Origin of the sequence: Vibrio sp. 2092, from assembly GCF_033339635.1 — a bacterium.
Classification (GTDB): domain Bacteria; phylum Pseudomonadota; class Gammaproteobacteria; order Enterobacterales; family Vibrionaceae; genus Vibrio; species Vibrio alginolyticus.
Map to the genome: position 1 here is coordinate 446,405 of NZ_JAWOUY010000003.1, position 48,751 is coordinate 495,155.

Below are 48,751 nucleotides of genomic sequence, written 5' to 3' on the forward strand. Positions count from 1 at the left end.
TTCAGTTGAGTCTGCTTGCTTCGCTTTTCGTGCTTTGGCACGTGCAATCGCAGCAGCCACGGCGGCTTTTTTCGGATCGTCGGTTTGCTCAGTAGGTGCTTCAGCTTCTTCCGCTTCAGTTGAGTCTGCTTGCTTCGCTTTACGTGCTTTGGCACGTGCAATGGCAGCAGCAACCGCGGCTTTCTTCGGATCGCTGTCTTGCTGTGCAGACGTTTCCGATTCTACAGATTCAGTTGAATCTTCTTGTTGTGCTTTTTTCGCTTTAGCTCGGGCGATGGCGGCCGCAACTGCCGATTTTTTATCATCAGCGTTATTGTCTGGCGTGTCGCCTTGTTCTTTTTGCGCTTTACGTTCGCGAGCAAGACGTTTGCGTTCTTCGCGCAGTTTTGCCATTTCTGAGTTATCAGGTTCACTAGAGCCTGCTTTAGCTGCTGCCGCTTGTTTAGCCTTCGCTTTGGCAATGGCTGCCGCTACGGCTGGTTTTACTGCTGGCTCTGCTTTTTCAGTGGTTTCTGTCTTTTGAGCTTTCACTCGTGCGATTGCTGCTGCTATCGCATCATCGCCGCCAGAAGACTTCATCTCTTTACGGCGCTGATCGGCAGCTTTCTTGAAGCGATTTTCACGTTCTGCTTTTTCGCGTTCCATACGCGCTTTTTTCTCTTCAAAACGCAGTTTTGCTCGCTCTGCAGCTTCCGCTTCTTGTGTTCTAGTTCTAATTTCTGCTTTCGCTTGGCGGTAGTACTGTACGAGCGGAATTTCACTTGGACATACAAACGCACAAGCGCCGCACTCGATACAATCCTTTAAGTTCAATTCTTCGAGTTTGTCATACTCTTCAGCTTTTGCATGCCATTGCAGTTGTTGAGGCAGCAGCGAAGCAGGGCACGCTTCTGCACATTGGCTACAGCGAATACATTCCATCTCATACTGGTGCGGAGAGATCTCACGACGAGTCGGAGCAAGGATACAGTTTGCTGTCTTGGTAATCGGCACTTGGGAGTGAGGAAGGGTAAAGCCCATCATTGGCCCACCCATAATTAAACGCTGTAACTTCTTATCTGCTTTATAGCCAAACTCATCCAACAGTGCTTGTACTGGTGTCCCTAATAATGCCCAAACGTTGCGTGGTTTTTTGAAGGTTTTACCAGTGAGAGTCACGATGCGTTTTATCATCGGCTCACCGTCGATGACTGCGCGTTTTATAGCGTAAAGAGAACCAACATTCTGGACCAAAATACCAATATCGGCTGGAATCGCGCCACTTGGCACTTCTTTATTGGTTAAAATTTTGATCAGCTGTTTTTCACCGCCAGAAGGATATTTAGTTGGGATAACGCGAATAACGATATCTTTGTTTATAGCCGCAGCTTCTAGCGCTTTGATTGCTTCTGGTTTGTTGTCTTCAATGCCAATAATCGTGAGCTTTGGTGTCAGGATATGTTCGACAATTTCGATACCTTGAATAAGCTCTTCGGCATGTTCTTGCATGAGCTTGTCATCAGACGTGATGTATGGCTCGCACTCTGCTGCATTAACGATAAGAATCTCGGTACGAGCAAAACCTGATTGGATTTTTTTTGCAGTAGGGAAGCCTGCGCCACCCATACCAGAAATACCAGCGAGACGAATAATATCAATCAGTGCGTCAGGGGTTTCTTGTTGGTAATCTGCGACGGGGTTTCTTTCACACCATGCATCTTTCCCATCAGGCGTGATGACTGCGCACAACTCACTTAACCCAGAAGGGTGCGCGACAGTTCGTGGCTCAATCGCGGTGAGCGTACCTGATGTTGGAGCATGCACTGGAACCGTAAAGCCGGTCTCCGATTGCGTTAATGGCTGACCTTTTAATACGTAGTCACCTTCGGCAACCAGTAGGTTACCCGCTTTACCAATGTGCTGTTTTAGCGGCAATACAATTTCTGACGGGATAGCCGCATGAGCGAGTTCAGTTTTGTTGGACTGCTTTTTATTTTCTGCCGGATGCACACCACCTGGGAAATCCCAAAGCGCGCCTGTACGAATTTGTTCAATCAAAGACAACATGTGAAACCTTACTTAATTGAATCTTTCACGTTCGCTGCATTGTCGGCAGCATCCGTAATGTTAAGTACCGGAATGGAGTGAAGTTGCCACTTCCAGCTTTCTGTGGTCGTTGCCACAGGAATCATTTCAATACAATCAGTCGGACATGGGGCAACACACAAGTCACAGCCCGTACATTCGTCTTTGATTACGGTATGGACCGCCTTTGTTCCGCCTACAATTGCATCCACCGGACACGCCTGAATACACTTAGTGCAGCCAATACACATGTCTTCATGAATAAACGCAACAGTTGGAATTTTGCTGTCGAGATCGTGCGCAGATTCTTCTGGCTCAACACCCATTAAGTCGGCGAGCTTTTCGATTGTTGCCTGACCACCAGGTGGACATTTGTTGATGTGGTCGCCATTTGCAATTGCTTCAGCATAAGGGCGGCAACCAGGGTAGCCACATTGACCGCATTGAGTTTGCGGTAAAATGGCGTCGATTTGATCCACAATAGGGTCCGCTTCAACTTTAAAGCGAATAGAAGCAAAACCAAGTATCGCGCCGAAAATCGCAGCCAGAACCGCTAACGCGATAATCGCAATTAAAATCGTACTCATCGCTTACTTCACCAAACCTGTAAAGCCCATAAAGGCGAGTGACATTAAACCTGCTGTAATCATTGCTATTGATGCACCTTTAAAAGGTACAGGAACGTCGGCGGCGGCTATGCGTTCTCGCATGGATGCAAAAAGTATCAACACCAATGAGAAACCAACAGCGGCGCCGAAGCCGTAGATGATCGATTCAATAAAGTTATGGTTTTCATTAATGTTAAGAAGTGCTACGCCCAATACTGCGCAGTTTGTTGTGATCAGCGGTAAGAAAATGCCAAGCAAGCGATAAAGCGTCGGGCTGGTTTTGTGCACAACCATTTCGGTGAACTGCACCACAACGGCTATCACCAAAATAAAACTCATGGTTCGAAGGTACTCAATACCCAGTGGACGAAGGATGTAGCTTTCCACTAAATACGCACACACTGACGCGAGCGTTAGCACAAAAGTTGTCGCTAAGCCCATACCTATTGCTGTTTCCAGTTTTTTGGACACGCCCATGAAAGGACATAGGCCCAAAAACTTCACCAGTACAAAGTTGTTCACCAGCACAGTGCCGACCAACAACAAAACATATTCGGTCATAGTTATTACGTTCTTAAAATCCGATCTTGATATTATCGTGTTTTGTGACACCAATAACAACCAGTGAACGATGTGGTTTTACATACACGATGGAAAAATAGTCGTCTATTTGATCTATTTTGATGAATCAATAAGAAATTGAATCGTTTGCTGAATGTATTGTTAGCGAGAGGATACTACCTATTAATTTTCATCTAATGTGTGATTTTAAAAAAAGCCCGCCTCTCCCAGGTAGAAAAGAGAGGCGGGCAATGCATATTTACAAGCTAATTATTTAAACTTTCTGAGTGCTTGATGGACTGTGTTTATATCTTATTCGTGAAGGTACGAGTGATGACGTCTTGCTGTTGCTCTGTCGTTAGAGAGTTAAAACGTACCGCATAACCAGACACTCGAATCGTCAACTGAGGGTATTTCTCTGGATGTTCAACCGCATCCAATAACATCTCTCGGTCTAGAACGTTGACGTTAAGGTGTTGACCACCTTCAATCGCAATGCCCTCGTTGCTTGCTTCGTGATGGAAGTAACCATCCATTAGCGCAGCTAGGTTCTTCTTCTGACTCAAGTCATCTTTACCCAATGCGCTCGGCACAATTGAGAAAGTGTAAGAAATACCATCTTTAGCGTAAGCAAACGGTAATTTAGAAACCGATGCCAGAGACGCAACCGCCCCTTTTTCATCACGACCGTGCATTGGGTTTGCACCCGGGCCAAAAGGCATACCTGCGCGACGGCCATCTGGTGTATTACCCGTTTTTTTGCCGTAAACCACGTTAGATGTGATCGTTAGGATCGATTGAGTTGGTACTGCTTCGCGGTAGGTGTGCATCTTCTGAATTTTCTTCATGAAGCGCTCAACCAGATCACAAGCGATGTCATCAACACGGGCATCATTGTTACCAAATTTTGGATAATCACCTTCGATTTCAAAATCAACGGCGATGCCATCTTCATCACGAACAGGCTTTACCGTTGCGTATTTAATTGCTGCCAAAGAGTCAGCGACAACAGACAGACCTGCAATACCACACGCCATCGTGCGGTGCACGTCGCGATCCATCAATGCCATCAGTGACGCTTCGTAGCTGTAACGGTCATGTGAGTAATGGATGATGTTCAACGCTGTGACGTATTGCGTTGCTAGCCACTCCAACATATTGTCGAAACGAGGCATCAAAGCGTCAAAGTCGAGAATTTCATCTTGAACTTTGTCCACTACCGGACCCACTTGCGCTTTCGATTTTTCATCGATACCACCATTGATGGTGTAAAGCAGTGCTTTTGCAAGGTTGGCACGTGCACCAAAGAATTGCATGTGCTGACCAACAACCTGCGGGCTCACACAACATGCAATCGCGTAGTCGTCATTGTTGAAATCAGGACGCATTAGATCGTCGTTTTCGTATTGAACCGAAGAGGTATCAATCGACACTTTTGCAGCGTATTGCTTGAACGCTTCAGGTAATTGCTCTGACCAAAGAATCGTCATGTTTGGCTCAGGAGCAGGGCCCATCGTATGTAGTGTATGTAAGTATCGGAATGTCGTTTTAGATACTAGTGTACGGCCATCAACACCCATACCTGCCATCGCTTCTGTTGCCCAGATTGGGTCGCCAGAAAACAATGAATCGTATTCTGGTGTGCGTAGGAAGCGAACCATGCGTAGCTTCATGATGAAGTGGTCAATCATTTCTTGCGCTTGTGATTCATCAATCAAACCGTTTGCGATATCGCGTTCTAGATAGACGTCTAGGAAAGTCGAAGTACGGCCCAGTGACATTGCTGCGCCGTTTTGCGATTTAACCGCCGCTAGGTAGCCAAAGTAGGTAAATTGGATCGCTTCTTGTGCTGTTTTTGCAGGTAGCGACATATCAATGCCGTATTTCAGACCCATTTGACGAATGTCTTCAAGTGCTTGAACTTGATCGGCTATTTCTTCGCGAAGACGAAGTGTTTTCTCAAGATCGTTGCCTTGTTCTAAGAACGTTTGTGTTGAGTTGTATTGCTCTTTTTTGTCTGCTTTTAAGAAGTCGATACCGTATAGTGCGAGACGACGATAGTCACCAATGATACGACCACGGCCATAGGCATCAGGAAGGCCCGTGATGATGCCGGATTTACGACAGGCTAGAATTTCTTTGGTGTAAAGGTCGAAACACGCTTTGTTGTGAGTTTTACGGTATTCAGTGAAGATCTTTTCAACCGTTGGATCCAATTCGCGGCCATAAACTTCGCACGAGTTTTTTACCATGCGAATCCCGCCATTGGCGATGATTGCACGTTTTAGCGGTTGATCAGTTTGTAAGCCAACGATCTTTTCCAGATCTTTGTTGATGTAGCCTGCATCGTGGGAAGTGATTGTTGAGGGCAAGTCTGTGTCAAAATCAATAGGGGCGTGTGTGCGGCTTTCTTGTTTTATGCCTTCAAGCACTTGGTTCCATAATGCGGAAGTGGATTCGCTAACCTCGGCTAAGAAAGACTCGTCTCCCTCATAGGGTGTATAGTTTTTTTGGATGAAGTCACGAGTGTTGACAGAGTTTTGCCATTCACCAGCAGTAAATCCAGCCCATGCATCTAGCATGTCAGTTGTCGGAATAGTCATAAGTAAATCCCTAAGTTATTGATAATTAGAATGGAGGCGACGAGTAGGACGGAACCATTCTTAACCCTTCTAATCGTATGGATTTATTTGGTATGAGTAAAATGAATGCTTTTCATTTTTTCAATGATTAAATTGCATTAATAATAGATTCAATTGGTTATGATTGTTTTTTGCTAGAAAAGAGACAGAATTAAATGTGTGGTGCTGTGAGAACACTATCTATGACAATGTTATGAGTTCTGTAATTTGAACTTATTTCGGTGTGATTTTATGGCGCCTAGATTGGCTTAGATTTCCTGGCGATTAAGATACAAAAAAAGCCGTGTCTTGCGACACGGCTTTTCTATAATCTGGCTCCTCCTGCTGGGCTCGAACCAGCGACCTGCGGATTAACAGTCCGTCGCTCTACCAACTGAGCTAAGGAGGAATTGCTTTGCTTGAAAGCGGGACGAATCTTACCGAGCACTCAAACTACTGTCAACAGTAAAAAAATACATTTTTAGCAAAAAATATTGAGTTAAGGGCTTTACTTTTCTGTATGGCTTGCCAGTAAAGGCTCGAGGTTAGTTATCCACTAAATTTGTGGATAAGTATGTTGATGAGATCTGGGTAAAGAAAGTTGATATACAACTAAGTTTTTATTTAATGAATTTTTAGTCGGAGTTATGCGCAAAATAAGCAAATAAAACAGAGATTTATCGAAGTTAATCAAAAGGTATTCAAAGTGGATAAAAATCAATCTTTTGGGGATAAGAAAGTTTTAAGCTAATTTTTGGGGAAAAGTTGTGGAAACTATAATGTGAAGAATGTGTGTAGCTCTTCAACTAGGGCGAAGTACTATATCAGAGTCACTTTTGTATGGCTATAGCATTCTAGACAAACAAGAAAATTTATTAACAATGATGGTTAAATTCTCGATAGACGTAGATTTCATTAGCTAAGGTGTATATATATACAGCCAAAGCGCAGTAAAATTGAGGAAGGGTATGAGTAAAGTCTATGAATTGGTCTCCGATTATCAGCCGTCGGGCGATCAACCAGGAGCGATCAATCAGTTGCTTGAGGGGCTCGATGCTGGGTTAGCACATCAAACATTGTTGGGGGTCACAGGCTCAGGTAAAACCTTCACACTAGCGAATGTGATTGCTCAAGCCCAACGACCTGCAATATTACTTGCGCCAAACAAAACGCTTGCTGCTCAGTTATATGGTGAGATGAAGTCATTCTTTCCTAATAATGCGGTTGAGTATTTTGTTTCTTACTATGATTACTACCAACCTGAAGCATACGTTCCCACAACAGATACTTTCATTGAAAAGGACGCTTCGGTTAACGCCCACATTGAGCAAATGCGACTGTCTGCCACTAAAGCTTTATTGGAACGGAAAGACGCTATTATCGTTGCTTCGGTTTCAGCTATCTATGGTTTGGGTGATCCGGAATCCTACTTACAAATGATGCTTCATTTGCGACGTGGAGATGTGATTGATCAGCGTGATATGCTTCGTCGCCTAGCGGAGCTCCAATACTCGCGCAATGATGTTGCTTTTGAGCGAGGGCAGTTCCGTGTCCGTGGCGAGGTGATTGATATATTCCCTGCTGAATCAGACCAAGACGCTGTGCGCGTTGAGATGTTTGACGATGAGGTGGATTGCATCAGTGTGTTCGATCCATTGACAGGCGTGGTGAAACAACGAGACTTGCCGCGCTATACCATCTATCCCAAGACGCACTATGTGACGCCAAGAGATCGCATTCTTGAAGCGATTGAAAATATTAAAGTCGAACTAGAAGTGCGCAAAAAGCAGCTTCTAGATAACAACAAGCTACTGGAAGAGCAGCGAATTAGCCAGCGCACTCAATTCGATATCGAAATGATGAATGAGTTGGGCTTTTGCTCCGGTATCGAAAACTATTCTCGTTATCTCAGTGGACGCTCGGAAGGTGAGCCGCCACCAACCCTGTTTGACTACTTACCTCATGATGGCTTGTTGATCATCGATGAATCTCACGTGACAGTACCGCAGATAGGTGCCATGTATAAAGGTGACCGTTCGCGTAAAGAAACGCTGGTGGAGTTTGGTTTCCGGTTACCTTCAGCTTTGGATAATCGTCCACTGAAGTTTGAGGAGTTTGAAGCACTAGCGCCACAAACGATTTTCGTCTCTGCTACGCCCGGAAATTACGAACTAGAAAAATCGGCGGGTGATGTGGCGGATCAAGTCGTTCGTCCTACAGGCTTGCTTGACCCTGAGTTGGAAGTTCGCCCAGTAGCGACCCAAGTCGACGACCTATTGTCTGAGATCCGTATTCGCGCAGCTAAAGATGAACGAGTTCTGGTTACAACACTGACCAAACGAATGGCTGAAGATCTCACCGAATACCTTCACGAACATGATGTTAAGGTACGTTATTTACACTCAGACATTGATACTGTTGAGCGTGTGGAAATTATCCGTGACCTTCGTCTTGGGGAATTTGACGTGCTGGTGGGAATAAACTTATTGAGAGAGGGCCTGGATATGCCAGAGGTCTCGTTAGTTGCAATTTTGGATGCGGATAAAGAGGGCTTCTTGCGGTCTGAACGCTCACTCATTCAGACCATTGGTCGTGCTGCGCGAAACATCGAAGGTAAGGCGATTCTATACGCTGACCGAATCACCAACTCAATGAAAAAGGCGATGGATGAAACTAACCGTCGTCGCGAGAAGCAGGAAGCGTACAACGAAGAAATGGGTATTTCGCCACAAGCGCTCAAACGAAATATCAAAGACATCATGGAACTTGGCGATATCACTAAGTCTAAACGCCAGCGTAACACTAAACAGGTACCATTATCGAAAGTGGCGGAGCCTTCGCAAACTTACGAGGCACTGTCCCCTCAGCAGCTAGAAAAAGAAATCAGTCGACTGGAGGCGGCGATGTATCAGCATGCGCAAGATTTAGAATTTGAGTTAGCGGCACAAAAGCGTGACGAGATTGAAAAACTACGAGCGCAGTTCATCGCAAATAGTTGAACAAACTTACCGATTTAGCTATCCAAGCATTTTAGGTCGCTTGTAAAAAAAAGAAGCCAATAGGCAGTCGGGTCTATTGGCTTGTTTTGTGAACATATCGTTCACTAACAACGTCAGTTGGCTAGGTGACCCGAGGGGTCACTATCGTTACAGCATGGTTTGTGCCACTTTTTAAATAATTGATATTATTTTTGAATTTTTTCCTTTGCCCATAATTTAGCTAATGTTATTTGCAAAATGCAAAGCGTAATGCGATTATTGTTTAAAACACAACAAAATAATAGCTAGGTTATGCAACAAAAACCCGAAGGCCCAAAGTCTCGTTACCTTTTAATGGTCGAGGACACCGCATCTGTTGCGGCTCTATACCGCTCATACCTGACACCGCTTGGCATAGATATCAATATTGTCGGCACAGGTAGGGATGCCATTGAGAGCCTAAATCATCGAATTCCAGATCTTATTTTACTCGATCTCCGTCTGCCAGATATGACGGGGATGGACGTTTTACATGCCGTTAAAAAGAGTCATCCCGACGTACCTATAATTTTTATGACCGCTCACGGTTCTATCGATACCGCTGTCGAGGCCATGCGTCATGGCTCACAAGACTTTTTAATCAAACCGTGTGAAGCAGACCGTTTACGTGTCACGGTTAACAATGCAATTCGTAAAGCGACCAAGCTAAAAAATGAAGCCGATAATCCAGGTAATCAGAGCTATCAGGGGTTTATCGGCAGTAGCCAAACCATGCAGCAGGTTTACCGTACGATAGATTCAGCGGCGAGCAGTAAAGCGAGTATTTTTATCACAGGTGAAAGTGGTACTGGTAAAGAGGTATGTGCCGAGGCTATTCACGCAGCAAGTAAACGTGGTGACAAACCTTTTATTGCAATTAACTGTGCTGCAATTCCAAAAGATTTGATTGAGAGTGAACTGTTTGGTCACGTAAAAGGGGCCTTTACTGGCGCTGCGAATGATCGTCAAGGGGCAGCTGAGTTAGCGGATGGCGGCACACTTTTTCTAGATGAGCTTTGTGAGATGGACTTGGATTTACAAACCAAGTTGCTACGATTTATTCAAACGGGCACATTCCAAAAAGTGGGTTCCTCAAAAATGAAGAGCGTGGATGTGCGCTTTGTGTGTGCCACTAACCGTGATCCCTGGAAAGAGGTACAAGAAGGTCGATTCCGTGAAGATTTGTACTATCGTTTGTATGTCATTCCTTTGCATTTACCGCCTTTACGCGAACGAGGCGAAGATGTTATTGAAATTGCATACTCACTGTTAGGTTACATGTCACACGAAGAAGGAAAAAGCTTCATACGTTTTGCGCCTGATGTCATCGAGCGATTCAACAGCTATGAGTGGCCGGGTAACGTTCGTCAGTTACAAAACGTGCTACGCAATATCGTTGTTCTAAACAACGGTAAAGAGATTACGTTGGATATGTTACCGCCACCGTTGAATCAACCGCTTGACCGTCCGTCGTCTGTGGCTAAATTAATTGAGCCGAAAGCGATGACCGCATCTGAGATTATGCCATTATGGATGACGGAAAAAATGGCAATCGAGCAAGCGATTGAAGCATGTGATGGCAATATTCCTCGAGCGGCGGGATACCTTGATGTCAGTCCGTCGACGATTTACCGCAAGTTACAGGCATGGAACGGCAAGGAAGAGCGGCAAAAAGTATGAGTGTAAATGTATTAAATCAGCAAAAAATAGATGAACTGTCGATGGAAATTGGCAGTGACAACGTACCTGTACTGTTCGATATCTTCCTAGGAGAAATGGATACCTATATCGAGAACTTATCCCAACTACAGGGGGCAGAGCGATTAGCTTACTCAAAAGAAATCAGCCACGCGCTGAAAAGTAGTGCTGCGAGCTTTGGGGCAGATCGCCTTTGTGAACTGGCGATGTCCATAGACAAAAAAGCGAAAGCCGATGATTTAACTGCGGAGTCTGAGGAATTAGAGGCGATGTTCGATCTTTTGCACGAAACTCGAGATGCTTATCGCTCTTGGCGACAGTAGCTATTTATTCCTATTAACCATTTTTCTTAGTAAACATCTGTTCTTACTGGATGCCTGAACTAAAACCCTTCGATGACAGAAGGGTTTTCATTATCAATAAACAACTTAAAAGAGGGCGCTAGTCAGGTAACGTGCTCCTAGATAGAAAGTTGTAGCTGATTTTCAATCGCTAGTTTGAGCTTGTTTCTATCGTGACGCCAGTCTCGGTTAGAGGAGGCGAGTGACTCCGTCACTACATTCCATTGACTTAAGACGTCTTGCTCGGTTTTCTCTGCTAGAACCACGTCTATTTTTCTTCCTTGGCAGGCACGTTCACACCATTCTAACTTTTGAGCCATCGTCATACGTCCTGCTGGGCCGTATTCTGGGCTCAGGTTAGCAACAAAAATGACTTTTGCTTTTGTGTTTGCTGCAATCGCTTTGCCGAGTTCAGGCAGCAATAAAGGAGGCATGATACTAGTTAAAAAACTGCCAGGGCCAAGAATAATCGCGTCCGCTTCCGCCAAAGCTGTGATGGCTTCTTTGGTAGCAGGCACTTCTGGTGAAAGATCCAAACGTCGCAAGTCTGCTTTCATTTCGTCGACATTTGTTTCTCCCGTAACCCACTTCCCATCTACGGATAACGCGGAAAGATCGGAAGGGTGTTCGGACATAGGAAGGATGTTAACGTCGACTTTTAACATATTGCGAATCAGATTAATGGCATCTAAAGGCCTGACCGATAAGTTATCGAGTGCAGTAAGCATCAAATTACCAAGATTATGACCATCAAGTTCGCCAGTGCCTTTGAAGCGATATTCAAACATCATCGAACTGATTGAAGGCTCTGTAATGAGCTGATTAATACAGTTACGTGTGTCTCCCCAAGCGATTCCTCCTTGGCAGTGACGAATTCTTCCTGTTGAACCACCATTGTCAGTCGTGGCAACAATCCCAGTTGCATTGCTGCCAAAATCTCGTAATGCGGCCAGCATTCGACCTAAGCCATGACCACCGCCAACAGCGACCACTTTTTTATCTGTGTAGATATTCATTATGTTCTTCTAATAATCTAATAAAAAACGGCTACAATTTATCTTAAGGAGTGTCTTAAAGGTACTCACTTAGCGGTAAATTGTGTCTCTAGAGAGTTTTTTATCACTCAAGTCTGGATTCCATTACAAATATTAAGTATTTTACACCGCAAAGCTATCAGAGATTTCATATCTCTGGTTGCCATAACTCCGAGCTCACTATTGCTAAGTCCTTGGATAAGCGTTTTGAGCCAGTGGCATACTGTCACAAGGGCATGATTGGAAATGGCCATGCCTCCCGTGTTTGGAAAGGTGTTCCGTGGCGCAACAATTCGAAGACAAATTTCATCGTAAGTTTTATTACTTGCGTCTGTCTGTGACCGACGTATGTAATTTCAAATGTACCTATTGCCTTCCTGATGGCTATAAGCCTTCGGGCAATAAAAACTCGTCTTTTTTATCTCTCCCTGAAATCAAACGGGTCGTAAAAGCATTCGCTGATTGTGGCACGTCAAAAGTGCGCATCACTGGTGGTGAGCCTAGCTTACGCAAAGATTTTACCGACATTATCCATTCAGTAGCGGCGACGCCTGGCATTCAAAAAGTTGCAACGACAACCAATGGCTATCGCATGGCAAAACAAGTCGCAGATTGGCGTGAAGCGGGTTTAACCCACATTAATGTCAGTGTGGATAGCCTTGACCCGCGTATGTTTCATCAAATCACAGGTGAAAATAAGTTTACTGAAGTCATGAATGGTATCGAACGTGCGTTCGAGGTCGGTTATGAGCAAGTAAAAGTTAATGTGGTGTTGATGAAAGATCTGAACCATCACGAGCTGCCAGCGTTTCTTAACTGGATAAAAGATCGTCCAATCCAACTGCGTTTCATTGAGTTGATGCAAACGGGTGAGATGGATGAGCTATTTAATAAGCACCATGTATCCGGAGTGGCAATTCGTAACCAGCTAATTGCAAATGGTTGGTTGCTGAAAGTGCGCTCGCATAATGATGGTCCTGCGCAAGTATTTGTTCATCCTGATTACAAGGGTGAAATAGGTCTTATCATGCCTTATGAAAAAGACTTTTGTGAAAGCTGCAACCGACTGCGCGTTTCTGCGATGGGTAAGCTGCACCTATGTCTGTTTGGAGACCATGGTGTAGAATTGCGTGATCTTTTGGAACGTGATGAGCAAGAGAGTGAGCTTATTGAACGTATCCAGGCGCAGTTACAAACCAAGTCGGTAAGCCATTTCTTGCATGATGGCAATACTGGTATGACGCCACACCTCGCGTCTATCGGCGGCTAACTTCATTCAATTTTTAGAGCGAGCTCACTGATAAGCTGGCTCTAACTTTTTCCGAATCGATACCAAGCGTATCAAAGCTAATTAAGAGAATAGGTGAACAAATGGGTCACGCTGAAAGCAAATTCCAACCTGCAAATATTGCCGTTCTAACGGTATCTGACACTCGTACTGAAGAAAACGATACCTCTGGTCGTTACCTAGCTGAGCATGCTCAAGAAGCGGGTCACAACGTAGTAGACAAGCAAATTGTTATTGATGACATGTATAAGATCCGCGCGATTGTTTCTCAATGGATTGCTGATGAAAGCGTACAAGCGATCATGATTACTGGCGGTACAGGTTTCACCTCACGTGATAGCACGCCAGAAGCACTTAAGCCTCTATTTGATAAAGAAGTTGAAGGTTTTGGTGAGTTGTTCCGTATGGTGTCGTACGAAGAGATCGGTACGTCTACGATTCAGTCTCGTGCGATTGCTGGTTTTGCTAACCACACCGTGATCTTCGCAATGCCAGGTTCAACTGGTGCGTGTCGCACAGGCTGGACAAAAATTATTAAACAGCAGCTGGATGCAAGTCATCGCCCTTGTAACTTCATGCCACACCTATCTGTATAACCTTTCCTAAAAGCGAAGGAAAAACAATGACCCAATTTACACATATCAATGCTTCTGGCGAAGCAAACATGGTTGACGTGTCAGCAAAAACGGAGACGGTTCGTGAAGCTCGTGCTGAAGCATTTGTTCACATGGCCCCAGAAACACTTCAACTGATTGTCTCTGGCCAGCACCACAAAGGTGATGTATTTGCGACGGCTCGTATTGCTGGTATTCAAGCTGCGAAGAAAACCTGGGATTTGATTCCACTTTGTCATCCTCTACTACTCTCTAAAGTTGAAGTTCAACTGGAAGCTATCGAAGCAGAAAACAAAGTTCGCATCGAATCAGTATGTAAACTTGCGGGTAAAACTGGTGTGGAAATGGAAGCGCTCACGGCAGCTTCCGTTGCTGCTCTAACGATTTACGATATGTGTAAAGCAGTACAAAAAGACATGGTCATTGGTCAAGTTCGTCTATTAGAGAAAACGGGTGGTAAATCTGGTCACTTTAAGGTGGAATCATGATTAAAGTACTTTTCTTTGCTCAAACTCGAGAGCTGATTGGCATCGACAGTGTCGAGTTAGACGGGCCGTTTGAAACGGTTGAATCAATTCGTGCACATCTAGTGGAAGAAGGCACTAAGAAAGATGGCAAGTGGGATTTAGCGCTCGAGCCAGGAAAGCTACTTGCTGCAGTGAACCAATCCATCGTCCCTCTGGATACACAAGTAAAAGCAGGTGACGAAGTTGCGTTTTTCCCGCCGGTAACTGGGGGTTAAGATGGATTCTCGTGTTTCTGTACAAATTGAAGACTTTTCGGTTGAGCAAGAATATCAACGTCTATCTGAAGGGACGGCTGCCGGCGCTGTCGTTACATTCGTTGGTAAAGTTCGAGATATGAACCTTGGGGATAATGTCATTGGTTTACATCTAGAGCACTATCCGGGGATGACAGAGAAGAGCTTGAGCGACATTTGTGATCAAGCTGAGTCTCGCTGGCCACTATTAGGTGTACGCGTGATTCATCGTGTCGGAGACATGGATAGCGGTGATCAAATTGTATTTGTGGGCGTTTCCAGTGCGCACCGCGGCGCGGCATTTGATGCGTGCGAGTTCATCATGGATTATCTGAAAACCCAAGCACCATTTTGGAAAAAAGAGCGTACGACGAATGAAGATCGTTGGATTGAGTCGCGCGACACCGATCATCAAGCTGCACAGCGTTGGGAAAAATAGAACTAACCCGCATTCTAGTGAAAAAAGCTAAGTGCTAATGGTACTTAGCTTTTTTTGTATTTATCTTCATTGTATTGCTCACTTTGTTTCAATATTTCCTATCTTTTGTCTGGTGATATTCTTCACAATAAAAGTTTTTTGCCCAATATATAAACAATTATTTGTTAGACTTGATTTGTCATAAATGTTAAATGATGTGTAAATATCTAGCATAAGATGCTAGTAAATGGTTTAAACTCAGATTAATCGAAAGTTTCGCCTGTTAAATGTCGCTTCTGGTCTTTATTTGGCTGGTGAATGCTTTGGGGTTAGAGTTTACTGCTAGATATGTGTGGTTTAGTCAGCATTATTGGTTTTTTTGCTACATTTTTATGGCAAATTACTTCAATGATTGCTAATGTGTGCCGCAGTCTTTGTAAGGTTTTAGACTTTTGTGCTCAGAAAGTGCACTAAAAAAATCTAAAACTCTGACCGTTCCTGGCCCTTACAAAGAAGTCATGGATGCTAACGAAAAAATTTGGAGTTTTACGCATGTATAAGAATAAAATCACGCGCGCTTTATTTATTGGTGCTGGTCTTTCTCTCGCTCTAGCTGGTTGTGGTGAAAAGCCTGCGGAGAAACAAGCTGCTGAGCCTGCTCCGGCTCCAGCCCCTGAAGCTAAATCTGATTCTAAAGAGCCAAAACTTGCTGCTGTTCAAGAATTGGTGCGTGGTAACGGTACAGAAGTTGCGACAATAGACCCTCATAAATCTCAAGGTGTTCCAGAATCCCACGTGATTCGCGATCTTCTTGAAGGCCTTGTAAACCAAGATGCGGACGGTAACACTATCCCTGGTGTTGCAGAATCTTGGGAAACTGAAGACAACAAAACATACACTTTCCACTTACGTGAAGACGCAAAATGGTCAAACGGTGATCCTGTCACTGCAGGTGATTTCGTTTACAGCTTCCAACGCGCAGTCGATCCAGCAACCGCCTCTCCATATGCTTGGTACATGGAATACACCAAGATGAAGAACGCAAAAGACATTGTTGCGGGTAAAAAAGATAAGAGCGAGTTAGGTGTTAAAGCGGTTGACGATCACACGTTAGTGGTTGAGTTAGATACTGCAGTACCATATTTTGTAATGATGATGGGCCACACGACAGTGAAACCTGTTCATCAAGCAACTGTTGAAAAGTTCGGCGATCAATGGACGAAGCCAGAGAACTTTGTAGGTAACGGTGCTTATGTTGTTGACAACTGGGTTGTAAACGAGCGTTTGGTTCTAAAACGTAACGAACAGTACTGGGACAACGAAAACACGACGCTTGACCAAGTTACTTTCCTACCAATCGAGAACCAAGTAGCGGAAATGAACCGCTTCCTAGCGGGTGAAATCGACTTCACGAACGAGCTGCCTACAGAGCACTTCAAGCGTCTGAAGAAAGAGCACCCACAAGAAGTGTCGGTAACCGGTAACTTATGTACTTACTACTACATCTTCAATACGAAGAAAAAGCCGTTTGATGATGTTCGTGTGCGTAAAGCGATTTCTTATGCGATTGACCGTAACATTGTGACCGATGCGATTTTAGGTCAAGGTCAAAAGCCAGCTTACTTCCTAACACCTGAAATTACGGCAGGTTTCAACCCAGAAATTCCTGCATACGGCAAAATGACGCAAGAAGAGCGTAACGCAGAAGCTGCGCGTCTATTGGAAGAAGCGGGTTACGGCGCAGACAACCCTCTTGAATTTAACCTTCTATACAATACATCAGAGAACCACAAGAAACTTGCGGTTGCACTGGGTTCAATGTGGAAGAAGACACTTGGTCTAGACGTTACGCTAGAAAACCAAGAGTGGAAAACTTACCTATCTACCAAAGATTCTGGCAACTTTGAGGTTGCTCGTGCAGGTTGGTGTGGCGACTACAACGAAGCTTCATCTTTCCTAACGCTGATGATGAGTAATAACACTACTGGTGGTATTCACTACGACAGCAAAGAGTACGATGCGATCATGAACAAAGCATTTGCTTCAACTTCTGACGAAGAGCGCCAAGCACTTTACCTAGAAGCAGAGAAGTTGATGGCAAAAGATATGCCAATCGCACCTATCTACCAGTACGTGAAATCACGTCTACTATCACCGAAAGTTGGTGGCTTCCCAGTAAATAACGCGGAAGACAAGATTTACTCTAAAGATCTCTACATCACAGAGTAATTCGTAACTCGATAGAACTATAAAAATGAGGCCCTACATGTGAGAAATTGCATGTAGCGCCTGTGTTTAGTCCAAAAGAATTGGACGACTTCTTTAATTTAACTGTCACAGACTGAAAGAGTGAGTTTATGCTTAAATTCATCGCAAAAAGGATATTTGAGGCGATCCCAACAATGTTGGTTTTGATCACCGTATCTTTCTTTCTTATGCGCTTTGCACCGGGAAACCCTTTCTCGACAGAGCGTCCATTGCCACCCGAAGTAATGGCAAATATCGAAGCTAAATATGGCTTGGATAAACCTGTATTTGAACAATACACCACGTATTTGACCAATGTTATCCAAGGTGATTTCGGACCGTCATTTAAATACCTTGATTACTCAGTAAACGAGCTGATCGCGGTTGCCTTACCTGTTTCGGCTAAAGTGGGCTTCATCGCCTTTATCTTTACTTTGATAATGGGGGTTACCGTCGGTACCATTGCTGCGCTCAAGCAAAATACTTGGATTGATTACACCATTATGTCGACTGCGATGCTTGGTGTCGTAATGCCATCCTTCGTATTAGCGCCTGCGCTTATCTACATATTCTCGCTTCACTGGAATATCTTCCCTGCGGGCGGTTGGCAAGATGGTAGCTGGCAGTATTTAGTGCTTCCTGTTATTGGTATGTCGCTACTGTATGTTGCTACCTTTGCTCGTATTACGCGTGGTTCGATGATCGAAACCTTAAACAGTAACTTTATTCGTACGGCACGTGCTAAAGGTCTAAGTTACCGTTATATCATTATCAAACACGCTCTTAAGCCGGCACTTCTCCCTGTTGTTTCTTACATGGGTCCAGCTTTCGTAGGTATCATCACCGGTTCCGTTGTTATCGAAACCATTTTTGGTCTGCCTGGTATTGGTAAACTATTCGTTAACGCTGCGTTTAACCGTGACTACTCGCTAGTAATGGGGGTAACCATTCTGATTGGTTTCCTATTCATTCTATTCAACGCGATTGTAGATATTTTACTTGCAATGATTGACCCTAAAATTCGCTACTAACAGGGACGTTTGGTTATGTTAACGAAAAAAGAAAACCTAGAAGCGATTGAGAAATTCTCCGAAAACTTGGAGATTGAAGGTCGCAGTCTTTGGCAAGATGCTCGTATCCGTTTCATGCGCAACAAAGCGGCGATGGTGAGCTTATTCCTTCTTGTTCTAATGACGTTGGCGGTTATTATCCTGCCAATGATCGCACCGTACACATTTGATGATACTGACTGGTACGCGATGCACGTTGCACCGAATGCTGACCATTGGTTTGGTACTGACAGCTTAGGCCGTGATTTATACGTGCGTACGCTAATTGGAGGTCGTATTTCGTTGATGGTAGGTGTTATGGGTGCATTTGTAGCGGTACTGATTGGTACGCTCTACGGCGCAGCATCTGGTTTCATCGGCGGTAAAGTTGACCGCGTAATGATGCGTATTCTAGAAATTTTATACGCGGTACCGTTTATGTTCCTGGTGATTGTACTGGTAACATTCTTCGGTCGTAACATCATGCTGATCTTCGTTGCGATTGGTGCTATCGCATGGCTAGATATGGCGCGTATCGTACGTGGTCAGACTCTTAGTCTACGTAGCAAGGAGTTTATCGAAGCGGCACATGTGTGTGGTGTAAGCAACTGGAAAATCATTACTCGTCATATCGTACCGAACGTACTGGGTATTGTAGCGGTATACTCTACGCTGCTTATCCCAAGTATGATTCTAACGGAATCATTCCTATCATTCCTTGGTCTTGGTGTTCAGGAACCAATGACAAGTTGGGGCGCTCTTCTACAAGAAGGTGCACAGACAATGGAAGTAGCAATCTGGCAGTTGGCATTCCCAGCAGTGTTCATGGTTGTGACGCTATTCTGCTTCAACTACGTTGGTGACGGCCTGCGCGATGCGCTGGATCCAAAAGACAGATAATTAAAAGATAAGATTAAGGAAGCAATGATGAGCTTATTAGATGTCAAAGATCTGCGCGTCGAATTCACCACGCAAGATGGTATCGTAACCGCAGTAAACGATTTGAACTTCTCTCTCAACCAAGGCGAAACCTTAGGTATCGTTGGAGAGTCGGGATCAGGTAAATCTCAAACCGTATTCGCAATCATGGGCCTTTTGGCTAAGAACGGTATTATTTCTGGTAGCGCAAAGTTTGAAGGCAAAGAAATCCTAAACTTACCAGAAAAAGAACTGAACAAAGTGCGTGCGGAACAGATCGCAATGATCTTCCAAGACCCAATGACATCACTGAACCCTTACATGAAAGTGAGTGATCAGTTGATGGAAGTGCTTATGCTGCACAAAGGCATGGGCAAAGCGGAAGCATTTGAAGAATCAGTACGCATGCTGGAAGCGGTAAAAATCCCTGAAGCGCGTAAGCGTATCACGATGTACCCGCATGAGTTTTCAGGCGGTATGCGTCAGCGTGTAATGATCGCGATGGCGTTGTTATGTCGTCCTAAACTGCTTATTGCCGATGAGCCAACAACAGCACTTGATGTGACGGTACAAGCACAGATCATGGACTTGTTGAATGAGCTGAAATCTGAGTTCAACACAGCGATCATCATGATCACGCACGACCTTGGTGTGGTTGCAGGTTCGTGTGACAAGGTGCTGGTGATGTATGCAGGCCGTACTATGGAGTACGGTAACGTAAACGAAATTTTCTACAATCCAAGCCATCCTTATGCGGAGGGGCTGCTGAAGGCGATTCCTCGCCTCGATACTGAGGGTGAAATTCTGCCGACCATTCCTGGTAATCCACCAAACTTGCTTCGTTTACCGCCGGGCTGCCCTTATCAAGAGCGCTGTCACCGTGTGATGGATCGTTGTAAGCGCGAGGCGCCAATTCTGACACCATTTGGTGATGGTCGTCAGCGTGCATGTTTTTCTGAATGGGAGGCTTGGAACAAATGAACGCAGTAGACAAAAAACTAATTCTGGACATTTCTGAGCTGAAAGTTCACTTCAGCATTGCCTCAAAGTCGGCATGGCCGTGGTCAAAGCCTTCGAGCCTGAAAGCGGTAGATGGCGTGAACGTTCGACTATACGAAGGGGAAACGCTTGGTGTAGTAGGTGAATCAGGTTGTGGTAAATCGACGTTTGCTCGTGCCATCATTGGTCTGGTTGAAGCTACTGACGGCCAAGTAGTTTGGTTGGGTCAAGACCTTACTAAAATGAAAAGCGTTCAGCGCCGTGAGACGCGTAAAGAAATTCAGATGATTTTCCAAGACCCATTGGCATCGCTGAATCCGCGTATGACTGTTGGTGATATCATTGCTGAACCTCTTGAGACATTCTATCCAGAACTGTCTAAGCAGGAAGTGAAAGATCGCGTTAAAGAGATGATGGCGAAAGTTGGCCTATTACCTAACGTGATTAACCGTTACCCACACGAGTTCTCGGGTGGTCAGTGTCAGCGTATCGGGATAGCGCGTGCGCTTATCCTTAAGCCTAAGATGATCATTTGTGACGAGCCAGTATCGGCGCTTGATGTATCTATTCAAGCTCAGGTGGTTAACCTACTTAAAGAGATTCAAAAAGAGTTAGGGCTTTCTCTGGTATTCATTGCGCATGACTTGTCTGTTGTTAAACACATTTCAGATCGCGTTTTAGTTATGTATTTAGGTAATGCCGTTGAGCTTGGCGAGGCCGAGGCTCTGTTTGCTGATCCTAAGCACCCATATACGCGTGCGCTGATGTCTGCGGTTCCGATCCCGGACCCGGATATTGAGCGCAATAAGAAAATCCAAATGCTAGAGGGTGATCTTCCTTCACCTATCAACCCACCGTCGGGTTGTGTATTCCGCACTCGTTGCCCACAAGCAACCGAAGAGTGTGCAAAGACGAAGCCAACCATTTTAGGTAATGACGTTCACGCGGTATCTTGTTTACACGTTAGTGTATAAATTCAGCCTGTGACGGGCTTAAGCGCGACACCTTCATCGGGTCGCGCTTTTTTTATGTGTCTGATTTATACATTCGAATTTCTTGAACATGATGTCCTAAGTTCGATGATTCTCTGTTTGATAGGAAACGCTAATATAGACACAAACAGAACGAGAGGAGAGCAATCATGGGTAAGTTGGTTGAAGGTGTTTGGCAAGATGTCTGGTATGACACAAAATCAAATGGTGGCAAATTTGTGCGCGAAGATGCCGGATTCCGTAACTGGGTTAAAAACGACCCTGATGCGGAATTTACACCAGAGTCCGGTCGATACCATTTGTATGTCTCTCTTGCTTGTCCGTGGGCACATCGAACCCTCATTTTCCGCAAGCTGAAAGGTTTAGAACCACATATTGATGTCACGGTCGTTTGCCCTGATATGCTCAGCCAAGGTTGGCAAATGGGGCTTCCTGAGCCATTGTTTGGTCACACGCGCATGTATCAAATTTACACGCAGGCCAAACACGATTACACGGGCCGCGTAACCGTGCCTGTACTTTGGGATAAAAAGACCAATACTATTGTGTCAAACGAGTCGTCAGAGATCATTCGCATGTTTAACTCGGAGTTCAATGCGTTAACAGGGAATCACGACGACTACTATCCAGATCATCTAAAACACGTTATTGATGAGTGGAACGATTTTGTTTATCCAAATGTCAACAACGGAGTGTATCGTTGTGGCTTCGCGACTACACAAGAGGCGTATGAAGAAGCGTTTGATTCTTTGTTTAATGCGTTAGATAAAATCGATGCTCACTTAGCGACGCATCGTTACTTAGCAGGGAACACAATTACTGAGGCTGATTGGCGTTTGTTTACGACTCTTATTCGTTTTGATGCGGTGTATGTGGGGCATTTCAAGTGTAACAAGCAGCGCATCGCAGACTACGAAAATATACAAGGCTACTTAAAAGAGTTATATCAAGTCGAAGGCGTCGAAGAAACGACGGATTTCTATCACATTAAACGCCACTACTACTTCAGCCACACTGGGATTAATCCGACGCAAGTTGTACCAAAAGGGCCTGATTTAGACCTAAATACTCCTCATGGAAGAGAAAGGATTGGCTAGTTTGCTGCTTCCATTGCAAATGAAAAAGTACTTAACGGTTAGCAATGCCGTTAAGTACTTTTGTGTCATCTAAATACCGGGAGTAGGAAGTTTACTTTTTCATTCATCGCCACCTTACTTAGCGCGTACGATGTCCATCACTAGCTTTCCGTCCACTTTTACAGGACCGTCCTCTTTAGCGCCGAGCGTATACTCAAACACACCAGTCTTCATGCCACCTTTCTCTCCGTGGACCATTAACATCAGCATATCGCCTGATTCTACTGGTTCCATCAAAATTGCATTTACGTTTTCATTCTTTCCCATTTTTAACGGAGCGTAGCCGATAACAGGACCAGGCTTCATTGATTCGTCTGTTCGGTGGACAACCATCCACCCATTGTCATCAGCATGAGCCATTTCAGCGGTCACCGTTCCTCCGGACATATCTTGATCGACGCCTTTAATACTCGAGGCGGAAAAGCTGAATGAAGAAAAACTAATCAGAAACGCAGCTAAACCAAACTTTATCAGTGATGTATTGATGAAATCCTTCATATATATTCCTTAGCAGTCAATGAGTTTGTGCATTGCAGTAGCTTTTACGTATTTCCTAGCAAAAAAGTTTAGCTAAAACGTAAATAATGCCGATAAATTGAACAGGGGCCGTGCTGCCTTGGAGCCAATGTATTTTGGGGAATGGGTCAATCGGTGTAAGAACAAGCGCGAGCATTGTCGATTAGGTGTGGTGGGGCGATAGGGAGAAAAGCTTTGCGCACCAGTAATTATAGGTTGTGCAGTGATTGGTATAAAAAACAAATAAGTGTTCTGGCCAGCAATAGAAAAAGCCCTCGACGAATCGAGGGCTTTGTATCTATATCTAACTAGATGTCAGAAGCGATTATTTAGCTTCTTGGTCTGCTTGGATAGCTGTTAGAGCGATGGTGTACACGATGTCGTCTACTAGCGCGCCACGAGACAAGTCGTTTACAGGCTTACGCATACCTTGCAGCATTGGACCGATAGATACTAGGTCAGCTGAACGTTGTACCGCTTTGTAAGTTGTGTTACCCGTGTTTAGGTCTGGGAATACAAATACTGTCGCTTTACCTGCAACTGGAGAGTTTGGTGCTTTAGAAGCAGCAACGTTTTCCATAATAGCAGCGTCGTACTGTAGAGGGCCGTCAATGATAAGATCAGGACGTTTCTCTTGAGCCAGTTTTGTTGCTTCACGTACTTTATCAACGTCTGCACCCTTACCAGATTCACCTGTAGAGTAAGAGATCATTGCAACGCGTGGTTCGATACCAAATGCTGCTGCAGAGTCAGCAGATTGGATAGCGATTTCAGCAAGCTGTTCAGCAGTTGGATCTGGGTTGATTGCACAGTCACCGTAAACCAGTACTTGATCAGGCAGAAGCATGAAGAATACTGAAGATACGATAGACGCATTTGGTGCCGTCTTGATGATTTGGAACGGAGGAACGATAGTGTTCGCCGTAGTGTGAACAGCACCAGAAACTAGGCCGTCAACTTCGTCGTTCTCAAGCATCATTGTGCCTAGGAATACTGAATCTTGTAGCTTCTCACGAGCCACAACTTCAGTCATGCCTTTAGCACCGCGCAACTCAACTAGGCGAGCAACGTAGTTTTCACGAACAGCATCTGCATCAATGATGGTTACACCAGTACCTAGCTCAACGCCTTGTTGAGCCGCTACGCGACGGATTTCATCTGGGTTACCTAGAAGTACACAGTCTGCAATGCCGCGTTCAGCACAGATTGCCGCTGCTTTAACTGTGCGTGGTTCGTCACCTTCTGGAAGAACGATACGCTTACCTGCTTTACGAGCAAGTTCAGTTAGCTGGTAACGGAACGCTGGTGGGCTTAGACGACGAGACTTCTGAGTGCCTTCAGTCATAGACTCGATCCAGTTACCGTCGATGTGGCCAGCAACGTGTTCGTTGATGAACTCGATACGCTCTTTATCGTCTGCAGGTACTTCTATGCTGAAGCTCTGTAGGTTTAGAGACGTTTGCCAAGTGTTACCTTGTGCTTTGAAGATAGGTAGACCAGTGTCGAATGCTGGTTTACATAGGCCTTCGATTTCGCTAGGGATATCGTAACCGCCAGTTAGCAGTACTGCACCAATATCCACACCGTTCATTGCAGCAAGAGAAGCAGCAACGATAACATCAGGACGGTCTGCAGAAGTAACAAGTAGAGAACCCGGTTTGAAGTGCTCAATCATGTTTGGCAGAGAACGTGCACAGAAAGTGATGCTCTTGATGCGACGAGTGTTGATGTCACCTTCGTTGATGATATCTGCTTTCAGGTGTTTAGCCATGTCGATTGCACGAGTCGCAATCAGATCAATGCTCCATGGCACACAACCTAGTACACGAATTGGAGAAGTGTTGAAAATTTCCATCACTTTCAATTCGTTTTGTTTCGCGCTGTCTGCATCGTCAAAGATTTCAGATAGGTCAGGGCGAGTACGGCCAGCTTCGTCAACAGGAGCGTTTAGTTTGTTGATGATAACACCAGAGATGTTTTTGTTTTTAGTGCCGCCGAAGTTAGAACATGCTACTTCGATACGCTCTTTCAGTTGCGCAGGGTTATCAGTACCTGGAGTCGCAACTAGCACGATTTCTGCACCAAGTGTTGCCGCGATTTCCGCGTTTACTTGGTTTGCAAATGGGTGCTTACGAGTAGGTACAAGACCTTCGATTAGCGTAACGTCTGCGTCTTTGTTGATTTGGTTGTAACGTTCAACAACGGTTTCTAGCAGCTCGTCCATGTTGTCGTTACCGATTAGGCTTTCAGCAACAGACATCGCCATTGGTTCACCGATCTTCATATCGCTGTTACGACCAACGATAGTTGAAGTCAGATCTGGCTGATCACCACCTGAACGTGGCTGACAGATTGGCTTGTAGAAAGAAACTTTAACGCCTTTACGCTCCATAGCGCGAAGAACACCCATGCTAACGCTTGTTAGGCCAACGCCTGCGCTAGTAGGGATAAGCATAATAGTACGAGACATTCGTAGAGTACCTTTAGCTATTTGGGGGATAAAAGCTCAACTCTTATTCCATGAAGCTCGAAGAATAGGAGTTGAGCCCCTAAGAAATTCGTTTGATTGAAAATCTGGCTAGCCGAGTGGCTAGCCAGGAATTCAATTAAAGACCTGTCAGGCGAGCAGTGTCTTCAGCGATGACTAGCTCTTCGTTAGTAGAGATAACCATTGCAGGGATACGGCTGTTTTCAGTCGTGATAACGCCTTCGCCGCCGAAGCGAGCTTTAAGGTTAGCTTCGCTATCTACTTCGATACCGAAGATGCCAAGACGGTTTAGAACCATTTCACGGATAGGGCCAGAGTTCTCGCCGATACCGCCAGTGAAAGTGATTGCGTCTAGACGGCCTTCCATTGAAGCAGTGTAGCCAGCAACGTATTTAGCTAGACGGTGGCAGAACACGTCCATTGCGCGCGTTGCTTCTTCTTTTTGACCGTAGTTGTCTTCAACGAAACGACAGTCAGAAGTCACTTCAGTTAGACCTTGAAGACCAGACTCTTTAGTTAGCATCGTGTTGATTTGATCAACAGAGTAACCTAGAGCGTCGTGTAGGTGGAAGACGATAGCAGGGTCGATGTCGCCACAGCGAGTACCCATTACCAGACCTTCAAGTGGAGTAAGACCCATAGAAGTGTCTACAGATTGACCGTTCTTGATCGCACATACAGATGCGCCGTTACCTAGGTGACAGTTGATGATGTTTACTTCTTCAACTGGTTTGTTTAGTAGGCCTGCAACTTCACGAGTGATGAACAAGTGAGAAGTACCGTGCATGCCGTAACGACGGATACCGTGTTCTTTGTATAGGTTGTATGGAAGAGCGTATAGGTAAGACTCTTCAGGCATAGTTTGGTGGAACGCAGTGTCAAATACAGCAACGTTTTTCAGCTCTGGGAAGTTTTTCTTAGCCGCTTCGATACCGATGATGTGAGCAGGGTTATGAAGAGGTGCAAATGTTGCAGCGTCTTGAATACCTTTTAGAACTTCATCAGTAATTAGTGCAGATTGAGTGAACTGCTCGCCGCCGTGAACGATACGGTGACCGATTGCGCCTAGGTTAGCTTTAAGCTCTGGCTTAGAAGCAAGAATAGTTTCTACCATAAACGCTAGTGCTTCTTCGTGAGCTGCACCATTGCCTAGTTGAGCTTCGTGCTTGCCATCAAGTTTCCACTTGATGCGAGCTTCAGGAAGGTGAAGACACTCAGCAAGACCTGACAAGTGCTCGTCGCCGTTCTCGGCATCAACAACGGCAAATTTAAGAGAAGAACTACCGCAGTTTAAAACTAAAACTAGCTTAGACATGTATGACTACCTGTTATTCGTCTGATAAAAAATCAGTTAAAGAATGAAAAATTAATCACAAGAATAGCCGATACCCAGAAGGCTGCGTACTAATCCTGGTCAAAAATTGTTCTAATTCCATATAAAGAAATAGTGATGAACCCTTCCATCACTATGATGCGATCCGTGCAGATAGATATCTCGGAGTTGCTTAAATTGTAAATAACAGCAACAATGAGATTGAGGGTCTGCAAAGGATAGCGATAATAAGCAATGATAACAAAAAAAATTTGAAAGAATATTAACTTTCATCAATTTTTTGTACCTTCAGTTGAAATGTTCAACTATTTTTTAGTGAGAGAGCGGTATGAGTAATAAAGTCGGATTGATCCATAGCCTGAAAGATGGCCAGAATTACATGGAGATCTGGCCAGTTCGTAAAGAGCTAAGCGCCATATTTCCGGAACAGCGTATCATTAAGGCGACTCGCTTTGGCATTAAAGTCATGCCGGCCGTTGCTGCGATCAGCGTACTCACTCAAATGGCATTCAACAATTACCACGCGTTACCTCAATCCATTGTTGTTGCCTTGTTTGCGATTAGCTTGCCACTTCAAGGCATTTGGTGGCTTGGTGCTCGATCCAACACGAAATTGCCGCCTTCTTTGGCCTCTTGGTATCGGGAGTTGCATCAAAAAATTGTGGAAACAGGTTTTGCATTAGAGCCTGTCAAAGCTCGCCCTCGTTACAAAGAGCTTGCGATAATACTGAACCGAGCGTTTCGCCAGCTCGATAAATCGTCATTAGAGCGTTGGTTCTAATTTAAATTGTTTGAAATGGAGTGTGCACTGGCCGCTCCATTTTTGATCCTGCCTCTATTACCTACTTTGACGGTCGTTGATGAAGCGAGCGAAGCTTTGTTTACCAAAGATTCTTTCCGGATGAAGAAGTCCCCCCGATCACAAATGTTGCTTTAGTGTTAAATCTTTCTTTTCTTTACTAAGACTTAGTAGTAATAATAAAAACAAGATGCGCAAGAAGTGCACAGTTATATGAACACAACAATACCGCCTTCAAACATTTGAATTCACGAGTCGATACACATATTGAAAGCTCGTGAAACAAGGACGAAGTCACATCAAGGAGTTATGATGAAAACGAAACGTTTATTAGCCACTGCCGTTCTATCAGCTACTGCTATTTTCTCTTCTACCAATGTACTGGCCGCCACTGCAACTGTCGCAGTTTCACAGATTGTCGAACACCCGGCGTTAGACGCGACGCGCCAAGGATTGCTTGATGGTTTGAAAGCGAAAGGCTACGAAGAAGGCAAAAATCTAGAATTTGATTATAAGACCGCACAGGGTAATCCAGCGATTGCGGTGCAAATTGCCCGTCAGTACGTCGGCGAAAATCCTGATGTGTTAGTTGGCATCGCGACACCTTCGGCACAAGCCTTGGTGTCGGCTACTCGCTCTATTCCTGTTGTCTTTACTGCGGTAACAGATCCGGTTGGTGCGAAATTGGTTAAGTCGATGGAACAACCAGGCAAAAACGTAACTGGCCTGTCTGATCTTTCACCCGTTGCTCAGCATGTCGATCTCATCCAAGAAATTCTTCCTCAGGTGAAAAGCATCGGGGTTGTATTTAATCCCGGTGAAGCTAATGCCGTGACTTTAGTTGAATTACTAAAAGAAAGCGCAAAAGCAAAAGGCATACAAGTGGTTGAAGCGACCGCACTAAAAAGTGCTGATGTTCAGTCTGCGACTCAAGCGATTGCAGCGAAATCAGACATTCTTTACGCCCCAACAGACAATACAGTTGCAAGTGCGATTGAAGGGATGATTGTGGCAGCGAATCAAGCGAAGAAACCTGTATTTGGTGGCGCGACGTCGTATGTCGAAAAGGGTGCAATTGCAGGCTTAGGTTTTGACTACTACCAGGTTGGTGTACAAACCGCGGATTATGTGGCGGCGATTCTTGATGGTCAAGAACCAGGCAAGCTGGATGTAAAAGTCGCGACGGGTTCTGACCTTGTAATTAATGAAAGCGCAGCATCTAAGCTCGGTATCAAGCTGCCAAGTTCTGTGGTTGAACGTGCGACAAGCATGCAATAAGTAACGTTCTTTTGGGGTAAAGACCGTCACGCTGGTTGGTAGAGGCTTGCCCCAAAATTGATACTCGCCAGACTTCTCGTGTAGAGCATTCTGCTAGAGAAGAAGGGGAGTATACGTTAGAAGTCTTACGTTCAGGTTGGTATTAGCCAGCCTGAGCATGCAGAAAGGAGCAGTTATGTCTGCATTTGCTTTTTTTGGCGCACTCGAAATTGGCTTGATTTATGGCCTAGTCGCTCTGGGTGTGTATCTTACGTTCCGTGTTCTCGATTTCCCCGATTTGAGTGTGGATGGCAGTTTTCCAATGGGAGCGGCGGTGGCTGCAACGGCGATTGTCGCAGGTATTAATCCTTGGCTTGCGACAATAATGGCGATGATAGCTGGTAGTATGACGGGGTGGGTAACCGCTTTTCTGGCTGTTCGGTGTGGTATTTTACACCTGTTAGCTTCCATTCTTACCATGATCGCTGCATTTTCAATTAATATTCGTATTATGGGCAAACCTAATATGGCGTTGCTTGGAGAGGATACGATTCTCACTCCGTTTGAAGCATTGGGCGATGCGATGTTTATTCGCCCTCTGGTTGTTGGGGTCTTAGTTCTTCTTTCCGCTTTCTTTGTCATTCGCCTGCTGAACAGCGACTTTGGTCTTGGTTTACGAGCCACGGGTGTGAATGCGCGTATGGTTTCTGCGCAAGGGGCGAGCACTGGCTTTTATACCTACTTTGGCTTGGCTTTATCCAACGGGTTTGTGGGATTCGCAGGCGCGTTGTTTGCACAAGCGAACAGCTTTGCGGATGTGACCTCTGGCGTGGGCACCATTGTCGTTGGTTTGGCAGCTGTGATTTTGGGGCAGACCCTTATTCCCGGGCGCAAGATTTGGGTTGCGGTATTTGCGGTCATCATCGGTTCGGTACTTTATCGCCTTGCAGTGGCTTTCGCTTTGAGCTCTGGCATGTTTGGTTTACAAGCTTCAGACCTCAACCTTGTTACCGCAGTATTGGTGGCTGTGGCGCTTATTGCTCCAAAGCTAAAACAGAGCATGAGAGCGAAACAACGCGTTACTGATGCTAAACAAGCGGCATCAAAAAATGGTTCAGGGGAGGCATTATGATCGAACTAAATAATATTCAGGTCACGTTCAACCCTGGGACGATTTTGGAAAATCGTGCATTGAAAGGCGTCTCTTTAGAGGTGCCAGAGCATCAATTTCTTACCGTGATTGGTTCTAATGGCGCAGGAAAATCGACGTTGCTTGGTGCGGTGACAGGTGAGACGCCGATGATAGGTGGTCAGGTTATCATTGACGGCAAAGACGTCACCAAGCAGACGGTTGCCCAACGTGCGACGCAATGCGCCCGAGTGTTTCAAGATCCATTGGCCGGGACTTGTGGCGAACTGACGATAGAAGAGAACATGGCTCTAGCGCACATGCGTGGTAAAAAACGCAGCTGGGGGTTGGCGCTCTCTACTAAACGTCGCAAGCTGTTCCAAGAGCGAATTAGCATCCTCGGTCTTGGTTTAGAAGACCGCTTGGGCGATAGCATTGGGTTGCTGTCTGGTGGGCAACGACAAGCCGTTAGCCTTGTGATGGCGACGTTATCGGAGAGTAAGTTGTTATTGCTTGATGAACACACGGCTGCGCTTGATCCTCGTATGGCGGCGTTTGTTATCGACTTAACTAAACGTATTGTCGATGAGTTCGATTTAACCGTGATGATGGTGACGCATTCGATGAAAGACGCATTAGCATGTGGCGATAGGACCGTAATGCTTCACCAAGGTGAAATTGTGCTTGATGTGGCTGGAGAGCAGCGCGCTAACATGCAAGTACCAGACTTGTTGGATATGTTCTCTAAAGTGCGTGGTGAAGAGCTTGCAGATGACAGTCTCTTGTTGAACTAAGCGGTATCGGACAAGTCACTACGCCTACTAAGTGTGATCCTCCTTGAGAAAATTGGCTGATATGTCAACTCGCAGGGAGGATTTCTTGTCTCTAATTCTTCAATAACATAGTGGCATATCCGATGACGAGGAGTGCCCATAATGAACCTGCCATTTATTTTTCATAGTCAAACTATTGATGGTTTAGCTTTTAATGACGAGCAAGTTACAGTCAGACTGAAAACCGAGACATTGGATTTTGATTCCGTCTATGTGCGTATTGAGCCGGACAATGAAGAATATCTGGTCGACATGGCTCAAGTAGGAACGGCTGGTGAATTATTACTATGGGAGGCATCGTTTCGACCAAATCAAGATCGAGATGTCACACATTATGTGTTTAAGCTCCTCAAAGACGGACAACAATACTGGCTCGATGCACGAGGCGTACAAAAGCGTATTCCACCCAAAGAGTTCCACTTTAAGTTGAATGTAGAGCATCAACCACCAAGCTGGGTCCAAGAGCAAGTTTTCTATCAAATCTTTCCTGACCGTTTTTCTGCTAGTAAAAGTGAGTCTGATATTCGCCACGCTTATGCTCAGTATGATTCTGCATCGATCGTCAAGCCGTGGGGAGACGCGGTAGGCTCTCACCAAAATACCGGGGCGCGTGAATTCTTTGGCGGCGACCTCAAAGGTGTGGAGCAAAAGTTGGACTATCTTGAACAGCTCGGCGTTACTGCGCTTTATTTTAATCCGATCTTTTCTTCACCAAGTAATCATAAATACGACACCACTGATTACTTCACTGTTGACCCTATGTTCGGCACCAATGATCAGTTTGCTGAACTGTGTGAGAAAATCCGTGGTAAGAATATGAAGATTGTCTTAGACGCGGTGTTTAACCACACGTCAGTGCATCATCCTTGGTTTGATATCGAACAAAAAGGAGAAGGAGCGTATGGCAATCCGCAGTCAAAGTTCCGTGATTACTACTTTTTCGAAGGCGAAACCAATCACTACATTGGTTGGAAAGGCATTGGTAACTTACCGGTTCTGAACTTTGAAAATGAACAGGTGCGCGACTACATCTACCAAAGTGAAGAGTCTGTCATCAAGTATTGGCTGAAGCCACCGTACTTGGTTGATGGCTGGCGGTTTGATGTAATCCATATGCTTGGCGAAGGGGACGGCGCGAAAAACAATGCTCATTATGTGGCAGCGTTTCGTCATGCAACTAAGTCAGTAAACCCGAATGCTTATGTGTTAGGTGAGCACTTTTTTGAAGCAACGCAGTGGTTGCAAGGTGATCAAGAGGATGGGGCGATGAACTACTACGGTTTCGCTCATCCAGTCCGAGCTTTTATCGCACGACAAGACATTATGTACGATCCAATCAACATTGATGGTTTGGAGTTTAAAGCATGGTTGGACGAAGCCAGAGCAAAAATCCCATTTTCTAATCAGCTATCGCAGCTAAATCAACTCGATAGTCACGATACTGCTCGGTTTATCACATTGGTTGATGGTGATAAGCGTAAAATGAACATCGCGCTAGCAATGCTTATGACTTACGTTGGCACGCCTTGTATTTACTATGGGAGTGAAGTCGGTCTAGAAGGAGGGCTAGACCCGGATAATCGTTGTTGTTTTCCTTGGAATGAAATTGAAAGTTCACAATGGCTATCGCTTTACCAACAATGGATCAAGATACGTAAACAATGTAAGCCTTTACAGTCGGGCTGTATTCAATGGCTTCATTGTACTAACAACCAGTTGGCGTACGCACGTGTACTGGGTCGTGAAGCAGTCGTTGTAATGATTAATCTCAGTGGTAATGAATGTTCAATCGATTTACCTATGTGGCAACTGGGCTTGGAGGTTAGCCAAGTTATATCGTTGTTAGATGACACAGAACAGGTTGATTATAAAGGTCATATCTCTGTCAATATGTCGGCACAGAGCTGCAAATTATGGCGACTAAAGTGACACCACACTCTATATTGATTAAACTCCTTTAATATATAAACGGTCTCAAACAGCGCGCACACATTTGTTTGGTCTCTTGTTATCTGGTGCTGCATTGCATGCGTCACCAGATAACGAGTATCAATTTAATAGCAGTCATAAGAGACTATTGACCTTTCATATGCATGGTACTCAATGGTAAACCAAAGGCGATTTAGCCTCTCATTTGTCATCTTTTTTCCTCTGGCGTTATTTGTAGTGGTTTTACTCGTGACAACGAAAAATTACTATGATGCGGTTAACCGCTATATCGATTCTGAGTATTCGCGTATCGAGCGTGCAATGTCTCGCGGTATTAAAGTACTCACGGCTTTAGATTACAGCTTCACCAACTATACCAATTACGCTAACCCACTGTTTGAAGAACATAATTCTTTAGTCAAAGAAGGGCTTTGTTATCTTTGGCCTATAGATGTGTTATTACTCGAAAGTGTTTATAGTGAAGGGTTACCTGCGGTTGACCTTGATTATATGATCGTAGGGGACGAAAGCTTATGTCAGCAAGGTTCAACGATTAACCAGTTAGCTGAACAAAAGGCGGGTTTTGCGCCGTCATTGTCATTTCTGCACGATATTGAATCGCACATTGTTGGAATCCATTACATTGACAAGCGCGGTTACGTTATCTCCTCACCCGATACCTACGCAAAAAATTTCACAAGAGAGCTTTTGTCAACGCTAAAAGCCCGACCTTTTTGGCAAAAAACCGCGCAAGATAAAGTGAACATTACCTTGGCTGGACCAGGGCCTGTGTTGGACTCGATGGAAGGTCAAGTCATTAGTATGACGGTACCCGTCTATGAGAAAGGAGAACACCAAGGTGTTTTGTCTATTGATTTTGATATCAATACGCTCATGGCTTCATCGCTAGGTCTTGTAGGTCAGTTTCATTTGGTTTCCAATTTACAATCCATTCCTTCAAACAGTACACGAATCAAACCAGTCGAATTAGAGCGATTGAGTGCGAATCACAGCATGTACTACGAGTACAACCTTTGGGATGAAGCTAAGAACCTAGCGGTTTTTGAAAAATACAGCCTTATTGTCGCACTATTTATTTACGTGCTGAGTACCGTCGTCTTGTTCTATGTGAATATGCATAGCGAGCGACGTTACTTTAAAGAACTGGCAGCAAGAGACCCAATGACCAGCTTATTGAATCGTCGAGGTATGCAAACCGTGTGGCGTAATAAGATGACAAAAAAACAGGTTGCTTTGGCAGTGTTCGATATTGATAACTTCAAGAAGATCAACGACACCTATGGTCATGATGTCGGTGATTCTGCAATTCAGCTTGTTGCAAAATGTATACGTGAAAATATTCGCCATACCGATGTTGCCTCAAGGTTTGGTGGCGAAGAGTTCGTTTTAGCTATTTATGACGAAGATTCAGAAGGCATTAAACTCATTTTAAACAGAGTAAAAAAAGCCATAGATGAGCGCTCGATACGCGTAACGAAAGAAGGCTTTACGATCTCTGGCGGTGTGGTGTTTAGTAAAGAGAGCCGAGTAGAAAACTTTGATGAGTTGTTTAAAGCGGCGGATGAAAAGTTATATCAAGCCAAAAGTACCGGAAAAAATAAGATTTGTTACTAGGATTTAGGTACTAAAAAGGACGAGATATTCGTCCTTTTTGTGTTCGGGAATTATGCAACCTGAGAGTTTAAGTCATCGCGGTAGCGTTGAATATGCTCAACAATTGGTGCGGCTTTGTTGAACGTTCTGATTTCTCTAAATAGGTCTTTTGCTTCAGGATAAGCCTGACGTAAGTAAGAGAACCATTGTTTTACGCGGTTTGGGTAATACAAGCCTTTATCGCCTTTCATCTCGAACTTGGAGTAATAGATGAGCAACTCAACCACCTCGGGCCATGACATTGGCTGGTGGTTATGTTTCACCATATTGCCTAAGTTAGGGATATTGAAAGCGCCTCGGCACACCATCAAAGAGTTAACGCCAGTCGTTTCAATGCAACGTTGACCGTCTTCATAATTCCAAATTTCACCATTCGCTATCAGTGGGATATCAAAACGTTCGCGAATTTGGTTGATGTAATCCCATTTTATCTCAGAAGCTTTATAACCACCTTGTTTAGTACGTGCGTGTACGGTCAATTCATTTGCGCCAGCAGACTGAATGGCATCGACAATTTCAAAGCAATCTTCAGGGTTCTCCCAGCCAAGACGAATTTTTGCAGTTACGGGAATGGCTTCTGGAACGGCTTCTCGACAAGCTTTAACCACACGGTGAATGAGCTCTGGATGTTGGAGTAGCGCTGCTCCACCTTTACTTTTGTTGACCATTTTGGCTGGGCAACCAAAGTTTATATCAATGCCTCTTGCGCCAAGGTTTGCCGCTTTAATTGCGTTCTCAGCCATCCAGTTCGGTTCTTGTCCCAACAATTGCACATGTACTGGCACACCAGATGCAGTCTGAGAACCTTGCAACAGCTCTGGGCATAAACGGTGAAACACATGATCGGGTAATAGCTGGTCGATTACGCGAACAAACTCCGTAACACATAGGTCATAGTCGTTTATCTCGGTCAGGATTTGGCGCATCAAATGATCTAAAACGCCTTCCATTGGGCCTAGTACAACTCGCATAGCTTGCCTAATACAGTTTGGTGGTAAAAAGGAGGGCGATTGTAGCGATGTAAGTTAAGTTTGTCATTAAAAGAGTCGAAGCGCCCAATGCAGTCAAACACACAACGTTAGGTTACGTGCTTTTGAGCTCTGAGGTATAATGCCGCCAAATTTATGGGAAACCAGATGTCATGCAATACACATTGATTGAAAAAGGTGAAGTTCACGTCGATGAATCTTGCCTATTTATCGAAGGCGCAGTGTTAGCTGCGAATCTGACGACAAAACCACTCGCTCCTGAAAAGTGGTTAGAGCCGCTATTAGGTGAGGGATTCAAAGCGATTCAACCAGCTGTGGAAGAGCAAATTCACAAGCAGCATAACCGAATTCAACGAAACGAATATTCCGTGCTAGAGCTAACAGGCAAAGAACCTGAACAACTTGCTGATTTTGCCGAAGGCTTTATGTCTGTTTGGCCAATGATTGAAGAACAGTGGCAAGACGTTGAGCTCAATGATGGATTACAGCGTATGCTGCAAGCATTACTGACCACTTTGATGCTGGCGATCGATGAGCCAGCAACGCAGCAACAGATGCGCGACGCAGGTATTGAAACGCCACCGGCCCTGACAGATTTAGTCGACCAGCTTGATTTAATGGTCGGTGAAGTCGCGCTGGGCGCGGATGAGTTGATGGTAGGCAATAAAGCTCAAAGCCTAAACCCATTCAAAGGTATCGGGCGCAATGATCTCTGTCCTTGTGAGAGCGGAAAAAAATTCAAGCAGTGCTGTGGTCAATAACGTGGCTAAGTCGAATCGCCGCGCTATCCACTTAACAAAAAGCCGACCAGATGGTCGGCTTTTTGTTAATTTTTACGCGTCAGTAGGATTAACGAATTGGATTAACGCGTTTTGCAGGGAAGAATTGTGCAATTACAATTAATGCCAAAGCGATTAAATTGCCTGCAAAAATTACGACTAACCATTGTGGCATTGATAAATCAAGGAACTGCCATACAACCTTAGAGCAATCACCATATGCTTCAAACATCCAAGGAACCCACTGATTGAGCGGAGCCCAGCTAGGGAATGTGACGAATAAATCGCAAGTCGCGAATGGTGATGGATTAAACTGGTAGTCAACGTGCTGCATCGCAAGTAACAAACCCTTGTAAGCACTTAATCCCCAGCCTATCAAACCTAGCCAGCGGAAAATTGGGTTCTTGGGTGCCAATATACCAACCATTGCAGCGACGCCCACTCCCATCATCGCGACTCTTTCATAAATACACATGACACATGGTGCAAGCATCATGACGTGCTGAAAATAGAGGGCACATGCTTCAAAGAAAACGACGAATAGCAGAAGCAGTAGCCACGATAAACGTCCCTTTGAAAACTGGTTAAGTGAATTTAAAATAGTCACGTTTTTGTTCCTGTCTGAAATAGAAAAAGCTCTGCATACTCAGAGCTTTTTATCGTGGATAAGTTTCCTAATCAACTCAAATTTTAGTGACCACCGGATACTACGGGAGTCAGATCACCACTATGAGGTAAAATCCAACCAGCTTCGTAGAAAGAAGCTGTTGCAGGCTCTAGGAAGAACATGATTCCCATTAGACCGACAATCGCAAGAACGACGGTGTAAGGCAGCGCCATGATAACCATTCGCCCGTAAGACAGACGAATTAATGGAGCGAGAGCCGATGTGAGTAAGAATAGGAATGCCGCTTGACCGTTTGGCGTAGCAACAGAAGGCAGGTTAGTACCAGTATTGATTGCCACCGCCAGTAAGTCGAACTGATCACGAGTAATGAGACCCTCAATGAGTGCAGTTTTTACTTCATTGATGTAAACCGTACCAACGAACACGTTATCCGACACCATAGATAATAAGCCATTCGCCACATAGAACAGAGCTAGCTGAGTACCTTTATCTTCAACGGCAAGCACCGCATCGATGACTGGTTTAAACAGCTCTTGGTCAATGATTACAGCAACGATCGAGAAAAATACTGCAAGCAGTGCAGTGAAGGGCAGGGCCTCTTCAAACGCTTTCCCCATGGAGTGCTCTTCAATGACACCAGTAAATGCGGTCGCTAAAATGATCACAGAAAGGCCAATTAAGCCGACAGCCGCTAAGTGCAAAGCGAGTGCGACGATCAACCAAACCGCAATAAGACCTTGAACCCAGAGTTTTGCGACATCTTGATTTGTTCGCGTTTTACGCTCTTCACGATCAAAATCGACGAGGATCTGACGAACGTTGTTAGGAAGCTTTGCGCCGTAGCCAAACACTTTAAGCTTTTCAACTAAAGCACAAGTGATGAGACCACAGAAAAATACAGGTAGTGTCACTGGAGACATACGGATTAGGAATTCACCAAATAACCAACCCGCTTGGTCTGCAATAATTAAGTTTTGAGGTTCACCAACCATCGTGGTTACGCCACCTAAGGCAGTACCTACACCAGCATGCATCAACAAAGAGCGCAAAAAGGCACGATAGTTTTCTAAGTCATCACGCGTTAGTTCAGTGATCGTGTCATCTTGTGTATGGTCATGGTCACCGATAGGGTTACCAGACGCCACTTTGTGATAGATAGAGTAAAAGCCGATCGCCACGCTGATAACAACGGCGATAACCGTCAAGGCATCCAAAAATGCAGACAAAAATGCCGCGGCAAAGCAGAACGCGAGTGATAGTAGGGTTTTAGAGCGAATGCCAAGTAAAATCTTGGTAAAAATGAACAGCAATAGCTGCTTCATGAAGTAGATGCCCGCAACCATAAATACCAGAAGTAGCAGTACTTCGATATTTGCTACTAATTCGTGCTTAACTTGCGCAGGGCTAGTCATGCCGATAGCAATGGCTTCAATAGCAAGTAAACCGCCAGGTTGTAATGGGTAGCATTTTAATGCCATTGCTAGCGTGAAAATAAATTCAGCGACCAACAACCATCCAGCTACAAATGGGTTTATTAGGAAGAATACAATCGGGTTAATTATTAAGAAGGCTATAATGGCAACTTTGTACCAATCAGGCGCTTTACCAAGGAAGTTCTTGATAAAAGCGTTTCCGAGCGATATCGGCATGATAATTCTCTTTATAACAAAATTATGAATAGACACTACAATAGTGCTTAAGTATCTGTTTGTTAGACTTATTAACTAGTCTTTAAAAACAATAACTTAGTAAAACAACAATCCTTTGTTTATTGTAGTCTTGCCAAGTTACTTCCCCTGAACTCAAGCACCGCTCACTTTCGACCGCAAACTCTACACTCAGGCATTTATTAGTCAATAACAAAACGTGATGCTACCGACTAAAATGACTTTTTAAATGTAATAACGCGATCAAAACGGCGTTACTATACCATGAAAGTCTTAAAAAAATCCTCTTGGATTTTAAATGACGGCCAGTGACGAGAAAAGGCAAATTAAGAAAGAATATTAACTGTGATATACAAAGTAATTTTTCATATTTTGAATATAAAAATGTGACACGGTTGTCTTTATTTCTCCGAGATTTGTGAGCTGTTTAATTAAATGAAAATTCATATTTTACTGCTTTCGCTCGCATGTTAGAGCCTCTTAAATTGACACAACATATAGAGTATTAACTCTATGTTATGGAGTCGTTTCCACTATTGATCGTAAATTTTCTCAAACCGCTAAGTAGTGGTATGATGAGTACTATCGACCCTCAGAAATCAATATTGGATAAAAAGTAGAATGGTCATAAAGGCGAAAAGCCCTGCGGGATTCGCAGAAAAATATATTATCGAGAGCATTTGGAACGGCCGTTTTCCTCCAGGCTCAATTTTACCTGCTGAGCGCGAGCTGTCCGAACTGATTGGTGTTACTCGAACGACTTTAAGAGAGGTTCTTCAACGACTAGCCCGTGATGGATGGCTGACTATCCAGCACGGCAAACCTACGAAAGTTAACCAATTTATGGAGACCTCTGGTCTGCATATTTTGGATACTTTAATGACGCTAGACGTTGATAATGCGACAAACATTGTAGAAGATCTGCTTGCGGCACGTACTAACATCAGTCCTATCTTTATGCGCTATGCATTTAAAGCGAACAAAGAGAGCTCTGAGCGTACAATTAAGAACGTAATCGAATCTTGTGAAGCTTTAATGAATGCGGCTTCCTGGGACGAATTCATCGCTTCTTCGCCGTATGCTGAAAAAGTTCTGCAGAATGTGAAAGAAGATAACGAGAAAGATGAAGCGAAGCGTCAAGAAATCTTGATTGCTAAAACGTTCAACTTTTACGATTATATGCTTTTCCAGCGCCTAGCATTCCATTCAGGAAATCAAATTTACGGTTTGATCTTTAATGGTTTGAAGAAGCTCTACGATCGTGTCGGTAGCTACTACTTCTCAAATCCAGCTTCTCGTGAGCTAGCTCTGAAGTTTTACCATCAATTGCTCGAAACTTGTGAAAGTGGCCAGCGTGAGCAACTACCAGTAGTGATTCGTCATTATGGTATGGAAAGTGCGTTGATCTGGAACGAAATGAAAAAGCAATTACCAACGAACTTCACGGAAGACGACAGCTAAGCGCTGACAAGTTGAATAAACGAAAACCGCAGTGCCTTAGGCCTGCGGTTTTTTGTTTTTATTTATAAGTCGGCGACGAACCAAGCACCAATAATAAGGTATGGAACGTTTATCCTGCTAGTGAGAGTCTGGGTAACGGTAGATATAATGACTCTACGACATCTGAAAGGACATGGTCGTAAGTATTGAAGATGGTCAATGACAAGTCCGATGTGACGCCATAAAGCTCTGCTTCTGTTAAGTCGACATGACTCCCTGTCACGTATTCATTTAGCGTCTGTATTGAGCGCGTGGAAGCAGGAGAGGTAATGCTAAGTGGAGCGATAACCGCTAGTTGGTTTAGCTTACGCATCATGACCGATGCATAATTTTTGAAACGCTCATTTCCGCCTTGCTCTCCTAAATCTTGAATGCTGATTCGTAACTGAGTCAGGGTCTCCAAGCTATCCATAATGTTTTGCCAGTTCATGTGATACTCATTATGCAAGTCATCTCTTTGCTCAACCGCTAGCCATGCGATGGTTACTTCATCCATCAAAAACAAGCAATGACGAATTAACTTACCATGCTCCATCTGGTTTCTTGCAACACTATGGTCATTCCATTGTTCAAGTAGTTTCCCTACTTTAATCTGTAATACGCGATACATGGGTTTGTTTTCAAACCGTGATGTTTCGACTAAAAGATGCAGCTTGTTAGTCAGAGCATCATGAAGAGCGTCCAATTTTTGTTGATCGTTTTGTTGGAATTGAAGCGAGTAGTGAGTAGCAGCTCGGTGGTGTCTCAGAAGGTGAACAACATCTCGCAACAATGTTAACAGCTGATATTTGCGCGCATGTTGCTGCTCTCGTTTAGAAGATAAGTGATATATTCCAGCTAAAATAGCGATGGACAATAGTGTGGAAATCAAAACAAACATAACCAACTCCTTGTTAGTGTTTGGACCTAACAAGGAAGATTGCAGTTTTGATGCCACTAATTAAATTCTATTAAAACAGTAATTTAGGATTGTGATGGGAGAGGTGCTGTACAAGTTTGGTGCACAAATTCCCCAAAAGTGTGAATTCAGTCAAAAAAAGTCCCCGCTGAACTGGCGAGGACTTTTTAAATTTGATTGTAAAGCTACAACTTACATTACGCGCATACCAGGTTGAGCGCCTTCGTGTGGCTCAAGGATCCACAGGTCACTACCACCAGGGCCTGCCGCTAGGATCATACCTTCAGACATACCAAACTTCATCTTACGAGGTTTTAGGTTTGCAACCATTACAGTTAGTTTGCCTTCTAGCTCTTCAGGTTTGTACGCTGACTTGATGCCAGAGAACACTTGACGAGTTTCACCACCGATGTCCAGTTGGAACTTAAGCAGTTTGTTTGCTTTTGGCACTTCTTCACAAGAGATGATACGAGCGATACGCATATCTACTGCTGCAAAAGCGTCGAACTCAATCTCTTCAGCGATTGGCTCTTTGTCTAGCTCAGTTTCGCTAGCCTTGTTCTTTTCCGCTTCTGCTTTCTCTTTCGCCGCCATTTCTGCCGCCGCATCTTCTTTAGATGCTTCGATCATCGCTTCAACATTCTTCGGATCGATACGGTTGAACAGTGCTTTGAACTTAGTGATCTCGTGGCCTGTTAGTGGAGCAGCGATGTTTTCCCAAGTTAGCTCTTGGTTTAGAAACGCTTCAGTACGCGCAGCTAGCGATGGCATTACTGGTTTCAGGTAAGTCATCAGTACGCGGAACAGGTTGATACCGACAGAACAGATGTCTTGTAGTTCCTGATCTTTGCCTTCTTCTTTTGCTACAACCCACGGTGCTTTTTCATCAACGTATTGGTTAGCTTTGTCTGCCAATGCCGTGATTTCACGGATTGCACGACCAAACTCACGCGTTTCGTAAAGCTCAGCGATACGGTCAGCAGCAGCAACAAATTCGTTGTAAAGTTCAGGCTCTGCAAAGTTGTCAGACAGTTTGCCTTCAAAACGTTTCGCGATGAAACCTGCGTTACGAGATGCCAGGTTAACGATCTTGTTAACAACGTCAGCGTTTACGCGCTGAGTGAAGTCTTCAAGGTTAAGATCTAGATCGTCGATACGGCTGTTTAGCTTCGCAGCGTAGTAGTAACGTAGACACTCAGGGTCTAGGTGCTCTAGGTAAGTGCTTGCTTTTACGAACGTACCTTTAGACTTCGACATTTTCGCGCCGTTTACGGTTACGTAACCGTGTACGAATACGTTGTTAGGCTTGCGGAAGCCAGAACCTTCTAGCATTGCTGGCCAAAATAGGCTGTGGAAGTAAACGATGTCTTTACCGATGAAGTGGTACAGCTCTGCTGAGCTGTCTTTTTTCCAATACTCGTCGAAATCTAGGTCGTCGCGCTTGTCACATAGATTTTTGAAAGAGCCCATGTAGCCGATAGGCGCGTCTAGCCATACGTAGAAGAATTTGTTCTTCTCACCAGGGATCTCGAAGCCAAAGTATGGTGCATCACGTGAGATATCCCATTGCTGCAAACCAGACTCGAACCATTCTTGCATTTTGTTCGCTGTTTCAGCTTGTAGCGAGCCAGAGCGAGTCCACTCTTTTAGCATGCTTTCAAACTGAGGCAGGTCGAAGAAGAAGTGCTCTGAATCTTTCATTACTGGCGTCGCACCAGAAACCGCAGATTTAGGATTGATCAGTTCTGTTGGGCTGTAAGTCTCACCACAGTTGTCACAGTTGTCACCGTACTGGTCTTCAGACTTACATTTTGGACAGGTACCTTTTACGAAACGGTCCGGTAAGAACATCTCTTTTTCTGGATCGAACAGCTGAGAGATAGTGCGGCTAGAGATAAAGCCATTTTTCTTCAACTCAAGATAAATGTGTGACGCTAGCTCACGGTTCTCATCTGAGTGTGTGCTGTGGTAGTTATCAAAGCTGATATCAAATCCAGCGAAGTCTTTTTGGTGCTCTTCGCTAACTGCGGCAATCATTTCTTCAGGAGTAATACCCATCTGTTGCGCTTTAAGCATGATTGGCGTGCCGTGAGCATCGTCAGCACAGATGAAGTTTACAGTGTTGCCGCGTAGGCGTTGGTAACGAACCCAAATGTCCGCTTGGATATGCTCAAGCATATGACCAAGGTGGATCGAACCGTTAGCGTACGGAAGGGCACAAGTTACCAGCATTTTCCTTGACGGAAAGTTTTTTGGATCGTTTGCCATACTTAATATTCGCTTTTCTTGATAGGTATAAATAAATTTTGATGGATAATACTACCCCATGAACTGACTAACTCCAAGGTGTCAAACTGCGGAATGCCTTAGTTTTTTTGGGGTTCTGGTTGAGCCTGGACGGTGGTAGCATGACATCTAAAAGGAGGGCTTATGCATCAGTTCACTTCAAAACAAGATTTTTGTCACTGGTTTAACCAATTCCAACATCCACAGTTGGTGGAAAACTGGGCAGATATTCATGGCGCAATTTCGATTACGACACAGGGTTCTATTGATATAACGTTGCCATTCGCAAGTAATGAGCTTCAAACCGTACTGCATGACTGGATTAAACAGCAGCAAGCCTCGGGTAAAGTGGCTGAATTCCCATTTAATATTCGCCTTGGAGTTAAAGCTTTAGAAACTCAAGTGGCTAACTCGGTTAAGGGTGTTAAGAACATCGTTGCCGTCAGTTCTGCGAAAGGTGGCGTTGGTAAATCTACTACCGCAGTTAACTTAGCGTTGGCGATTGCTCAATCTGGGGCGAAAGTGGGATTGTTGGATGCAGATATCTATGGTCCGTCTGTACCTATGATGTTGGGGCAAGAAGATGCTAAACCAGAAGTTCGTGATGGCAAGTGGATGGAACCCATTTTTGCTCACGGCATCTATACTCATTCTATCGGTTATTTGGTGGATAAATCAGAAGCGGCGATATGGCGCGGTCCAATGGCTTCAAAAGCGTTGTCGCAGTTATTAACTGAAACAGATTGGCCAGATTTGGATTATTTGGTGATTGATATGCCGCCAGGTACGGGGGATATTCAATTGACTCTGTCACAACAAATTCCGGTAACAGGTAGCGTGCTAGTCACAACACCGCAAGATTTAGCCCTTGCCGATGCAAGGAAGGGAGCGGCAATGTTTAACAAAGTCCATGTCCCGGTTATTGGTGTTGTGGAAAACATGAGTTATCACATTTGTAGTCAATGTGGCGCGAAAGAGCATATTTTTGGTATGGGCGGAGCTGAAAAAATGTCGCAAGAATTTGGCTTAGCATTGTTAGGACAAATTCCGCTTCATATCTCTATGCGAGAAGATATTGACGCTGGCGTGCCAACGGTAGCAAGACGCCCAGAAAGTGAGCATGCAGGGTATTATAAGCAACTTGCCGATCGCGTATGTAGCACGATGTTTTGGCAAGGCAAAGCAAAACCAGATGCGATTAGCTTTACAATGGTGAACTAAGTTTACTATGCCTGTTGGTTGATAATCGCACATTTTAACGTTTGCTCGGAGGTTAATCCTCTGAGCAGGCAGAAACTTATGACTAAACCCTAATTCCAACTAGTAACTATGGGGTGAACTCCCTATAATCAGGCAGTTTATCTTTTTATGTGACTAGAAATCATCATCGGGTGCAAACTAATGTCTGATAATAATCAATGCGTCATCGTAGGTATTGCTGGCGCTTCTGCTTCTGGAAAAAGTCTGATCGCGAGCACTATTTATAATGAGCTTCGCGCGAAAGTAGGCGATCATCAAATCGGTGTCATCACGGAAGATTGCTACTACAACGACCAAAGCCACCTAAGCATGGAAGAGCGAGTAAAGACGAACTACGATCACCCGAGTGCGTTGGACCACGACCTACTGTGTGAGCACCTAGAAAAATTGGTACGTGGTGAAGCAGTAGAAGTGCCTGAGTACAGCTACACTGAGCACACAAGAACAATTAACACCACCACAATGACACCTAAAAAGGTGATCATTCTAGAAGGTATCCTTCTTCTTACAGACCCTCGTCTTCGTGATTTGATGCATGCGACAGTATTTATGGACACACCGTTAGATATTTGCTTGCTTCGCCGTGTTAAGCGTGATGTGGAAGAACGAGGCCGAACTATGGAATCTGTTCTTAAGCAATACCAACAAACAGTACGTCCGATGTTCATGCAGTTTATCGAACCTTCTAAGCAATATGCGGACATTATTGTTCCTCGCGGTGGTAAAAACCGTATCGCAATTGATGTATTAAAAGCTCACATTGCAAGACTTTTGAAAGCTTAAGCCTATAGACGGCTATATCGCTTTATTTTTAGGAGAAGAAGTGGCACCTTAAGTGCCACTTCTTTTTTTGTTTTTAAATTAGTCAGTTGCAGGTTAAAACCAGACACTTTTCACGCTTTTGTGGAACTGTCAGCGGTAAATGGAGTCTGCGCTTATAATTGTAAAAACACTCGAGCAAGGAAAAACAAATGAAGAAACTGCTCTTAATTCTAGCAATACCGATTGTGGTCATTTTGGTCGCAATTTTAGCGTTAACCATCTTCGTCAATCCGAATCAGTTTAAACCCCTTATTGTTGAGCAAGCGCAAAAGCAAACGGGATTAGAGTTGGTGATTGAAGGGGATATCAGTTGGCAATTTTTCCCATCGATTGGCTTTGAGTTGGGACATACAGAATTGCGAAATCCACAAGGCTTTAGTAAACCCAATTTATTCAAAGTTGATACCGTTGGTGTAGACATCTCTGTTATGCCACTTTTTAGTCAACAGCTTGAAATTGGAAACGTCACGCTTGATGGTGCTGAGTTCTACATTGAAACCAAGAAAGATGGCAGCAAGAATATTGATGCATTGACGAAAGCCCAAACACAACAAGCAGAACAAGAGAGCAATGCTGCGCCTACGCAAAATGGTGAAACGCAAACTTCTGGTTCTGATTGGAGTATTAATCTTGCTGGCGTTACGGTTTCTAACGGTTCATTAGAAATGCAGGATAAGCAAGCCGGTAGTTACACCAAACTCTATGATATTTCATTAAACCTTTCCGAATTCGCTTTTGACAACTGGACAACGGCTGATTTTGGCGTGAAGGGCGAAATGAACGACCAAAAGTTCACCGCGAAAGGTCAGGCAGACTTTAAGCTAGAAAAAGGTTTGGCAAACTACGCGCTAAAGAACATCAACTTTGATGCGACATACTCTGACCCTGCCAATAAAATTGAATCGGCAACGATCGGTTTAGACACGTTTGAATTCGATAAAGTAAATAACCTGACTTATGCCATTAAGGGTGACGCTGGTGGTATGAAGTTAGATATGCAGGGTGCTGGTCAACTTAGCGTGGACAAGGCTATCAGCAAAGTACAGTTGGATAAGTTAACTCTTAAATCGACTTTTGAGGGTGATGCTTTACCTCAGTCCCCGATGAAAGTCGACATGGTGTCTGATCTGTCTTTCGACCTAACGAAAAACCATCTGAGTTTTGTTCTAGAGAAGTTAACAGCGAATGCTATCGCCCTAGATGGTAAGGCAGATGTGACACTCGGTGATATTCCTAAAGTACGCTTTGCTCTCCATAGCCCCAATATCGATCTTGATGAGTTCTTAGGGTTAGATAAGCAAGCTGCCGAAGGTAATAAGCCTGCTTCTGGTGGCGAGAGTGCTCCTGCCGGACCTGAGGTTGAGCCTGATTTGTCTGCGTTGAAAGCGTTAGATGTAAAGGGTGACATTACCATCGACAAATTCAAAGCGGCAAATGCGAAGATGGAAGCGGTAAAAACGAGCTTCACTGTAAATCGTGGCGTGTTTGAGCTTACATCTTTTAGTTCGAAGTTGTACCAAGGCTCAATCTCAGCGACAGCGAAGTTAGATGCACGCCAATCACCAGCGACTTACAGTGTTAAAAAGTCAATCAAAGGCGTGAAAGTTCAACCGCTACTTATAGACGTTGCTGAAAACGACAAACTTGAAGGGACAGGTAACATTGATGTGAATGTTACAGGTAAGAGTCTCACGCCTACCGGTATCAAGAAGAATCTATCTGGTACGGTTGTTATCAATTTTGCTGACGGTGCGGTGAATGGCATCAACGTTGCTCAGTTGATTCGTGAAAACTATGCGAAATTTAAAGGGCAAAAAGTTGAAGGCACCAATGAAGCTAAGAAAACAGACTTCAGTGCGATGACGGCGACATTGAAACTCAACAAAGGTGTTGTATCAACGGATAATATGCAAGCTCAGTCTCCATTGTTACGTGTTCGTGGTAAAGGTACCGCAAACTACATCAATGAAACAGTCGACTTTACTATCAGCACGTCAGTTGTAGGTAGCCTAGAAGGCCAGGGCGGTAAAGATATAGATGAGCTGAAAGACATCACGATTCCAATCAATGTGTCTGGTAAGTGGGCAGAACCTAAATTCAAGCTCGTATTCGATGATGTTCTGAAGCAGAAAGCTCAGAAAGAAATCGATCGTGGCGTAGAGAAGCTAACGGACAAAATCAAAGACGAGAAAACCAAAGATGCGGTCGATGGTTTATTGAAGAATCTTTTCAACTAACCGTGCGTGAAAATCAAAAGGGTTGGCATTTTGCCAACCCTTTTTAAATTACTCTGCGAGTGTTACCAATCGACGCCTTTGAGAGCTTTTACGCCAGATTCAAATGCGTGCTTTACATTTTTCACTTCAGAAACGGTATCGGCCATTTCAATCAGGGTTCGATGTGCGCCACGCCCAGTAATAATAACCGACTGCATTTTAGGTCTGTTGCTCAGTGCTTCGACCACTTCGTCTAAGTCGATGTAGCCGTAGCTCACCATATAAGTTAGCTCGTCAAACAAGATGACATCGATAGAGTCGTCTTGCAGCATGCGCTTACATTCTTGCCATACGCCTTGCGCAGCTTCGGTATCAGCGGCTTTGTTTTGAGTTTCCCACGTAAAGCCGGTTGCCATTACTTGGAATTCAACGCCGAGTTTCTCAAGTAGGTTGCGCTCACCGTTGTCCCAAGTACCTTTAATAAACTGCGCGACAGCACAATTCAAACCATGACCCACTGCGCGTGCGATCGTACCGAATCCTGATGTCGATTTACCTTTACCATTTCCGGTAATGATCAGTAGCAGACCTTTTTCCTCTTGAGCAGCAGCGATTTTTGCGTCTACCTGTTCTTTGACTTTTTGTTGGCGAGCTTTATGGCGTGCTTCTTTATTTTCTTCGATAGACATAATACTTCCTCAATTCCTTTTCGTGCTGTGTCCAAGCTAATTTGGGTTCATTGATTTATCTCGCTATGATAGACCAACATATCGTGAAGAAAAACCACCGATAATTCAGGGAATAAAATGAAGAAAATACTTGTTGTTTGTATGGGAAACATTTGTCGGTCACCAACTGGAGAGGCAGTGTTAAGAGCGAAAGCTCAAAAGCTAGGCGTTGAAGTAGAGGTTGATTCGGCAGGTACAATTGGCTACCACGCAGGAAACCGACCGGATTCAAGAGCGATGGCAGCAGGAAAGCAGCGAGGTTATTCTTTTAAAGGAATGCAAGCGCGCCGAGTCACCATTGATGACTTTGAAAAGTTTGACCTTATATTAGCCGCAGATAAAGCAAATTTGGCCGATTTATTGGATATCTGTCCGTTGAAGTATCGACACAAAGTATCGTTATTTTTAAGTCATTCTGGGTCAGGTTACGACGAAGTCCCTGACCCATATTATGGTGGGGAAGATGGCTTTGAACTGGTGCTTGATTTAATCGAAGAGGCATCAGACGCAATTTTGAAGAAGCTATAATCGCCGTGCTTGAAGTGACCCGTCCTGATATGGGTTGGCACTTTTTAACTAAAACGCTCGATGTACTTCATCGGGCGTTTTGTATTTTAAAGCCGTATGAGGCCTCATTTGATTATAGATATCTACG

40 protein-coding genes, 1 tRNA gene and 1 riboswitch are annotated in these 48,751 nt (G+C 44.4%); of the genes, 26 read left to right on the forward strand and 15 right to left on the reverse strand.

Annotated elements, in window-relative coordinates:
- From rsxC to R7P80_RS08535, 5 genes are all read right to left on the reverse strand, one after another.
- On the reverse strand, window positions 1–2,046 hold a 2,046-nt coding region (rsxC, locus tag R7P80_RS08515), incomplete at its 3' end, for an electron transport complex subunit RsxC (RefSeq protein WP_225491487.1).
- 8 nt (window positions 2,047–2,054) lie between these two features.
- Window positions 2,055–2,651 carry an electron transport complex subunit RsxB gene (gene rsxB, locus R7P80_RS08520; protein ID WP_005380760.1) on the reverse strand — a complete coding sequence of 199 codons (597 nt, stop codon included), beginning with the start codon at window positions 2,649–2,651 and terminating at the stop codon, window positions 2,055–2,057.
- A gap of 3 nt (window positions 2,652–2,654) precedes the next feature.
- Window positions 2,655–3,233 (reverse strand): electron transport complex subunit RsxA, encoded by a 579-nt coding sequence (gene rsxA, locus R7P80_RS08525; protein ID WP_005380762.1) that lies wholly within the window; start codon window positions 3,231–3,233, stop codon window positions 2,655–2,657.
- 305 nt (window positions 3,234–3,538) lie between these two features.
- Window positions 3,539–5,836 (reverse strand): formate C-acetyltransferase, encoded by a 2,298-nt coding sequence (pflB, locus tag R7P80_RS08530; RefSeq protein WP_225491486.1) that lies wholly within the window; start codon window positions 5,834–5,836, stop codon window positions 3,539–3,541.
- A gap of 351 nt (window positions 5,837–6,187) precedes the next feature.
- Window positions 6,188–6,263, reverse strand: a tRNA-Asn gene (locus R7P80_RS08535).
- Between the two features lie 559 nt (window positions 6,264–6,822).
- Between R7P80_RS08535 and uvrB the strand changes: the two genes are divergently transcribed.
- The 3 genes from uvrB to luxU all read left to right on the forward strand — a co-directional run bounded on the left by uvrB (window position 6,823) and on the right by luxU (window position 10,892).
- Entirely contained in the window at window positions 6,823–8,853 is a 2,031-nt protein-coding gene (gene uvrB, locus R7P80_RS08540; protein WP_017636056.1) for an excinuclease ABC subunit UvrB, read from the forward strand.
- Window positions 8,854–9,144: 291 nt separating this feature from the next.
- Window positions 9,145–10,551 carry a quorum-sensing sigma-54 dependent transcriptional regulator LuxO gene (gene luxO / locus R7P80_RS08545; protein WP_005380768.1) on the forward strand — a complete coding sequence of 469 codons (1,407 nt, stop codon included), beginning with the start codon at window positions 9,145–9,147 and terminating at the stop codon, window positions 10,549–10,551.
- A complete protein-coding gene (luxU, locus tag R7P80_RS08550) occupies window positions 10,548–10,892 on the forward strand; it encodes a quorum-sensing phosphorelay protein LuxU (RefSeq protein WP_136976695.1) in 345 nt (114 codons plus the stop codon). The genes luxO and luxU overlap by 4 nt, the downstream gene beginning before the upstream one ends.
- A 137-nt stretch (window positions 10,893–11,029) precedes the next feature.
- Here the strand turns inward: luxU and R7P80_RS08555 are convergent, their stop codons facing one another.
- Window positions 11,030–11,926 carry a YvcK family protein gene (locus R7P80_RS08555; RefSeq protein ID WP_005388931.1) on the reverse strand — a complete coding sequence of 299 codons (897 nt, stop codon included), beginning with the start codon at window positions 11,924–11,926 and terminating at the stop codon, window positions 11,030–11,032.
- Window positions 11,927–12,101: 175 nt separating this feature from the next.
- Window positions 12,102–12,236, forward strand: a riboswitch (molybdenum cofactor riboswitch).
- Between R7P80_RS08555 and moaA the strand changes: the two genes are divergently transcribed.
- From moaA to R7P80_RS08610, 11 genes are all read left to right on the forward strand, one after another.
- Window positions 12,225–13,214: a GTP 3',8-cyclase MoaA gene (gene moaA / locus R7P80_RS08560; RefSeq protein WP_017636052.1), complete on the forward strand. Its 990-nt coding sequence runs from the start codon at window positions 12,225–12,227 to the stop codon at window positions 13,212–13,214. (Overlaps the previous riboswitch by 12 nt.)
- A gap of 101 nt (window positions 13,215–13,315) precedes the next feature.
- A complete protein-coding gene (gene moaB / locus R7P80_RS08565; RefSeq protein WP_005388935.1) occupies window positions 13,316–13,828 on the forward strand; it encodes a molybdenum cofactor biosynthesis protein B in 513 nt (170 codons plus the stop codon).
- A gap of 26 nt (window positions 13,829–13,854) precedes the next feature.
- Entirely contained in the window at window positions 13,855–14,334 is a 480-nt protein-coding gene (moaC, locus tag R7P80_RS08570) for a cyclic pyranopterin monophosphate synthase MoaC (RefSeq protein ID WP_005380779.1), read from the forward strand.
- Complete coding sequence (gene moaD / locus R7P80_RS08575) at window positions 14,331–14,588, forward strand: molybdopterin synthase sulfur carrier subunit (RefSeq protein ID WP_005388938.1); 258 nt, start codon at window positions 14,331–14,333, stop codon at window positions 14,586–14,588. Before moaC ends, moaD begins: the two co-directional genes overlap by 4 nt.
- 1 nt (window position 14,589) lies before the next feature.
- Window positions 14,590–15,045 (forward strand): molybdopterin synthase catalytic subunit MoaE, encoded by a 456-nt coding sequence (gene moaE, locus R7P80_RS08580; RefSeq protein WP_005380781.1) that lies wholly within the window; start codon window positions 14,590–14,592, stop codon window positions 15,043–15,045.
- Window positions 15,046–15,576: 531 nt separating this feature from the next.
- Window positions 15,577–17,253 carry an ABC transporter substrate-binding protein gene (locus R7P80_RS08585; protein WP_017633862.1) on the forward strand — a complete coding sequence of 559 codons (1,677 nt, stop codon included), beginning with the start codon at window positions 15,577–15,579 and terminating at the stop codon, window positions 17,251–17,253.
- Window positions 17,254–17,381: 128 nt separating this feature from the next.
- Window positions 17,382–18,302, forward strand: coding sequence for an oligopeptide ABC transporter permease OppB (gene oppB, locus R7P80_RS08590; protein WP_005380786.1), 921 nt, complete (start codon window positions 17,382–17,384; stop codon window positions 18,300–18,302).
- Between the two features lie 15 nt (window positions 18,303–18,317).
- A complete protein-coding gene (gene oppC / locus R7P80_RS08595) occupies window positions 18,318–19,220 on the forward strand; it encodes an oligopeptide ABC transporter permease OppC (RefSeq protein ID WP_017633861.1) in 903 nt (300 codons plus the stop codon).
- 27 nt (window positions 19,221–19,247) lie between these two features.
- Entirely contained in the window at window positions 19,248–20,219 is a 972-nt protein-coding gene (locus R7P80_RS08600; RefSeq protein ID WP_005380792.1) for an ABC transporter ATP-binding protein, read from the forward strand.
- On the forward strand, window positions 20,198–21,211 hold the full coding sequence (gene oppF / locus R7P80_RS08605; protein WP_005387265.1) for a murein tripeptide/oligopeptide ABC transporter ATP binding protein OppF: 1,014 nt from the start codon (window positions 20,198–20,200) through the stop codon (window positions 21,209–21,211). Before R7P80_RS08600 ends, oppF begins: the two co-directional genes overlap by 22 nt.
- A 167-nt stretch (window positions 21,212–21,378) precedes the next feature.
- Window positions 21,379–22,326: a glutathione S-transferase family protein gene (locus R7P80_RS08610; RefSeq protein WP_213987322.1), complete on the forward strand. Its 948-nt coding sequence runs from the start codon at window positions 21,379–21,381 to the stop codon at window positions 22,324–22,326.
- 114 nt (window positions 22,327–22,440) lie between these two features.
- On the opposite strand, the gene R7P80_RS08615 is transcribed toward R7P80_RS08610, so the two are convergent.
- The 3 genes from R7P80_RS08615 to R7P80_RS08625 all read right to left on the reverse strand — a co-directional run bounded on the left by R7P80_RS08615 (window position 22,441) and on the right by R7P80_RS08625 (window position 26,684).
- Window positions 22,441–22,863, reverse strand: coding sequence for a hypothetical protein (locus R7P80_RS08615; protein ID WP_005387269.1), 423 nt, complete (start codon window positions 22,861–22,863; stop codon window positions 22,441–22,443).
- Between the two features lie 343 nt (window positions 22,864–23,206).
- Window positions 23,207–25,351 (reverse strand): phosphate acetyltransferase, encoded by a 2,145-nt coding sequence (gene pta, locus R7P80_RS08620; RefSeq protein ID WP_005380805.1) that lies wholly within the window; start codon window positions 25,349–25,351, stop codon window positions 23,207–23,209.
- 136 nt (window positions 25,352–25,487) lie between these two features.
- Window positions 25,488–26,684: an acetate kinase gene (locus R7P80_RS08625; RefSeq protein WP_005380807.1), complete on the reverse strand. Its 1,197-nt coding sequence runs from the start codon at window positions 26,682–26,684 to the stop codon at window positions 25,488–25,490.
- Between the two features lie 346 nt (window positions 26,685–27,030).
- On the opposite strand from R7P80_RS08625, the gene yfbV reads away from it, so the two are divergent.
- From yfbV to R7P80_RS08655, 6 genes are all read left to right on the forward strand, one after another.
- The gene (gene yfbV / locus R7P80_RS08630; RefSeq protein ID WP_005380809.1) at window positions 27,031–27,483 is read left to right on the forward strand and encodes a terminus macrodomain insulation protein YfbV; all 453 of its coding nucleotides are present in this window, start codon (window positions 27,031–27,033) and stop codon (window positions 27,481–27,483) included.
- Between the two features lie 330 nt (window positions 27,484–27,813).
- Window positions 27,814–28,779 (forward strand): ABC transporter substrate-binding protein, encoded by a 966-nt coding sequence (locus tag R7P80_RS08635; protein WP_017633858.1) that lies wholly within the window; start codon window positions 27,814–27,816, stop codon window positions 28,777–28,779.
- A 175-nt stretch (window positions 28,780–28,954) separates the two neighbouring features.
- Window positions 28,955–29,890, forward strand: coding sequence for an ABC transporter permease (locus R7P80_RS08640; RefSeq protein ID WP_225491485.1), 936 nt, complete (start codon window positions 28,955–28,957; stop codon window positions 29,888–29,890).
- On the forward strand, window positions 29,887–30,681 hold the full coding sequence (locus R7P80_RS08645) for an ABC transporter ATP-binding protein (RefSeq protein ID WP_005387275.1): 795 nt from the start codon (window positions 29,887–29,889) through the stop codon (window positions 30,679–30,681). Before R7P80_RS08640 ends, R7P80_RS08645 begins: the two co-directional genes overlap by 4 nt.
- 141 nt (window positions 30,682–30,822) lie before the next feature.
- Window positions 30,823–32,649 (forward strand): maltodextrin glucosidase, encoded by a 1,827-nt coding sequence (malZ, locus tag R7P80_RS08650; protein ID WP_225491484.1) that lies wholly within the window; start codon window positions 30,823–30,825, stop codon window positions 32,647–32,649.
- 174 nt (window positions 32,650–32,823) lie between these two features.
- Window positions 32,824–34,284 carry a sensor domain-containing diguanylate cyclase gene (locus R7P80_RS08655; protein ID WP_053304228.1) on the forward strand — a complete coding sequence of 487 codons (1,461 nt, stop codon included), beginning with the start codon at window positions 32,824–32,826 and terminating at the stop codon, window positions 34,282–34,284.
- 50 nt (window positions 34,285–34,334) lie between these two features.
- Here R7P80_RS08655 and dusC read toward each other — a convergent pair whose 3' ends face one another.
- The gene (gene dusC / locus R7P80_RS08660; RefSeq protein WP_017633856.1) at window positions 34,335–35,294 is read right to left on the reverse strand and encodes a tRNA dihydrouridine(16) synthase DusC; all 960 of its coding nucleotides are present in this window, start codon (window positions 35,292–35,294) and stop codon (window positions 34,335–34,337) included.
- Window positions 35,295–35,464: 170 nt separating this feature from the next.
- Here dusC and R7P80_RS08665 point away from each other — a divergent pair, with 170 nt between their 5' ends.
- Complete coding sequence (locus R7P80_RS08665; protein WP_017821378.1) at window positions 35,465–36,073, forward strand: YecA family protein; 609 nt, start codon at window positions 35,465–35,467, stop codon at window positions 36,071–36,073.
- Window positions 36,074–36,161: 88 nt separating this feature from the next.
- On the opposite strand, the gene dsbB is transcribed toward R7P80_RS08665, so the two are convergent.
- Both dsbB and nhaB read right to left on the reverse strand, forming a co-directional pair.
- Window positions 36,162–36,698: a disulfide bond formation protein DsbB gene (dsbB, locus tag R7P80_RS08670; protein WP_017821379.1), complete on the reverse strand. Its 537-nt coding sequence runs from the start codon at window positions 36,696–36,698 to the stop codon at window positions 36,162–36,164.
- Window positions 36,699–36,781: 83 nt separating this feature from the next.
- Window positions 36,782–38,368 carry a Na(+)/H(+) antiporter NhaB gene (gene nhaB / locus R7P80_RS08675; protein WP_005380822.1) on the reverse strand — a complete coding sequence of 529 codons (1,587 nt, stop codon included), beginning with the start codon at window positions 38,366–38,368 and terminating at the stop codon, window positions 36,782–36,784.
- 639 nt (window positions 38,369–39,007) lie between these two features.
- On the opposite strand from nhaB, the gene fadR reads away from it, so the two are divergent.
- Complete coding sequence (fadR, locus tag R7P80_RS08680; RefSeq protein ID WP_005380824.1) at window positions 39,008–39,847, forward strand: fatty acid metabolism transcriptional regulator FadR; 840 nt, start codon at window positions 39,008–39,010, stop codon at window positions 39,845–39,847.
- 109 nt (window positions 39,848–39,956) lie between these two features.
- Here fadR and R7P80_RS08685 read toward each other — a convergent pair whose 3' ends face one another.
- On the reverse strand, window positions 39,957–40,766 hold the full coding sequence (locus R7P80_RS08685) for a hypothetical protein (protein ID WP_017821380.1): 810 nt from the start codon (window positions 40,764–40,766) through the stop codon (window positions 39,957–39,959).
- A gap of 210 nt (window positions 40,767–40,976) precedes the next feature.
- A complete protein-coding gene (gene metG, locus R7P80_RS08690; RefSeq protein ID WP_033905755.1) occupies window positions 40,977–43,052 on the reverse strand; it encodes a methionine--tRNA ligase in 2,076 nt (691 codons plus the stop codon).
- 162 nt (window positions 43,053–43,214) lie between these two features.
- Here metG and apbC point away from each other — a divergent pair, with 162 nt between their 5' ends.
- The 3 genes from apbC (at window position 43,215) to R7P80_RS08705 (ending at window position 47,389) form a co-directional block, all read left to right on the forward strand.
- Window positions 43,215–44,291, forward strand: a complete 1,077-nt coding sequence (gene apbC / locus R7P80_RS08695; protein ID WP_054574796.1) for an iron-sulfur cluster carrier protein ApbC — start codon at window positions 43,215–43,217, stop codon at window positions 44,289–44,291.
- 180 nt (window positions 44,292–44,471) lie between these two features.
- The gene (udk, locus tag R7P80_RS08700; RefSeq protein WP_005380833.1) at window positions 44,472–45,113 is read left to right on the forward strand and encodes a uridine kinase; all 642 of its coding nucleotides are present in this window, start codon (window positions 44,472–44,474) and stop codon (window positions 45,111–45,113) included.
- A gap of 188 nt (window positions 45,114–45,301) precedes the next feature.
- Window positions 45,302–47,389, forward strand: coding sequence for an AsmA family protein (locus R7P80_RS08705; RefSeq protein ID WP_062730505.1), 2,088 nt, complete (start codon window positions 45,302–45,304; stop codon window positions 47,387–47,389).
- Window positions 47,390–47,451: 62 nt separating this feature from the next.
- Here the strand turns inward: R7P80_RS08705 and cobO are convergent, their stop codons facing one another.
- Window positions 47,452–48,057, reverse strand: a complete 606-nt coding sequence (gene cobO / locus R7P80_RS08710; RefSeq protein WP_005380837.1) for a cob(I)yrinic acid a,c-diamide adenosyltransferase — start codon at window positions 48,055–48,057, stop codon at window positions 47,452–47,454.
- A 117-nt stretch (window positions 48,058–48,174) separates the two neighbouring features.
- Between cobO and R7P80_RS08715 the strand changes: the two genes are divergently transcribed.
- Entirely contained in the window at window positions 48,175–48,624 is a 450-nt protein-coding gene (locus tag R7P80_RS08715; protein WP_005380839.1) for a low molecular weight protein-tyrosine-phosphatase, read from the forward strand.
- Window positions 48,625–48,751: the final 127 nt, after the last annotated feature.

Bases quoted from the DNA above. Each gene is read 5' to 3' on its own strand.
- dusC (WP_017633856.1), bottom strand. From the start codon at position 35,294: ATGCGAGTTGTACTAGGCCCAATGGAAGGCGTTTTAGATCATTTGATG.
- oppF (WP_005387265.1), top strand. From the start codon at position 20,198: ATGGGAGGCTTGGAACAAATGAACGCAGTAGACAAAAAACTAATTCTG.
- R7P80_RS08625 (WP_005380807.1), bottom strand. From the start codon at position 26,684: ATGTCTAAGCTAGTTTTAGTTTTAAACTGCGGTAGTTCTTCTCTTAAA.
- moaE (WP_005380781.1), top strand. From the start codon at position 14,590: ATGGATTCTCGTGTTTCTGTACAAATTGAAGACTTTTCGGTTGAGCAA.
- nhaB (WP_005380822.1), bottom strand. From the start codon at position 38,368: ATGCCGATATCGCTCGGAAACGCTTTTATCAAGAACTTCCTTGGTAAA.
- R7P80_RS08655 (WP_053304228.1), top strand. From the start codon at position 32,824: ATGGTAAACCAAAGGCGATTTAGCCTCTCATTTGTCATCTTTTTTCCT.
- R7P80_RS08635 (WP_017633858.1), top strand. From the start codon at position 27,814: ATGAAAACGAAACGTTTATTAGCCACTGCCGTTCTATCAGCTACTGCT.
- R7P80_RS08705 (WP_062730505.1), top strand. From the start codon at position 45,302: ATGAAGAAACTGCTCTTAATTCTAGCAATACCGATTGTGGTCATTTTG.
- luxO (WP_005380768.1), top strand. From the start codon at position 9,145: ATGCAACAAAAACCCGAAGGCCCAAAGTCTCGTTACCTTTTAATGGTC.
- R7P80_RS08610 (WP_213987322.1), top strand. From the start codon at position 21,379: ATGGGTAAGTTGGTTGAAGGTGTTTGGCAAGATGTCTGGTATGACACA.
- fadR (WP_005380824.1), top strand. From the start codon at position 39,008: ATGGTCATAAAGGCGAAAAGCCCTGCGGGATTCGCAGAAAAATATATT.
- metG (WP_033905755.1), bottom strand. From the start codon at position 43,052: ATGGCAAACGATCCAAAAAACTTTCCGTCAAGGAAAATGCTGGTAACT.
- cobO (WP_005380837.1), bottom strand. From the start codon at position 48,057: ATGTCTATCGAAGAAAATAAAGAAGCACGCCATAAAGCTCGCCAACAA.
- yfbV (WP_005380809.1), top strand. From the start codon at position 27,031: ATGAGTAATAAAGTCGGATTGATCCATAGCCTGAAAGATGGCCAGAAT.
- udk (WP_005380833.1), top strand. From the start codon at position 44,472: ATGTCTGATAATAATCAATGCGTCATCGTAGGTATTGCTGGCGCTTCT.
- R7P80_RS08715 (WP_005380839.1), top strand. From the start codon at position 48,175: ATGAAGAAAATACTTGTTGTTTGTATGGGAAACATTTGTCGGTCACCA.
- rsxB (WP_005380760.1), bottom strand. From the start codon at position 2,651: ATGAGTACGATTTTAATTGCGATTATCGCGTTAGCGGTTCTGGCTGCG.
- uvrB (WP_017636056.1), top strand. From the start codon at position 6,823: ATGAGTAAAGTCTATGAATTGGTCTCCGATTATCAGCCGTCGGGCGAT.
- oppB (WP_005380786.1), top strand. From the start codon at position 17,382: ATGCTTAAATTCATCGCAAAAAGGATATTTGAGGCGATCCCAACAATG.
- R7P80_RS08665 (WP_017821378.1), top strand. From the start codon at position 35,465: ATGCAATACACATTGATTGAAAAAGGTGAAGTTCACGTCGATGAATCT.
- R7P80_RS08640 (WP_225491485.1), top strand. From the start codon at position 28,955: ATGTCTGCATTTGCTTTTTTTGGCGCACTCGAAATTGGCTTGATTTAT.
- pta (WP_005380805.1), bottom strand. From the start codon at position 25,351: ATGTCTCGTACTATTATGCTTATCCCTACTAGCGCAGGCGTTGGCCTA.
- oppC (WP_017633861.1), top strand. From the start codon at position 18,318: ATGTTAACGAAAAAAGAAAACCTAGAAGCGATTGAGAAATTCTCCGAA.
- R7P80_RS08645 (WP_005387275.1), top strand. From the start codon at position 29,887: ATGATCGAACTAAATAATATTCAGGTCACGTTCAACCCTGGGACGATT.
- R7P80_RS08615 (WP_005387269.1), bottom strand. From the start codon at position 22,863: ATGAAGGATTTCATCAATACATCACTGATAAAGTTTGGTTTAGCTGCG.
- R7P80_RS08585 (WP_017633862.1), top strand. From the start codon at position 15,577: ATGTATAAGAATAAAATCACGCGCGCTTTATTTATTGGTGCTGGTCTT.
- moaC (WP_005380779.1), top strand. From the start codon at position 13,855: ATGACCCAATTTACACATATCAATGCTTCTGGCGAAGCAAACATGGTT.
- malZ (WP_225491484.1), top strand. From the start codon at position 30,823: ATGAACCTGCCATTTATTTTTCATAGTCAAACTATTGATGGTTTAGCT.
- pflB (WP_225491486.1), bottom strand. From the start codon at position 5,836: ATGACTATTCCGACAACTGACATGCTAGATGCATGGGCTGGATTTACT.
- R7P80_RS08555 (WP_005388931.1), bottom strand. From the start codon at position 11,926: ATGAATATCTACACAGATAAAAAAGTGGTCGCTGTTGGCGGTGGTCAT.
- rsxA (WP_005380762.1), bottom strand. From the start codon at position 3,233: ATGACCGAATATGTTTTGTTGTTGGTCGGCACTGTGCTGGTGAACAAC.
- apbC (WP_054574796.1), top strand. From the start codon at position 43,215: ATGCATCAGTTCACTTCAAAACAAGATTTTTGTCACTGGTTTAACCAA.
- luxU (WP_136976695.1), top strand. From the start codon at position 10,548: ATGAGTGTAAATGTATTAAATCAGCAAAAAATAGATGAACTGTCGATG.
- R7P80_RS08600 (WP_005380792.1), top strand. From the start codon at position 19,248: ATGAGCTTATTAGATGTCAAAGATCTGCGCGTCGAATTCACCACGCAA.
- moaD (WP_005388938.1), top strand. From the start codon at position 14,331: ATGATTAAAGTACTTTTCTTTGCTCAAACTCGAGAGCTGATTGGCATC.
- R7P80_RS08685 (WP_017821380.1), bottom strand. From the start codon at position 40,766: ATGTTTGTTTTGATTTCCACACTATTGTCCATCGCTATTTTAGCTGGA.
- moaB (WP_005388935.1), top strand. From the start codon at position 13,316: ATGGGTCACGCTGAAAGCAAATTCCAACCTGCAAATATTGCCGTTCTA.